56 protein-coding genes, 4 tRNA genes, 2 pseudogenes and 1 riboswitch (1 of these 63 only partly in view) are annotated in these 55,338 nt (G+C 70.6%); of the genes and pseudogenes, 27 read left to right on the top strand and 35 right to left on the bottom strand.

Annotation, left to right across the window (positions count from 1 at the left end; genetic code table 11):
• The 13 genes from ABZ194_RS19535 to ABZ194_RS19475 form a co-directional block, all read right to left on the bottom strand.
• A protein-coding gene (locus tag ABZ194_RS19535) for an FAD-dependent oxidoreductase (protein WP_355598101.1) crosses the window boundary here: on the bottom strand, nt 1-279 show its 5' portion. The gene continues 768 nt to the left of window position 1, outside the view; only the first 279 of its 1,047 coding nucleotides appear in the window; its start codon is at nt 277-279; its stop codon lies off the left edge, out of view.
• Nucleotides 280-293: 14 nt separating this feature from the next.
• A complete protein-coding gene (locus ABZ194_RS19530) occupies nt 294-1,571 on the bottom strand; it encodes an MFS transporter (RefSeq protein ID WP_355598100.1) in 1,278 nt (425 codons plus the stop codon).
• On the bottom strand, nt 1,568-2,806 hold the full coding sequence (locus tag ABZ194_RS19525) for an ATP-grasp domain-containing protein (RefSeq protein WP_355598098.1): 1,239 nt from the start codon (nt 2,804-2,806) through the stop codon (nt 1,568-1,570). The genes ABZ194_RS19530 and ABZ194_RS19525 overlap by 4 nt, the downstream gene beginning before the upstream one ends.
• A gap of 1 nt (nt 2,807) precedes the next feature.
• The gene (locus tag ABZ194_RS19520) at nt 2,808-4,193 is read right to left on the bottom strand and encodes a cation:proton antiporter (RefSeq protein WP_355598096.1); all 1,386 of its coding nucleotides are present in this window, start codon (nt 4,191-4,193) and stop codon (nt 2,808-2,810) included.
• 7 nt (nt 4,194-4,200) lie between these two features.
• Nucleotides 4,201-6,015 (bottom strand): ABC transporter substrate-binding protein, encoded by a 1,815-nt coding sequence (locus tag ABZ194_RS19515; protein WP_355598095.1) that lies wholly within the window; start codon nt 6,013-6,015, stop codon nt 4,201-4,203.
• A complete protein-coding gene (locus tag ABZ194_RS19510) occupies nt 6,012-6,365 on the bottom strand; it encodes a hypothetical protein (RefSeq protein ID WP_355598093.1) in 354 nt (117 codons plus the stop codon). Before ABZ194_RS19510 ends, ABZ194_RS19515 begins: the two co-directional genes overlap by 4 nt.
• Complete coding sequence (gene ddaH / locus ABZ194_RS19505) at nt 6,365-7,210, bottom strand: dimethylargininase (protein ID WP_355598091.1); 846 nt, start codon at nt 7,208-7,210, stop codon at nt 6,365-6,367. Before ddaH ends, ABZ194_RS19510 begins: the two co-directional genes overlap by 1 nt.
• Nucleotides 7,207-8,466 carry an ATP-grasp domain-containing protein gene (locus ABZ194_RS19500; RefSeq protein WP_355598089.1) on the bottom strand — a complete coding sequence of 420 codons (1,260 nt, stop codon included), beginning with the start codon at nt 8,464-8,466 and terminating at the stop codon, nt 7,207-7,209. Before ABZ194_RS19500 ends, ddaH begins: the two co-directional genes overlap by 4 nt.
• On the bottom strand, nt 8,463-9,998 hold the full coding sequence (locus ABZ194_RS19495; protein WP_355598087.1) for a class I tRNA ligase family protein: 1,536 nt from the start codon (nt 9,996-9,998) through the stop codon (nt 8,463-8,465). Before ABZ194_RS19495 ends, ABZ194_RS19500 begins: the two co-directional genes overlap by 4 nt.
• Nucleotides 9,995-10,360, bottom strand: a complete 366-nt coding sequence (locus ABZ194_RS19490) for a cupin domain-containing protein (protein ID WP_355598085.1) — start codon at nt 10,358-10,360, stop codon at nt 9,995-9,997. Before ABZ194_RS19490 ends, ABZ194_RS19495 begins: the two co-directional genes overlap by 4 nt.
• 39 nt (nt 10,361-10,399) lie before the next feature.
• Nucleotides 10,400-11,698, bottom strand: coding sequence for a SidA/IucD/PvdA family monooxygenase (locus tag ABZ194_RS19485; protein WP_355598083.1), 1,299 nt, complete (start codon nt 11,696-11,698; stop codon nt 10,400-10,402).
• Nucleotides 11,699-11,771: 73 nt separating this feature from the next.
• A complete protein-coding gene (locus tag ABZ194_RS19480) occupies nt 11,772-11,933 on the bottom strand; it encodes a hypothetical protein (RefSeq protein ID WP_355598081.1) in 162 nt (53 codons plus the stop codon).
• A gap of 162 nt (nt 11,934-12,095) precedes the next feature.
• The gene (locus tag ABZ194_RS19475) at nt 12,096-12,464 is read right to left on the bottom strand and encodes a hypothetical protein (RefSeq protein WP_355598079.1); all 369 of its coding nucleotides are present in this window, start codon (nt 12,462-12,464) and stop codon (nt 12,096-12,098) included.
• Nucleotides 12,465-12,758: 294 nt separating this feature from the next.
• Here ABZ194_RS19475 and ABZ194_RS19470 point away from each other — a divergent pair, with 294 nt between their 5' ends.
• The 3 genes from ABZ194_RS19470 to ABZ194_RS19460 all read left to right on the top strand — a co-directional run bounded on the left by ABZ194_RS19470 (nt 12,759) and on the right by ABZ194_RS19460 (nt 15,398).
• On the top strand, nt 12,759-13,754 hold the full coding sequence (locus tag ABZ194_RS19470) for a helix-turn-helix transcriptional regulator (protein ID WP_355598077.1): 996 nt from the start codon (nt 12,759-12,761) through the stop codon (nt 13,752-13,754).
• Between the two features lie 325 nt (nt 13,755-14,079).
• The gene (locus tag ABZ194_RS19465) at nt 14,080-14,481 is read left to right on the top strand and encodes a DUF2809 domain-containing protein (RefSeq protein ID WP_355598075.1); all 402 of its coding nucleotides are present in this window, start codon (nt 14,080-14,082) and stop codon (nt 14,479-14,481) included.
• Nucleotides 14,482-14,588: 107 nt separating this feature from the next.
• The gene (locus ABZ194_RS19460) at nt 14,589-15,398 is read left to right on the top strand and encodes a DNA-formamidopyrimidine glycosylase family protein (protein WP_355598073.1); all 810 of its coding nucleotides are present in this window, start codon (nt 14,589-14,591) and stop codon (nt 15,396-15,398) included.
• A gap of 25 nt (nt 15,399-15,423) precedes the next feature.
• Here the strand turns inward: ABZ194_RS19460 and ABZ194_RS19455 are convergent, their stop codons facing one another.
• Nucleotides 15,424-16,296, bottom strand: coding sequence for a dihydrodipicolinate synthase family protein (locus ABZ194_RS19455; RefSeq protein ID WP_355598071.1), 873 nt, complete (start codon nt 16,294-16,296; stop codon nt 15,424-15,426).
• A gap of 71 nt (nt 16,297-16,367) precedes the next feature.
• On the opposite strand from ABZ194_RS19455, the gene ABZ194_RS19450 reads away from it, so the two are divergent.
• Both ABZ194_RS19450 and ABZ194_RS19445 read left to right on the top strand, forming a co-directional pair.
• Complete coding sequence (locus ABZ194_RS19450) at nt 16,368-17,273, top strand: LysR family transcriptional regulator (protein ID WP_355598069.1); 906 nt, start codon at nt 16,368-16,370, stop codon at nt 17,271-17,273.
• A gap of 99 nt (nt 17,274-17,372) precedes the next feature.
• Nucleotides 17,373-17,807 (top strand): Lrp/AsnC family transcriptional regulator, encoded by a 435-nt coding sequence (locus tag ABZ194_RS19445; RefSeq protein WP_355598163.1) that lies wholly within the window; start codon nt 17,373-17,375, stop codon nt 17,805-17,807.
• Nucleotides 17,808-17,943: 136 nt separating this feature from the next.
• Here the strand turns inward: ABZ194_RS19445 and ABZ194_RS19440 are convergent, their stop codons facing one another.
• A complete protein-coding gene (locus ABZ194_RS19440) occupies nt 17,944-19,011 on the bottom strand; it encodes an alpha/beta hydrolase (protein ID WP_355598067.1) in 1,068 nt (355 codons plus the stop codon).
• A gap of 241 nt (nt 19,012-19,252) precedes the next feature.
• On the opposite strand from ABZ194_RS19440, the gene ABZ194_RS19435 reads away from it, so the two are divergent.
• Nucleotides 19,253-19,810, top strand: a complete 558-nt coding sequence (locus ABZ194_RS19435; protein ID WP_355598065.1) for a GNAT family protein — start codon at nt 19,253-19,255, stop codon at nt 19,808-19,810.
• A 20-nt stretch (nt 19,811-19,830) separates the two neighbouring features.
• On the opposite strand, the gene ABZ194_RS19430 is transcribed toward ABZ194_RS19435, so the two are convergent.
• Complete coding sequence (locus ABZ194_RS19430) at nt 19,831-20,241, bottom strand: hypothetical protein (protein WP_355598063.1); 411 nt, start codon at nt 20,239-20,241, stop codon at nt 19,831-19,833.
• Between the two features lie 272 nt (nt 20,242-20,513).
• Here ABZ194_RS19430 and ABZ194_RS19425 point away from each other — a divergent pair, with 272 nt between their 5' ends.
• The gene (locus ABZ194_RS19425) at nt 20,514-21,305 is read left to right on the top strand and encodes a hypothetical protein (protein WP_355598061.1); all 792 of its coding nucleotides are present in this window, start codon (nt 20,514-20,516) and stop codon (nt 21,303-21,305) included.
• Between the two features lie 62 nt (nt 21,306-21,367).
• Complete coding sequence (locus ABZ194_RS19420; protein WP_355598059.1) at nt 21,368-21,775, top strand: nitroreductase family deazaflavin-dependent oxidoreductase; 408 nt, start codon at nt 21,368-21,370, stop codon at nt 21,773-21,775.
• A 7-nt stretch (nt 21,776-21,782) separates the two neighbouring features.
• Here the strand turns inward: ABZ194_RS19420 and pgeF are convergent, their stop codons facing one another.
• Together pgeF and glgA are read right to left on the bottom strand one after the other, a co-directional pair.
• A complete protein-coding gene (gene pgeF / locus ABZ194_RS19415) occupies nt 21,783-22,469 on the bottom strand; it encodes a peptidoglycan editing factor PgeF (RefSeq protein WP_355598161.1) in 687 nt (228 codons plus the stop codon).
• Nucleotides 22,470-22,544: 75 nt separating this feature from the next.
• On the bottom strand, nt 22,545-23,723 hold the full coding sequence (glgA, locus tag ABZ194_RS19410) for a glycogen synthase (RefSeq protein WP_355598057.1): 1,179 nt from the start codon (nt 23,721-23,723) through the stop codon (nt 22,545-22,547).
• Between the two features lie 43 nt (nt 23,724-23,766).
• On the opposite strand from glgA, the gene glgC reads away from it, so the two are divergent.
• Together glgC and ABZ194_RS19400 are read left to right on the top strand one after the other, a co-directional pair.
• The gene (gene glgC, locus ABZ194_RS19405; protein ID WP_355598159.1) at nt 23,767-24,999 is read left to right on the top strand and encodes a glucose-1-phosphate adenylyltransferase; all 1,233 of its coding nucleotides are present in this window, start codon (nt 23,767-23,769) and stop codon (nt 24,997-24,999) included.
• A gap of 284 nt (nt 25,000-25,283) precedes the next feature.
• The gene (locus ABZ194_RS19400; RefSeq protein ID WP_355598055.1) at nt 25,284-26,861 is read left to right on the top strand and encodes a pentapeptide repeat-containing protein; all 1,578 of its coding nucleotides are present in this window, start codon (nt 25,284-25,286) and stop codon (nt 26,859-26,861) included.
• Nucleotides 26,862-26,886: 25 nt separating this feature from the next.
• On the opposite strand, the gene ABZ194_RS19395 is transcribed toward ABZ194_RS19400, so the two are convergent.
• The 5 genes from ABZ194_RS19395 to ABZ194_RS19375 all read right to left on the bottom strand — a co-directional run bounded on the left by ABZ194_RS19395 (nt 26,887) and on the right by ABZ194_RS19375 (nt 33,670).
• A complete protein-coding gene (locus ABZ194_RS19395; protein ID WP_355598053.1) occupies nt 26,887-27,882 on the bottom strand; it encodes a ribonucleotide-diphosphate reductase subunit beta in 996 nt (331 codons plus the stop codon).
• Between the two features lie 35 nt (nt 27,883-27,917).
• Entirely contained in the window at nt 27,918-30,113 is a 2,196-nt protein-coding gene (locus ABZ194_RS19390) for a ribonucleoside-diphosphate reductase subunit alpha (protein WP_355598051.1), read from the bottom strand.
• A gap of 119 nt (nt 30,114-30,232) precedes the next feature.
• Nucleotides 30,233-30,432, bottom strand: a riboswitch (cobalamin riboswitch).
• Between the two features lie 4 nt (nt 30,433-30,436).
• On the bottom strand, nt 30,437-31,459 hold the full coding sequence (locus tag ABZ194_RS19385; protein ID WP_355598049.1) for a tripartite tricarboxylate transporter substrate-binding protein: 1,023 nt from the start codon (nt 31,457-31,459) through the stop codon (nt 30,437-30,439).
• Between the two features lie 103 nt (nt 31,460-31,562).
• Nucleotides 31,563-33,383, bottom strand: a complete 1,821-nt coding sequence (glmS, locus tag ABZ194_RS19380; protein ID WP_355598047.1) for a glutamine--fructose-6-phosphate transaminase (isomerizing) — start codon at nt 33,381-33,383, stop codon at nt 31,563-31,565.
• An 11-nt stretch (nt 33,384-33,394) separates the two neighbouring features.
• The gene (locus tag ABZ194_RS19375; protein ID WP_355598045.1) at nt 33,395-33,670 is read right to left on the bottom strand and encodes a hypothetical protein; all 276 of its coding nucleotides are present in this window, start codon (nt 33,668-33,670) and stop codon (nt 33,395-33,397) included.
• 153 nt (nt 33,671-33,823) lie between these two features.
• Between ABZ194_RS19375 and ABZ194_RS19370 the strand changes: the two genes are divergently transcribed.
• The 5 genes from ABZ194_RS19370 (at nt 33,824) to ABZ194_RS19350 (ending at nt 36,252) form a co-directional block, all read left to right on the top strand.
• The gene (locus ABZ194_RS19370) at nt 33,824-35,809 is read left to right on the top strand and encodes an N-acetylmuramoyl-L-alanine amidase (RefSeq protein ID WP_355598043.1); all 1,986 of its coding nucleotides are present in this window, start codon (nt 33,824-33,826) and stop codon (nt 35,807-35,809) included.
• A 37-nt stretch (nt 35,810-35,846) separates the two neighbouring features.
• Nucleotides 35,847-35,918 (top strand) — tRNA-Gly (locus ABZ194_RS19365).
• Between the two features lie 25 nt (nt 35,919-35,943).
• Nucleotides 35,944-36,014, top strand: a tRNA-Cys gene (locus tag ABZ194_RS19360).
• A gap of 77 nt (nt 36,015-36,091) precedes the next feature.
• Nucleotides 36,092-36,163: transfer RNA gene (locus tag ABZ194_RS19355), tRNA-Gly, on the top strand.
• Between the two features lie 14 nt (nt 36,164-36,177).
• Nucleotides 36,178-36,252 (top strand) — tRNA-Val (locus tag ABZ194_RS19350).
• A gap of 179 nt (nt 36,253-36,431) precedes the next feature.
• Here the strand turns inward: ABZ194_RS19350 and ABZ194_RS19345 are convergent.
• Together ABZ194_RS19345 and ABZ194_RS19340 are read right to left on the bottom strand one after the other, a co-directional pair.
• Nucleotides 36,432-37,304 (bottom strand): inositol monophosphatase family protein, encoded by an 873-nt coding sequence (locus tag ABZ194_RS19345; protein ID WP_355598041.1) that lies wholly within the window; start codon nt 37,302-37,304, stop codon nt 36,432-36,434.
• A gap of 77 nt (nt 37,305-37,381) precedes the next feature.
• Nucleotides 37,382-37,624 (bottom strand): hypothetical protein, encoded by a 243-nt coding sequence (locus ABZ194_RS19340; protein WP_355598039.1) that lies wholly within the window; start codon nt 37,622-37,624, stop codon nt 37,382-37,384.
• 97 nt (nt 37,625-37,721) lie between these two features.
• On the opposite strand from ABZ194_RS19340, the gene ABZ194_RS19335 reads away from it, so the two are divergent.
• The 7 genes from ABZ194_RS19335 to pcp all read left to right on the top strand — a co-directional run bounded on the left by ABZ194_RS19335 (nt 37,722) and on the right by pcp (nt 41,613).
• Nucleotides 37,722-37,868 (top strand): hypothetical protein, encoded by a 147-nt coding sequence (locus ABZ194_RS19335; protein WP_355598037.1) that lies wholly within the window; start codon nt 37,722-37,724, stop codon nt 37,866-37,868.
• Nucleotides 37,869-37,891: 23 nt separating this feature from the next.
• Nucleotides 37,892-38,047: a hypothetical protein gene (locus ABZ194_RS19330; protein WP_355598035.1), complete on the top strand. Its 156-nt coding sequence runs from the start codon at nt 37,892-37,894 to the stop codon at nt 38,045-38,047.
• Complete coding sequence (locus tag ABZ194_RS19325; protein WP_355598033.1) at nt 38,014-38,679, top strand: hypothetical protein; 666 nt, start codon at nt 38,014-38,016, stop codon at nt 38,677-38,679. The genes ABZ194_RS19330 and ABZ194_RS19325 overlap by 34 nt, the downstream gene beginning before the upstream one ends.
• Nucleotides 38,680-38,685: 6 nt before the next feature.
• Complete coding sequence (locus tag ABZ194_RS19320) at nt 38,686-38,832, top strand: hypothetical protein (RefSeq protein ID WP_355598031.1); 147 nt, start codon at nt 38,686-38,688, stop codon at nt 38,830-38,832.
• Nucleotides 38,833-39,613: 781 nt separating this feature from the next.
• Nucleotides 39,614-40,591, top strand: a complete 978-nt coding sequence (locus ABZ194_RS19315) for a hypothetical protein (RefSeq protein ID WP_355598029.1) — start codon at nt 39,614-39,616, stop codon at nt 40,589-40,591.
• Nucleotides 40,592-40,618: 27 nt separating this feature from the next.
• Complete coding sequence (locus ABZ194_RS19310; protein WP_355598027.1) at nt 40,619-40,996, top strand: DUF393 domain-containing protein; 378 nt, start codon at nt 40,619-40,621, stop codon at nt 40,994-40,996.
• A complete protein-coding gene (gene pcp / locus ABZ194_RS19305; protein ID WP_355598025.1) occupies nt 40,993-41,613 on the top strand; it encodes a pyroglutamyl-peptidase I in 621 nt (206 codons plus the stop codon). Before ABZ194_RS19310 ends, pcp begins: the two co-directional genes overlap by 4 nt.
• Nucleotides 41,614-41,671: 58 nt before the next feature.
• Here the strand turns inward: pcp and ABZ194_RS19300 are convergent, their stop codons facing one another.
• Nucleotides 41,672-42,724, bottom strand: a complete 1,053-nt coding sequence (locus tag ABZ194_RS19300; RefSeq protein ID WP_355598023.1) for a hypothetical protein — start codon at nt 42,722-42,724, stop codon at nt 41,672-41,674.
• 143 nt (nt 42,725-42,867) lie between these two features.
• Nucleotides 42,868-44,301, bottom strand: a complete 1,434-nt coding sequence (locus ABZ194_RS19295; RefSeq protein ID WP_355598021.1) for a glutamate--cysteine ligase — start codon at nt 44,299-44,301, stop codon at nt 42,868-42,870.
• Nucleotides 44,302-44,582: 281 nt separating this feature from the next.
• On the opposite strand from ABZ194_RS19295, the gene ABZ194_RS19290 reads away from it, so the two are divergent.
• From ABZ194_RS19290 to ABZ194_RS19270, 5 genes are all read left to right on the top strand, one after another.
• Nucleotides 44,583-45,464: an SDR family NAD(P)-dependent oxidoreductase gene (locus ABZ194_RS19290; RefSeq protein ID WP_355598019.1), complete on the top strand. Its 882-nt coding sequence runs from the start codon at nt 44,583-44,585 to the stop codon at nt 45,462-45,464.
• A 102-nt stretch (nt 45,465-45,566) separates the two neighbouring features.
• Nucleotides 45,567-46,385: an SAM-dependent methyltransferase gene (locus tag ABZ194_RS19285; protein ID WP_355598017.1), complete on the top strand. Its 819-nt coding sequence runs from the start codon at nt 45,567-45,569 to the stop codon at nt 46,383-46,385.
• Nucleotides 46,386-46,856: 471 nt separating this feature from the next.
• Nucleotides 46,857-47,753, top strand: coding sequence for a prolipoprotein diacylglyceryl transferase (gene lgt / locus ABZ194_RS19280; protein ID WP_355598015.1), 897 nt, complete (start codon nt 46,857-46,859; stop codon nt 47,751-47,753).
• A gap of 573 nt (nt 47,754-48,326) precedes the next feature.
• Nucleotides 48,327-48,758 carry a hypothetical protein gene (locus tag ABZ194_RS19275; protein WP_355598013.1) on the top strand — a complete coding sequence of 144 codons (432 nt, stop codon included), beginning with the start codon at nt 48,327-48,329 and terminating at the stop codon, nt 48,756-48,758.
• Entirely contained in the window at nt 48,755-50,950 is a 2,196-nt protein-coding gene (locus tag ABZ194_RS19270; protein WP_355598011.1) for a tetratricopeptide repeat-containing protein, read from the top strand. The genes ABZ194_RS19275 and ABZ194_RS19270 overlap by 4 nt, the downstream gene beginning before the upstream one ends.
• A gap of 233 nt (nt 50,951-51,183) precedes the next feature.
• On the opposite strand, the gene ABZ194_RS19265 is transcribed toward ABZ194_RS19270, so the two are convergent.
• From ABZ194_RS19265 to ABZ194_RS19230, 8 genes and pseudogenes are all read right to left on the bottom strand, one after another.
• The gene (locus ABZ194_RS19265; protein ID WP_355598009.1) at nt 51,184-51,465 is read right to left on the bottom strand and encodes a hypothetical protein; all 282 of its coding nucleotides are present in this window, start codon (nt 51,463-51,465) and stop codon (nt 51,184-51,186) included.
• A gap of 37 nt (nt 51,466-51,502) precedes the next feature.
• Complete coding sequence (locus tag ABZ194_RS19260; RefSeq protein ID WP_355598007.1) at nt 51,503-51,793, bottom strand: hypothetical protein; 291 nt, start codon at nt 51,791-51,793, stop codon at nt 51,503-51,505.
• Between the two features lie 92 nt (nt 51,794-51,885).
• Nucleotides 51,886-52,254 carry a hypothetical protein gene (locus ABZ194_RS19255; RefSeq protein ID WP_355598006.1) on the bottom strand — a complete coding sequence of 123 codons (369 nt, stop codon included), beginning with the start codon at nt 52,252-52,254 and terminating at the stop codon, nt 51,886-51,888.
• A 360-nt stretch (nt 52,255-52,614) separates the two neighbouring features.
• The gene (locus tag ABZ194_RS19250) at nt 52,615-53,829 is read right to left on the bottom strand and encodes a helix-turn-helix transcriptional regulator (RefSeq protein ID WP_355598004.1); all 1,215 of its coding nucleotides are present in this window, start codon (nt 53,827-53,829) and stop codon (nt 52,615-52,617) included.
• A 4-nt stretch (nt 53,830-53,833) separates the two neighbouring features.
• Nucleotides 53,834-54,352: a flavoprotein gene (locus tag ABZ194_RS19245; RefSeq protein WP_229855636.1), complete on the bottom strand. Its 519-nt coding sequence runs from the start codon at nt 54,350-54,352 to the stop codon at nt 53,834-53,836.
• Between the two features lie 174 nt (nt 54,353-54,526).
• Nucleotides 54,527-54,763: pseudogene (locus ABZ194_RS19240) on the bottom strand (replication initiation protein); the annotation flags it as partial.
• 61 nt (nt 54,764-54,824) lie between these two features.
• Nucleotides 54,825-55,151 carry a TraR/DksA family transcriptional regulator gene (locus ABZ194_RS19235; RefSeq protein WP_355598001.1) on the bottom strand — a complete coding sequence of 109 codons (327 nt, stop codon included), beginning with the start codon at nt 55,149-55,151 and terminating at the stop codon, nt 54,825-54,827.
• A gap of 16 nt (nt 55,152-55,167) precedes the next feature.
• Nucleotides 55,168-55,338 (bottom strand): annotated as a pseudogene (locus ABZ194_RS19230) (IS30 family transposase); the annotation flags it as partial.

The following is a 55,338-nucleotide window of genomic DNA, read 5'->3' as shown; positions in this document are numbered from 1 at the left end:
TCCCGGGAGCAGGTACACCGATCCGGTCTCCCGGTAGGACGCCCACTCCCGCAGCGCGGGGCTCGACTGGAGCTCGGCCAGGCTGTCGGCGGCCTCCAGGCAGAGTGCCGGGTCGGGCTCGAAGGCCCTGGTCAGTCCGCCGGAGGCGGCGCTGGCGTCGGCCCACCGGTGCGGTTCCCCGGTGAACAGGTGGACGGCGCCCCCCTTGACGACCTCGCACAGGCGCCAGGCCAGCATGGCTCCGGCGATCCCGCCGCCCACAACGGCGATTCTCGGCATCTCACATCTTCCGTTCATGCCGCCGAGGCCGCCGGCTGCCGCGGCTCCTCGGAGCGGTCGGGGGCCCGCATGCCGATCAGCCCGGCCACCGTCGCCACCGCGGAGATCAGGGCCGCCCAGAGCCATACCGAGCGGCCGACCTGGAACCACACCAGGGTGCCGATCACGGGCCCGATCGCGGTGCCGAGGCCGAAGACGCTCTGCATGGCGCCGATGTACCGGCCGCGCAGCCGTTCGGGGCCCGCCATCGCCGGGTAGGCGAAGACCGTGGGGCCGCCGATGATCTCCGAGAGCGTCCAGACCAGGGTGCCGACCATGAACCAGATCGGGAGCGGGGAGATCGCGTAGATCGCGTAGCCGACCGAGACGAGGCCGAGGCCGAGGAACGCGGTCAGCCGGATCGGCCACCGCTGCACGACCTTCGTCATCGCCAGCTCACAGGTGATGACGATGAAGCCGTTCAGTGAGACGGCCGCGCCGTACCACCACAGGCTGATCCCCGCGGCGGAGATGTCCAGCGGGAGGGTGGCGGTGTACTGGCAGTAGACGGCGGAGGTGAGCAGCATCGCGAGCAGATAGGTGCTGTAGCGCCAGTCGGCGAGCACCGCGAGGTACCCGGAGCGGCCCCGCGGCGCCGGCTCCGCCGCCGCCTCGCTCTCCTCCTTGACGCCCGCCGCGCGCCGGGGCAGCGCGAACATCGCGATCACGCCGAAGGTCAGCGCCGCGACGGCCTCGCCCCAGAAGAGCGCGTTGTAGGAGAGGGTGAGCAGCGCGGCGCCGATCAGCGGGGCCGCGGTCATGCCCAGGTTCAGCCCCAGCCGGTACATCGCCGTGATCATCACCAGCCGGTGCCTCGGCGTCAGCTCGGTGAGCAGCGTCTGGGCCGCCGGCCGGTAGAACTGGCTGACCGTGCTGACGCCGAAGACGGCCACGAGCAGCAGCGCGTAGGAGGGGGCGTAGAGGATGGACACGATCAGCAGCGCCGATCCGGCCATGCTGATCAGCGTGACCGTCCGGGTGCCGAGGCGGTCGGAGAGCGACCCGCCGGCCAGCGAGCCCACCACCGCGCCGCCGCCGTACACGCCCAGCGCGAGCCCGGCCTGGGTGGCGGAGAAGCCCCGGTCGGTCAGGAAGAGCACCAGGTAGATCTGGATGAACGCGGCGAGCTTGTTGATGAAGACACCGACGAGCAACGCCTTGACGGCGAGCGGGCTCTCTCTCAGAGTGACGAGCACACCGTTATCCGGTTCGCCCACGGTGGCTGTCTCCTCGTCGTCGGCAACGATGGTCAAGGTCTTACCTTCACTTTCAGGTTGGCCTCGGCCGCGTCCAGCGCGGCCCGGCACTCGTCGGCGGTCGGGGAGAGCGCGACGGCATAGGCGATGCGCCCCCACAGGGTGCCCTTGGGCGGCGGCGAGACGACCGCCCCCGGGGCGGCCACCGGGACCGCCCGGTCGATCGCCGGGGGCAGGGCGGCCTCGTCGAACTCGATCGACTCGATCGTGGTGTCGTCCTCGGCGACGTAGAAGAAGCGCACCCCGCCCACGAGCTTGCGCGCGGGGACGAGCGCGGGCGGACGGCCGCAGGCCACCGCGGCCGCCGCCAGACCGGGGTCGACTCCGGTGGTGAGCAGCCCGAGGTAGGGGATCATGTCCCCGCCCAGGCGCCCGTTCACCTCGATGACCCGCAGCCCCCGGGAGGAGAGCTTGATCTCGGTGTGGGTGAATCCGTCGGTGAACCCGAGCGCGGTGTGCGTGTCCTGCAGGACCCGGCGGAACTCCGGGTCGTCCAGGAGCCCGTCCTGGGCGTCGACGAAGTGACCCACCTCCTCGCAGTACGGCTCGTAGCCGAGGATCTTCCTGCCGACGAAGAGCGGGGTCACCACACCGCCCTGGACGACGGCGTCGACGCTCACCTCCGGGCCGTCGGCGAACTCCTCGACCAGCACGGGGATTTCGAACGTCGCCCCGTCGGGGACGGTCAGCCCGCTGACGAAGGCGAACCTCTCCGCCAGCTCCAGCGGATCCTCCACCTTGATGACGCCCAGGCTGCCGCCGAGGCCGCGCGGCTTGAGGACGGCCGGGTAGCCGACCTCCTCGGCGGCGCGCAGGGCCTGGTCGACCGTGGCGACCGCCAGCGACCTGGGCTGCGGCACGCCCAGCGCGTCGAGCGCGACGCGGGTGAGGTGTTTGTCGCGGCAGCGCCGTACCATCTCGGGGTCGCCGCCCGGCAGGCCGAGGGCCTGGGAGACGTACGAGGCGGCCAGGATCCTGGCCTCGTCCCAGCAGAGCACCCCGTGCACCGGCTCGCGGGCGGCCAGCTCCAGCGCCACGGCCGCCATCGCGGGGCCGTCGGTCGTGTCGCCCACCACGGTCCAGCCGGTGACGTACTCCCGTTCCCAGCCGGGGTCGGCGGTCACGAGGAGGTGAATGCGGTACTCGGTGGCGATCGAGCGCAGCAGGTACTCGCGGTAGTGCCGCATTCCCGTCGCGACCACGACAAGCAGCGGTCTGGTGTCCACGGTCATCTCACGCCTCCTTGGCGGTGGTCACGAGTTCCCTGCCGGTTTCCCCGCCGGGTTTTTCGCCGCTCTCCCCGCCGGTGGACTGCAGGGCGTCGAAGAACTCCTCGCGGGCGGCCTCCTCCTCGGTCGGGGCGATCCGGGAGGCCGCGAAGCGGAGCAGGGGCGGCGCCATCATCGAGGTCACGACCGCGACCAGGACGATGACCGTGTAGGACGCCGTGGTGAGCACGCCCAGCCGGAGCCCCACCATCGCGATGATCACTTCGATCACGCCGCGGGAGTTGAGGCCGGCCCCCAGCGCGAGGGCCTCCCAGCGGCTGCGCCGCGCGATGCGCGCCCCGAGGTAGGCGCCGGCGAACTTGGCGATGACGGCGACGGCCAGCACCACGATCCCCGCCACGAGCACGGGTGGCCTGCTCAGCTCGGTCAGGTCCATCCGCAGGCCAGCCGTCGCGAAGAAGATCGGGGCGAGCACCGCGGCGACGAACGCCTGCAGGGGGGCCAGTTTGGCGACCTTCAGGTCGGGCGAGGAGCCGACGAGCGCGCCGCAGACGAAGGCGCCCAGGATGGCCTCGAACCCCATGGCCTGGGTGGCCGCGGCGGAGAGCAGGAGCATGACCGTCACCGCGGCGATCGTGGTGAGGTTCCCCGCGCCGCGGTCCGCGGCGCGCAGCACCGCGGCGACCGCCCGGCGTCCGGCGAGGATCGCCACCAGCACGAGCGCGGCGAGCAGCGCGACCGCGGTCACCGCGGCCTGCCCGGTGCGCGCCCCGGCGGTGGCGAGCGCGGAGACCACCGACAGGAGCAGCCAGCCCACCACGTCGTCGATGACCGCGGCGCTCAGGATGAGCTGGCCGATGTCCCGGTGGAGCAGGCGCATCTCCATCAGCACCTTGGCGATGACGGGGATGGCGCTGACGCAGAGCGCGACCCCGAAGAAGAGGGCGAAGACCGTATGGTCGACGCCGTCGGCGATCATCTCGGCGGGGGCCAGGAACCCGATCCCGGTGCCGAGGACCAGCGGGACGAGCAGTCCGGCGCCGCTGATCCAGCCGGCCGACCTGCCCTGGCGCCTGATGAAGCCGAGGTCCAGATGCATGCCGGTCAGGCCCACCAGCAGCAGGACGCCGAGCTGGCCGACCGCGTCGATCATGTGGAATCTGGCCGGGTCGCCGGGCAGCAGCCACGCGGACAGGCCGGGCGCGACGTTGGCGAGCAGCGAGGGGCCGATCAGGATGCCCGCGCAGAGTTCCCCCAGCAGCGCGGGCAGCCCGAAACGGACGGAGAACCGGCCGAGGACGGTTGCCAGGCCGAGGAGCAGCCCGAGCTGGAGGAGGAAGACCATGAGGTTGTGCGCGGGGATGACGGCGACCGGCGCCGCGGCGAACACCACGGGCTCACTCGCCCTTTTCCACGTAGTACCAGTTCTCCGGGCTGATCATTCCGAAGGGGTTGATCGGCTCGAAGCCCCGCAGGTCGTTGGCCACCTCGAACAGCCGCAGCGAGAAGTTGGGGATGAAGATGACCGGGACCTGCTCGGCGATGTAGTCCTGGTACTCGTACAGCGCGGTCAGGTCGTCGCTGGTCACCGTGCGGGCGACGAGCTCGTCGGTCCTCGGGTCGGTGTAGTGGCCGAAGTTGCCGCCGGCGTCGGTCTTGAACAGGATCTCGCCGCTCGGGTAGTGGTACACCCAGCCGCCGCCCCAGGTGCTCAGCTCCCACAGGCAGGGGCTGTCCGGTCCGGGGACGCAGGGGGCGTCCTCCGCGACCAGGACCGAGCCGTAGACCTCCTGCAACCGCAGTTCGACGCCTGCCTTGGCCGCGTCGTCGCGGAACTGCTCCATCAGCCGGGTGAGCGCGGGGCGGCCCTCGGCGTATCTGAGGGAGAAGCTGAGCCTGGTGCCGCCGGGGATGCCCGCGCCGGCCTGACCGGGGCCCTCGCCGGGGTTGACGCAGACCGCCGGCGTCGTGCCGGTGTCCCAGCCGTTCTCCTCCAGCAGCCCGCGGGCGCGGTCGGGGTCGAAGGGCAGGGTCGGCGCGCCCCGCAGGGAGGGCGAGACCAGGTCGCTCACCGGGTAGCGGGGCACCGGGCCGTCCTGCCGGTAGGCGTAGCCCTGGTAGATGTCGCGGGCCGCCCGGTCCTGGTCGAGCGTGTGCTGCATCGCCTGCCTGATGTAGGTCTGGGCGAGCATCTTCCCGGCGACGGTCGGGTTGTTGTAGTTGAGCGGGATGTACCGGATGCAGAAGGCCGCCTGCGGGACCAGCGTGTAGTGCTCGCCCAGCGGGTTGGGCCCGCCCTTGGTGGGGTCGTCGGTCGGCTCGGTGCTGAAGCTCAGCGGCAGGTAGCCGACCTGGATGGCGTCGGGGCCGTCCGGCCCGTCCAGCAGCCTCTGGTACTCCTCGCCGTCGGACATGAACGGGACCTGCCGGAACTCGTCCAGGTGGGGCTTGTTCGGGCCGGAGTAGTGCTCGTTGGGGACGAAGGTGACGACGCCCTCCATGGTGTAGCTCTTCAGCCTCCACGGGCCGCTGACCACGCTCCACACCGGGCTGTCGGCCCAGTGCACGCGGTCGGAGTTGTCCTCCTCGACGACACCGCCGTTCTCGGCCATCAGGAAGTCGTAGACCGCGGCCACGTTCTCCAGCCCGGCGGAGGCGTCGGACGGCCCGTCGGCGGTACGGTCCCACGCCTTGGGCATCGGGGTGATGGTGCTGAGCTGGTTCATCAGCACCCAGCGCTTGGAGTAGACCTTGTCGAAGGTGAAGTAGACCTTGTCCTCGGCGAGCTTCCCGTAGGAGACCAGGTTGTCCGGGAAGTAGCCGGGGACGTACTCGCCGTACCGCTCGCCCTTGACGGCCATCATGTTCACCCAGAACAGCACGTTGTCCGCGCAGATCGTCTCGCCGTTGGACCACTTCCAGGGCTTGACGGTGACGGTGACGGTCAGGCCGTCCTCGCTCCACTCCGGTGGCTCGCCGATGCTGAGGTCGTAGTCGACCTCCGGCGTGCCGTGCGTGCCGAAGAAGTAGAGGGGCCGGTACATCAGGATCTGGAACTCAAGCAGGTTGCGGGTGCCGAAACGCTCCGGCGGGGTGAAGGGAAAGATGATGGACGGGGGGAATCCGGGCGCGCAGGCCCAGGTCACGGTGCCGCCCTTGACCGGCTTGAGCGGCTTGTCCACGCTGGACGGGGCGATGGTGTTCAGAGTCATGATTGGCCCTTGGTCGTCTGGCTGAGCTCTTCGAGCAGGGAGACACCGACTTCGGCGTGCTCGCCGTACCGCTCCCACGTCTCGTGGAGGAGGATGCGGCCGTCGGGGAGCACCTCGGGGGTGCTGCGGCAGTGACCCGACACGATGGCGCCGGTGTCGAGGACCATGCAGTAGGCGAAGTCGAGGGTGCCGTCGGGGGCGCAGACCCCGGTGAGCGTCCCCCGGCGGGCGTGCCCGCCGGAGAACTCGCCCCACAGGAGGTTCCCGTCCTGCCGGTACAGCGCGACCGGGTACTCCTCGCCGGCGGGCACACCCGCCGAGGTGAAGCGGCGTCCGTCATAGTCGATCATCAGTGGCCCGGCCTCAGCTCAAGGGTGCAGCACTTGGCGCTGCCACCGGATTTCAGCAACTCGGAGAGCTCGACGCCGATGGGCTCGTAGCCGCGCTCGCGCAGCTCGTCCATCAGGTGGGTGGCCGCGGGCGGCAGCAGGACGTGGCGGCCGTCGGAGACGGCGTTCAGCCCGAACACCTCGGCGTCGGCCTCGGTGGCGATGATCGCGTCGGGGTACAGGGCGCGCAGGACGCCCTGGCTCTCCTCGGCGAAGGCGCCGGGGTAGTACATGATCTGGTCGTCGTCGAGCACGGCCAGCGCGGTGTCGAGGTGGTAGAAGCGCGGGTCCACCAGGCGGAGCCCTGCCACGGGCATCCCGAAGAACCTCTCCGCCTCGCCGTGCGAGCGGACGTCGGTACGGAAGCCGGTGCCCGCCAGCAGGTACCGGCCGGCGTGGAGGTAGTCGCCCTCGCCCTCGTTGACGTGGACCGCCTCATGGGTCTCGTAACCTCGGGCGCGGAACCACTCCAGGTAGGCGGGGCCCTCCGCGGCCCGCTCCGGATGCCGGAACCTGGCGGAGAGCACCTTCCCGTCGATGACCGTTGCGCCGTTGGCGGCGAACACCATGTCGGGGTAGCCGGGCAGGGGTTCGATGAACTCCACCTGGTGGCCGAGCGACCGGAAGACGCGCAGCAGGCCCTCCCACTGGAACCGGGCCAGTGTGCCGTCGACCGGTCTGTCCGGGTGCATCCAGGGGTTGATGGAGTAGACGACGTCGAAGTGGGTGGGCGGGCACATCAGGTAGCGGCGGGTGCGGGCGACGCGCTGAACGCGCGGCGCCGCCCCAGCTGCCGGCTGGGTCACGGCAGTTCTCCGTCCTGGACGAGATCGACGTTGATCTTGGAGGCGTAGTCGAGCATCGTCGCCCTGGCGTCCTCCAGCGAGGTGCCGGTGGTGCCGAGGAAGCCGAGGATGCTGTTGCCCTCCGGCGGGCGCCGGACGACGTCCCCGGCCTTGGCGGTGATCTTGAGGAAGAAGACCCGCTCCGACTCGCCGACCTCGGCCGGCACGTCGATCGAGGTGATGCGGCCGGCGTCGCAGAGCAGGCACATCGCGGTGACGTGAACACCGGTCGGCCGGTAGTGGCGCACCCGCGGCCTGGCGCCGCGCGCCACGTCCACGACCGCGCGGATCGGGGAGTGCTCGGCGGTGATCTGCGCGATGAGGTCCAGGCCGCCGCCGCCGGGCCGGATCGCGATCTCCAGCAGGTACGGCTCGCCCCGGTGGAAGCGGACCTCGGCGTGCATCACGCTGCGCCGCAGCCCCTGGGCGTGCGCGCCGGCCGTGACCACCCGGTGGACCAGCGCCACCTGCTCCGGGGTGAGCGAGGTCGGCGCGTGGTGCACATCGTCGTCGAAGGTGCCGCCCTCGACGGTGATCCGGTCCACGATCGAGCCGAGGTAGACCTCACCGTCCCAGGCCACGGCCTCGATCAGGAACTCCTCACCGTCGAGGAACGACTCCACCAGCAGGCCGTGCGGGCCGAGGTCGAGGCCGTGCGCCTCCATCTCGAACCACGACATCCCCTCGATGCCCGCGAGGGCCCGTGGGAACAGCTCGGCCATCTCCTCCCTGTCGTCGATCTTGAATACGAAGTTGCTGGCGGCGCCCAGGGTGGGCTTGAGGATGACCGGGTACCCGAAGTCCTCCGCGGCCCCGAACGCCTCCCGCAGGTCGGTGACGAGGCGGAAATCCGGATGCGGCGCGCCGTGCGCGCGGTGCGCCTCACGCATCAGCAGCTTGTTGCGGCTGGTCCTGGCCGCCTCGACGCCCACACCCGGCAGGCCGAGCGCCTCCGCGACGGCCGCGACCGTGGTCACGGCGGACTCGGAGAAGGTGATGATCCCGTCGAAGCGCTCCTGCTCGTGCCATGCCTTGGCCTCGGTGATGAGGTCGTCGATCCGCTGGGAGCCCGCGACACGGTAGCGGTCGGCCGGCCAGAAGTCCGGGGTGCCGACCCCGTTGAGCACGTAGAGCTCGGCACCGAGATCCTGGACCTGCTGGTAGCGGGACTGGTAGTAGGTGGCGTTCTGCCTGGCCTCCAGGGCGAGTAACCTCATCGGACATCCTCGGGCAGGCGCGGGAGCAGGAAGGCGTCGATCGTCTCGGCGCCGGTGCCGAGGGTGAGCTCGACGCCCGCCGCCTCGGCCTCCGCCGCGACGTCGATCAGAATGGGCGCGGCACAGGCCAGGAGGGTTCGCACCTCCAGCAGGAGGTCGCCGATCTCGGCGCGCTCGGCGGTCAGCAACCTGCCGAGCTGGGTGACGATGCCCTCCGCCGCCCTGGTCAGGCTGAAGGAGGTGAGGTCGTAGCAGAGCCGGAACCTCTCGACGATCACCGCCGCCCGCCGGCGGCCGTCGTCGGTGACCTTGAGCTCCTCACCCGGCTGGGCGACGGCGGCCTCGACGCGGTCGGCGAGCTCGTTCCACGGCCCTCGCAGCCGCCGGGTGGTGACCCTGTCGAGCCCCTCCCTGGTGAAGTTGGCCCGCTGGTCCTCGGGAGAGGTGAGCGCGAGATAGAAACGGACGAGGTCGCGCGGCACCTCGGCGACCAGGTCGGCGCCGCGTATCAGGTGGTTGCGGCTGGTGGAGAACTTCTCGTTCTCCAGCTCGTAGAACTCGTTGCAGACGTTGGCGTCGGGGGTGATGTAGCGCCCGCCGTGGGCGAGCAGCATGACCAGGTCGAGCATTCCCCAGGAGTAGACGTTGTCGAATCCGTGGAAGTAGACCAGGCGGTTGCCGCTCTCGGCCCGCCAGGCCAGGTCGACCGGGCCCTCGGGCTCGCCGGCCGCCTTCCAGGTGCTGTGGATCGAGGCGGGCATCGCCTCGATCCAGGGGTAGAGGATCTGGCCGGGGGTCTCGGCGAACGGGGCCTCGATACCCCACCCCGGTGACGGCACCGTGATCGGGATCTCGGGGAGCGGACGGGCCAGGATCTCCCGGATGAGCTGCCTGCTGTGCTGCCTCCAGGTGCTCTCCCTGGCGGCGTAGTAGGCGGTGAGCTCCTCCCGGTAGCTCTCGGCGGGCAGGACCAGGACGGTGACCTCACGCGAGGTCACCGGGTCCGCGGGGTCGAGGACCGAGCGCGGGTCGCCGAGGTCGTCGAAGTGGTTGGGGTGGCCGCAGCCCTCGCAGGACCCGCCGCAGCTCTCGGCCAGGCAGGCCGGGCACTCGCCCTTGACCAGCCCGTCGAACAGGTGGACCCCGGCGTTTCGCGCGTACGGCATGCGCACCGTGCGGAGCTCGAAGCGGCCCTCCCGGTAGAGGGTGGTGACGAAGTCGAGCACGGTCCGCCGGTAGGCGTCGTCGACGGGTGGCAGCGGGGCCAGGGAGATGCCCATGGCCTCGATCGACCGCCGGATGCGGGCGGTGGACGTCGCGCACAGCTCGGCGGGCGTCGTACCGCGCGTACGCGCGGTCGAGATCATGTAGGACTGGCTGTCGTCGGTACAGGTGGCGTAGGTCACCGGACGTCCGTCGGCGCGCAGGTAGCGGGCGTAGACGTCACCGGCCAGGTAGGGGCCCGCCATGTGGCCGACGTGCAGGTCGCCGTTGGGTGTCGGGGTCGCGGCGATCACGATCGTCCCCGTCATCCCTCCTCCAGGTGACGGGTCTCGAACGTGCGGGTCATCTCGTGGTCCCACCAGATGCCGTACATCTCGAAGTCGGCGGTGCCCTCGTTGACGACCCGGTGGTCGGTGCCGGGCGGGAAGTAGGCGATGTCCCCGGCGGCGAAGCGGGAGCGCGCGCCCTCGCTCTCCAGGACCGCCTCACCGGAGATCGCGATGAAGATCTCGTACTCGTGGTGGGCGTGCCGGGTCGAGGCGGTACCTGGCCGGATGACGCACCAGGCTCCCTCGAACGGGGCCTTCATCGTGTCCCAGGGCAGCAGCCGCTTGGCGAGCAGGCCGTTGTCCGGACGGAGCTGGGCAGGGTCATAGGGACGGAGGTCCACGTGGAGTCTCCTCGAAGAGGTTGTGTGTGCTCTGGAGGGTCAGGAGGCGACCGGCAGGGCGAACGGCGACAGCAGTTCGGCGGCGGCGCGGCTCTCCTGGATATGGCCGACGATCTCTTCAGCCCGGCTGGCCAGCGCGCTGAGCAGGGAGTCGGCGATGCCGTGGGTGTCCTCGTTGACGCCCTGCAGGTAGCAGGCGGCGCCCGAGCCCGCGGGCAGGGTCAGCTTGTAGAAACGGTCGACGTCGATCTCGTCGAGGCCGGCCTTCACGGCCATCTCCCGGACGAGCGAGGGCATCCGGCGGTCGAAGCCGGTGCCGAGCAGCACGACGTCGCAGGGCAGCTCGTCGCGGCGGCCGCTCTTCCTGTCGGTGAGGGTGAGGACGACCTCGCCGCCCTCCATCCTGGCCTCGGAGACCTCGGCCATCGTGATCATCCGGATCCTCTCCTCCCCGGTGAGGCGCTCAAGGTAGATCTGCCGGTAGAGGGTCTCCAGCAGGCCAGGGGAGAGTCCCGCGTAGTTGGTGCGGTGCATCTCGCCCAGGAGCTGGCGGCGGGCCTCGGGGCGGGATCCGTGGAACTCGTCGATGAAGGACGCGTAGAAGAGCTCGTTGGTGAACTTGCTGCTCTCGTAGCCGTTGAGGCCGATGGAGCGCATGACCATGGTGCACTGGGCGTTGGGCATGCCCTGGTGGACGGCCCAGAGCATCTCGGCCGCGCTCTGCGCGCCGCCGATCACCGCGACCCTCTGCGGGGCGTCGTGGTCGAGCCGGGCGACTCCCTGGCTGTACTCGGTGCTGTGGATGATCCGCTCCCTGGGGAGCGCCGTGAACACCTCGGGGATGTGCGCGTCACGGCCCGCGCCGACCACCAGGGTGCGGCAGGCGATGGTCGAGCCGTCGCCGAGCCGGACGGTCCACCGCTCGACCTGGCCGTCGTGGGACAGGACCGGCTCGATCGCCACGCAGCGCCGGTCGTACTCGATGCGCACCTGCGCCAGCGATTCAGCCACCCAGAGCAGGTAGTCGGATATCTCCATTCTATAAGGGGTGAAGCTTCCCAGGTTGACGAATTCGTTGAGCCTTCCCACGGAGTGCAGATAATTAACGAAGGAGAATTTGCTCTGCGGGTTTCTCAAGGTGACCAGATCCTTGAGAAAGGAGACCTGGCTCTGTGTCCACGGCAGCAGCATTCCGCGCTGCCAGGCCACGTTCTCGTGCTGTTCGATGATCAGTGTTCTGGTTGCCAGTTCCGGTGCGAGCTCTTCGAGAGCCACGGCGAGGGCTAGATTGGACGGCCCCGCACCGAGTGCGAGCAGCTCGACTTCCTGGTGATTCACTGTGGTCGCCTCCCGGACGACTTCCCGGGCACGGCGCCCGGGGCGATTGGGTTTCCCCTCGGATCACTTCGGATCACTGCCAGCCGGCTCCGGTGGTCGGAGTGGGGGCCCGGACTGCGGTGAGAGCCGTGTTGCCGCCGGCCGTCCCGCCGGTTATGGCCGTGGTCACCACGGTGGCCACGGGGGCGGCGGCGGACGAGAGGGCGCCGAACACGGCGGCGTCCGAGCGGGTCATGGCGTTCATTGTTTTCTTCCCTTCGGCCGATGACGCTCGGCACCCTTCTCGCTTTTCCGCGGGTTCGGTGTTTCCGGCGTACCTTCTCCGGACATTTCCCGCTTTTTTCTGACACTTTGATTCTTGGCCGACATCTAGGGGTCTTGGAAGACTTCCGGGCTGTCAGGGCGCTGCACTGGCAGGACACTGCCAGGCTTCTCCGCCGAGCATGTCGAGACGGGCGAGCACCAGATCGAGGTTGCCGCCGCTGCCCGTCAGCGACCAGCCGGCGAGCGCGGGCACCGTGTCGAGGCAACGCAGGCACAACCGGACCGCCGCGCCCTCGGCGGCGTTGAGCGTGGGCTGGCGGAGGAAGAACCCGAGATCGACGCCGGCGGAACGCGCCTCGCTGTAGACGTGCTCAAGCCGATCCTCGGGCTCCGCCAGCACCATGATCAGCCGCCGGAGCTCGGAGGCGGAGATCCGCTCCTCGGGCGGGGCCGGACGGCCCCCGCTCTCGGGGGCGCGCAGCCGTGCGTTGATGAGATACATGAATCGACCGTGGTCGGCGCGCCGCGAACAGACCAGGGTTTTCCGCTGGCAGGCCCCTGCATGGCAGAGACCTGCCAGCGGTGCCGGGAACCCGCCGGAACCGCCGCCGGCGACGGCGGTTCCGGCGCTCGAAGGCGACCGGGGGCGACTGGAAGTAACCGGGGATTATTGGGGGTTATTGGGGATTACCGACATAACCCGGTCATCACTCCGCCGGGCTAACGTCAGGCCGCGACCATGACTGGTCTGGCCCACACGGTCGTGTCGCGGCCACGCTCGCATCGTGGAGGTGTCGTGCTCACGCTGCTCGGCCTCGGATCCACCGAGGAAACCATCTATCGAACCATCCTGGAGAACCCCTCCTACGGGGTGACCGAGCTCAGCCTGGAGCTGGGCTGGCCGGTCCACCTGATCCGCAGTACGCTGGACGAGCTGGCCAGGCTGTCGCTTCTGCGTCCCTCCTGGGAGGAGCCGGACGTGCTGCGCCTGGTCCGTCCCGAGGTGGGGCTGGCCGCGCTGCTGGCCCGCGAGGAGGCCGCGCTGCTGAACAGGCAACAGGAGATCGAGCGGGGCCGGACAACCGTCGCCCAGATGATCGCGACCTACGCGGACCACAACCCGGCGCAGCTCAGCGGGGATTCCGAGACGCTTGTCGGCATCGACACGATCCGCGCCAGGATCGAGGAGCTGTCCGCCGAATGCCGGCAGGAGCTGCTCGGCTTCGAACCACAGGGCGCTCAGACCCCGGACAACATCGAGGCGAGCCGTCCCCTGGACAGGGCACTGCTCGAACGCGGCGTCGCGATGCGCACCATCTACCTGGACAGCGTCCGCAACGACCAGCCGACCATGGGGTACGCGGGCTGGCTCACCGAGCACGGCGGCCGGGTTCGCACGGTGCCCAGCCTCCCGCTCCGCATGATCGTCTTCGATCGGCGGGCGGCCCTGGTGCCGACGAATCCCGAGGACAGCGGCACCGGGGCTGTCCTGCTGCGCGGCGCGGGCGTCGTCACCGCCCTGATCGCGCTGTTCGAGCAGACGTGGGAGACCGCCATCCCTCTCGGCGAGGAGCACCGGACCGACGAGAAGGGGCTCAGCAGCCAGGAGCGTGAGATCCTCCGCCTGCTCTCCATCGGGCTGACCGACGAGGCGGTGGCCCGCAGGCTCGACGTCTCGGTGCGCACCCTGCGGCGTGTCACCGCCGGGCTGATGGAACGGCTCGACGCCCGGAGCCGGTTCCAGGCCGGATACCTCGCGGCCGTCAGGGGATGGCTGCCCACCTGCCCATGACAGCGGTCCCGCCCCCGGTGGCTCCGGGACCTCCGTTCCGGCGCCCGGTTGCAACGCTCCACATCCGTTTTCAATGGAGTACCGGCGGATCGCGGGGCTGTCGGAGGCCCGAGGCCGGTGGCGGCGTGTATCGGAGGAGGCACGTGGACGCGAGCACCCCCCGCCTGTCCTGCTTTACTTTGCCGTCATGGACTCGGAGACCAGGGCGCGGGACCGTTCCTCGTTTCTCCCCCCGCCCCGGGGAGCGGGACATCCACGCCTCGGGTGCCCGGTGAACGCGGCGCTGTCCGGAGGCCCGGGCCGACCGGCCGCCCTCCGAAGACCCGTGATCTCCGCTCTCCGCAGCCGGGTGCCCGCCGCGCTCGCCGCCGTCGCGATCGTCGCCGCCGGGCTGACGGTCCGCGCGGTCACCGGCGGCTGGTTCGGCAAGTACGCGGGTGACGCCCTCTACACCGTGCTCGTCCACACGCTGATCGTGCTGGCCCGTCCCCGTGTCTCGCCGGTCCGGGCCGCGCTGGGCGCCCTGGCGTTCAGCTGGGCGATCGAGTTCGCGCAGCTCACCTCCGTCCCCGCCACGCTCTCCGAGGCGAGCGTGGCGGCCAGGCTGGTGCTCGGCAGCACGTTCGGCGCCGCCGACCTGGTCGCCTACGCCGTAGGGGCCGCCCTCGCCGGAACGGCGCACGCGCCGGCCCGCGGCCTCCGCTCATCCGGGCACGTCACCCGATAGCCCGGCCTCCCCCTCGTCAGAACGGGTACCGTCGGGGAGGGCGGCGGCCACCCGGCGGGGCTTCAGGCGCCCTGCCGGTCGCCGATCAGGCCATATCATGGGGGACCATGCCTGAAGGACACACCATTCATCGGCTGGCCGCGCTGCACCGGCGGATGTTCGGTGGCGGGACGGTGCGCGCCGAGAGCCCACAGGGCAGATTCGCCGCCGGGGCGCTCCAGATCGACGGGCGGGTGCTCCAGGAGACCGACGCGCACGGCAAGCACCTGCTGCTCGGCTTCGACGACGACCGCTGGCTCCACATCCACCTGGGCATCTACGGCAAGTACACCTTCGGCCCGACGCCGCCGCCCGCGCCGACGGGGATGGTACGGCTCCGCCTGAGCGGCGCCGAGGAGTACGCCGACCTGCGCGGGCCCAACACCTGCGAGCTGATGGACCCCGGGGAGAAGAAGGCGCTGCACGGCAGGCTCGGGCCGGATCCGCTGCGCGCGGACGCCGATCCCGAGCTCGCCTGGCGGCGGATCGGCCGCAGCCGCACCTCCATCGGGGTCCTGCTGATGGACCAGTCGGTCGTGGCGGGCGTCGGCAACATCTACCGGGCCGAGGCGCTGTTCCGGCAGGGCGTGGACCCGTCCCGTCCCGGCCGTGACCTCACCCGCGAGCGGTGGACGGCGATCTGGGCCGACCTGGTGCTCCTCATGGCCGACGGGGTGCGGGTGGGCCGGATCGACACGGTCAGGCCCGAGCACACCCCCGAGGCGATGGGCCGGCCGCCCCGGGTCGACGAGCACGGCGGCGAGGTCTACGTCTACCGGCGCTCCGGCATGCCCTGCCTCCTGTGCGGTTCCGAGGTCAGAGCCGGGGTGCTCGCCGGCCGTAACCTCTTCTGGTGTCCGGGCTGCCAGGCCGCCTGAGCCGCGTGGCCGGGCGGGCCGTGTGTCAGAGCAGGCGTGCCGCCGCCTCGACGGCCGCCCGACTCGCCGGGACCAGCGGGAGGCGTACCGAGGCGGTGGGGATGCGGCCCCCGGCGTGCAGCACCCCCTTGATCACGGTGGGGTTGGGCTCGGCGAACAGGCTCGCCGACATGACGGAGAGCCGGTGGCCCAGAGCCCGCGCGCGCGCGACGTCACCGGTGCGCCAGGACTCCACCAGCTCCACATATCCGGCGGTGCGCAGGTGGGCCGAGGCGAGGATACCTCCGGAGGCGCCGAGGGCGAGCAGCGCGGAGAGGAACGGGTCGTCCCCGGCCAGCACCGCGAAGTCGTCCGGCAGGTCGGCCAGCAGGGTGACGGTGTCCTGGTCGACGCCCCCGACCGCGTGCTTGACCCCGGCCACCATGGGCAGTTCCCCCAGCCTGCGCAGGGTGGCCGCGCCCACGGACTGCCCGGTCCGGTAGGGAATGTTGTAGATCACCATCGGCACCGGGCTCTGCTCGGCCAGTACCGTGAAGTGGGCGAGCACCCCGGCCTCGGACGGGCGGACGAACGACGGCACGGTGACCAGCGCCGCCGACACCTCAGGCCGGTCCTTCAGGGCGCGCAACGCGTCGGCGGAGCTCCGGGTGTCGCTTGATCCGGCCCCGACGATCAGCTCCGTCCCGTGTTCCCGGCTCACCCTCGCGCACACCTCGACGACCGCTTGCCGCTCCTCCTCGGCGAGCGTGGCCACCTCGGCGGTGGTGCCGAGCGCCACCAGCCCCGCGGCCCCGTCGGCGAGCGCGGCGCGCGCGAGGTCTTCGAGCGCCTCCAGGGCGATCTCACCGTTCTCGGCGAACGGGGTGATCAAGGGCACGTAGATACCGCTGAGAGTCATGACCCCAGCCTGACGGCAGGTGACCATGCAGGTCCAGTTCCGTTTTCTTCCGAAACCATTAAGCTGAACTGATGCTCGATGTGCGCCGTCTCCGCCTGCTCCGCGAACTGTCCTACCGGGGCACGATCGCCGCGGTCGCCGAGGCCCTGATGTTCACGCCCTCGGCGGTCTCCCAGCAGCTCGCCGCGCTGGAACGGGAGGCCGGGGTGGCGCTGCTGGAGAGGACCGGCCGCGGGGTGACCCTCACCCCGGCGGGGATCGCGCTGGTGGGACACGCGGAGGCCGTGCTGGAACGGCTGGAGCAGGCTTCGGCGGAGCTGGCCGTGGCACGCACCGGCCTGGTCGGGACCATCAGGATCGGCGCCTTCCCCACCGCCACACGCACGATCCTGCCCGCGGCCCTGGCCGCCCTCGGCCGGGACCACCCACGGCTGGAGCCGATGGTGGACGAGACGGACCCCGCCGAGGTGGCCCCCCGGCTCCGGGCGGGCGACCTGGACCTGGCCCTGGTCCACGAGTACGACTTCGTCCCCGCCGCGGCCGACCTCGCCCTGGACACCGAACCTCTGCTGGAGGAGCCGATGTATCTCGCGTCCGGCACCGGCGGCGACTCCCTGGTAAGGCGGCGCGACGCCGCGTGGATCGCCTCCAAGCCGGGCACGCTCTGCTACGAGATGACGGTACGGGCCTGCCAGGCCGCCGGGTTCGCGCCCAGGATCCGCCACCACATCGACGACTTCGCCGCCGTGCTGGCGATGGTCGCCGCCGGCCAGGGCGTCGCGCTCGTGCCCGAGCTGGGGGCGGCCGACCCGCCGGAGGGCGTACGGCTCACCGAGCTGCCCATGCGCCGCCGTACCCAGATCGCCTTCCGCCGGGGCGCCGCCGCCCACCCGGCCCTCGCCGCCTTCACCGCCGCGCTGCGCTCGTCGATCCCCGTTGAACGGCCCCGCGGCCACCCCCGCCCCGACCTGCGATAACGCATCCGGAAATAATGAAAGAAAAGGCAACTTCAAGGTTAGGCCTTCCAGACCGAAGGCGCTGAGGCCGGCCGGGTTATGAGATGACGGAGCGTGACGGTGGACGCGGTGGACTGGACCCTCCTGGCCGAGCTGCAGGCCGACGCGCGGCTGTCCTACAGCGAGCTCGCCAGGCGGGTGCACATGTCGGCCCCGGCGGTGGCCGAGCGGGTACGGCGGCTGGAGGAGACCGGGGTGATCACCGGCTATCACGCGCGGATCGATCCGGCGCTGGCCGGGCGCGGGGTGGCCGCGCTGATCAGGATGTCGTGTTACGGACCGCGCTGCGTGCTCCGCGACGAGCAGGCTCTGGCGTGGCCGGAGATCCTGGAGGTGCACCGGGTGACCGGGGACACCTGCTGCCTGCTGCGGGTGGCCGCCTCCTCGATGACCGCCTTCGAGGAGCTGATCGACAGGCTCGCGCCCTACGGTCACCCGTCGAGCATGATGGTCCTGTCCAGCCCGGTCCCCTGGCGCCCGCTCTCCCCCGCCTAGGGCTCCGCCCGCCCGTGGCCGCCCGCGGAGGCCCTCTCGTCACATCGGCCGCCACCTCGCCGGCCGCGCCCGCCCGGAGGGGCGGGGGCCGCCGGGGCGTCGGATCCGGCGCCCTCACCGGTGTCCCGGCCAGGGGTCAGGAGGTGCGGCCGGCGATCACGCCGGCGGTTGCCCGCCAGATCGGGGAGGCCGGGTCGATGATGTCGAAGTGGTCGCCGGACATTTCTAGATATGTCACCTCATCGCCAGACTCCTGGGCGGCGCGCGCGTAGCGGCGGCTCAGGTCGACCAGGTCGAGGTCGTCGCCGTCGCCCTGCGCGATGAGCTGGGGCACCCCCAGCGGGAGGCGCTCCAGCGGGCTGGACCGCCCGTAAACGGCGGGCAGGTCGGCGGCCGATCCGCCCAGGGCCGAGGCCACCGCGCCGGAGCCGAGGTGCCTGCGGTCGCCCTCCACCAGGTCGAGGACTCCGGCCAGGGAGACGGCGAGGGTGATCCGGCGGTCGTCGGCCGCGGCGCGGAGGGCCAGCTGCCCACCCGCCGAATGGCCGATCACCACGACGGGACCGGGCGCGTCCCCGGCCGCCAGCGCGACGCCCCGGGCGACGTCCTCGGTCGTCGCCGCCCAGCCGTGCAGGTCGGGACGCCGGTATTCGAGGTTCCAGGCGGCGAACCCCCGCCCGGCCAGGTCGACGCAGAGCGCGTCCATCAGATCCGCGCCCCAGACCGAGCGCCAGTAGCCGCCGTGCACCAGCACCGCCACGGGCGCCGGTCCCGCGTCCTCGCGCGGCGGCCGCGCCTCCGCCCACTGGTCGGGGTGCTCACCGTAGGCGACCCTGCGCGCGGGGCTGCGCAGCCGGTGTACGGCGTGCCTGATCGCCCAGGTCAGCCCCCCGACTCCCCTGCCGTACAGGTGGGTGACCTCCGGGTCCCCTGGGCCGGAGACGGACCTCGTCAGGTCGAGCCGGACCGCGTGGGGGCGCCGCGAGAGCAGATCGCGCGCCTCGGGATCCGGGCCCGGGAGGACGACCAGGGCGCCGGGGAACTCCAGGGCGGCCCGGAGATCGGGCAGGCCGCGGGCGGGCACCGTCCTTCCCTTGACGCCGAGGGCCGCGAACTCGCGATCGGCCACCTCCGCGAGCAGCCGGAGATCGGCGACCAGACCGGGACCGGTCACCACGAGCACCTCAGGGACAGAAGGGATCATCCGCCCATTGTCCCCCATCGTGCCCCCCATCACCCCGGCGGCCACGGTGCCACGCCGGGATCATCCCGAAAAGGCGGGCCGGGGGACCGCGTCAAGAAAGATCACCTTCGTCGTGACTTCCGGGTCTCCGTTCCTCCGGCCGACATCAACTCGACAGATTAAGAATATTTATCGCCTTTGGTGGGTTTGTCGGGTGGAACGATCTCTAGCCGTAGGACCTCTGAGGCGTTAGCGTCTGCGCATGGAGCACGTTGAGATCTCCGGTAAGAGGCTCCGGCTGAGGGAGGTCACCTACGATGACGTGGACGCGCTGCACGCCGTCTACGGCGATCCGGCCGCCACCGAGCACCTGCCGTTCGACCCGCGCAGCCGCGAGGAGGTCGAGGGGATCGTCACCGAGGCGCTGCGCGGCGCCAAGGCCGAGCCCCGGCGGCTGTACCTGCTCGCGGTGGTCGACCTGGAGGACCGCGAGACCATCGGGGTGGCCAGGCTGCACATCGAGGCCGACCACCCGCACAGCGCGGAGATCGGCCTGGGGCTCCGCCCCGACCACTGGGGCCGGGGCATCGGCACCGACCTGATCCGGCTGATGCTGCTGTTCGGTTTCCGGCACCTGCGCCTGCACCGCGTCTGGGGCGCCCGCTCCCCCGCCAACACCGCCGCCCAGCTCGCGATGCTGGTCGCCGGAATGGTGGAGGAGGGCAGGATCAGGCACCACGTGCGGGCCCACGGCACCTGGCGCGACTCGGTCGTCCACTCGGCCCTTGAGGACGAGTGGGAGGGACACAGGGACGTCTGAGGGCCACGGGGAGCCCGCCCTCACCCCTCGCCGGGGACCGGCCTCGGGGACCCCGATCCGGCGCGGGGCCAGGTCCACACCACCATGGCGACGACCCCGCCGAACAGCGTCACGCCGAACGGGACGTGCAGCGCCGTATTACCCGCCCCGCCGACCGCGGACTGGGCGAAGCCGAGGAGGAGCAGGGCCAGGCTCGCCAGCGCCGGCCGGCCCGGCCCACGGCCCGGACGCCAGAGCACGACGGCCGCCACCAGCTGGACCAGGCCCAGCAGGTGAACCGCGCCGGCTCCCATGGCGTGCGCCCCCGCGGCGCCTCCGTTCAGCAACCGCCCGGCGGTCACCGCCTGGACGAGGATCGCCACCGCGTTCAGCGCGACGACGATCCGCAGCACGGTCAGCGTGCGGCCTGCCTGCGCGACCTCGGACCCCACCGGAGCCACCTCTCTCCCGGAAAACCCCGGAAACCTCTGGGAAACCGTCGGCCTGAAGTGTCCCGGAGCCTGATGACCATGACATCCGCCGCTCGGCGCAGCCCGGACTACACCTCTCGGTGTACTCCGCCCACCCCCTGGATGAGGGCCCATCGCCCGCGGCGGAAGGCCCCCTCGGAAAATGTCGTGACAAAATTGCTGCCGTTTCTCATTACAAAGATCATAAAATAGCTCTAGAGTCCGCGCATGTGAGTGAGAGTTCCATCCTCCCTGTGCGCGGACGCGCCGTGCGGCCCTCCGGCCGGCACCGCAGACCCGTGCCCGCCCAGCTTCCGCCCGAGGCACCCGCGCTGGTGCTGGCCGCGCTCGGCGACGCCTCCGGCGCCGCCACCGAGTTGGCGGCCCTGATACGGGTGGACAACCCCCAGATCGAGGTCCGCCTGGCCGGCCTCGGCAGAGACGGCAAGGAGCTGACCTCCGAGCTGGAGACGGCCGCCGGCAAACGCCCCAAGGACGGCGTCGCCGCCATCGTGGTGCCGCTGCTGACCTGCCCGCACCCGGTAGCGGACCCGCTGATCGCCACGGCCGTCGCGGCGAGCGGGGTGTCCGTGACGGTCACCGAGCCGCTCGGCCCCCATCCGCTGCTCGCCGAGGCGCTGCACATCCGGCTGGCCGAGAAGGACCTCGCCCGGGCCGACCGGATGCGCCTGCTCAACGTCTCCAGCCCGATCGACGCGGTCATCCTGGCCACGGTCGGCGGCGAGGCCGCGGCCGCGGAGGGGCAGGCGACGGCCGTACTGCTCGCCTCCCGGCTGACGCTTCCCGTCCTGGTCGCCTCCCTGGACGGGTCGCCCGCCGTCGCGGCCGCGGCCGAGCGGCTGCGGGGCATCGGCGTCGAGCGCATCGCGCTGTCCCCGTGCCTCATCGGCCCCGAGGCCGATCCCGGGCTGGCGCGCGCCGCGGCGGCGGAGAACGGGCTCGCGTGCGCCGACCCGCTCGGCGCGCACGGGCTCATCGCCGACCTCGCGGCACGCGCCTATGGGAGCATCCTGGCCCTAGGCTGACGTGAGAGATCCCCCGAGGGGGGTACTGAGCAGGCGTGAGTACCGTCAGAGGGGGATCGATCATGTTGTTCGGGAGAGAACACGTCGAGCGCTACCGCGCGACCGACGGCGCCGAGGGGCACGACTGGCAGGGCACCACGGCCCTGATCCTGACCACCACCGGCCGCCGGACCGGCGAGCGGCGCGACGCGCCGCTCATCTACCAGCGCCACGGAGACGACTATCTCGTGGTGGCCTCCAACGGCGGCGCCGACGCCCCGCCGACCTGGTATCTCAACCTGCGGGCCGACCCGGAGGTGGAGGTCCAGGTGCGGGGTGACCGGTTCAGGGCGAGGGCGCACACGGCCACCCCCGAGGAGAAGGCCGAACTCTGGCCGATCATGACCGCGGCCTGGCCGCCCTACGACGAGTATCAGACCAAGACCGACCGGGATATCCCGGTGATCGTGCTGGAGCGCGACCCGTCCTGACCCCGGTTCAGGTCTCCAGCCAGACGTAGCCGGCGAAGCGGCCGGTCCGCTGATCCCTGCGGTGGGAGAAGAGGTCGGCGGTCTCGATGGTGCAGCGGGTGTCGTGGGTGACGTCACGGACCCCAGCCTTGGCGAGCTGCGAGATGATCGCGGCGCGCAGGTCGAGGGCCGGGGTGTCCTGGCGGGTGATCGACCAGGCTTCGGGCAGCACGGCCGCGACCTCGGCGCGGAGCGCGGCGGGCACCTCGTAACAGGTGCCGCAGGCCATCGGGCCGATCAGGGCGGTCATTCCCGCCGGGTCCGCCCCGCGGCCCGCCATCTCCTCCACCAGGGCGGGCACCACGCCGAGAACGGTGCCGGCCCGGCCGGAGTGCGCGGCCCCGACCAGGCCCGCCCTCGGGTCGGCCAGCAGAACGGGGGCGCAGTCGGCGCAGAGCGCCGCCAGGCCGAGTCCGGGCACGTCGGTGCAGACGCCGTCCAGCGGCGGCGGGTCGTCGCCGAACGGCTCGCTCACGTACCGGACGTCGGCACTGTGCACCTGCCGCATGAACACGACGCGGTCCAGGCCGAACTCGGCGGCGGTCCTGGTCCGGTTGACGGCGACCGCCTCCGGGTCGTCGCCGCACATGCCCCCGAGGTTGCGGCTGCCGTACGGTCCCGCGCTGACTCCGCCGTGGCGGTCGGTGATCCTCATTCGAAAGTTCACGGCCCCGACCTTATCCACCGATGGAACCCCCCTCTTGGCGCATTCGTCGCACAAGGCGGCGGATCACGGCCGGATGACCGATCGGTAGAGGTCCATGGTCTGCTCGGCGATCCGGGTCCAGGAGAAGTGCTCCACGGCCCGGCTCCGTCCGGCCGCGCCCATCTCGGCGGCGCGCTCCGGGTCGGCGAGCAGCAGGTTGACCCGCTCGGCCAGGCCGGCGGCGAACCGTTCGGGGTCGTCGGGGGTGCCGTCGGCCGCGGACCGCCCGATCGGGACCAGCAGTCCGGTCGAGCCGTCGGCGACCACCTCGGGGATACCGCCGGTGGCGGTGGCCACGACGGCGGTCCCGCAGGCCATGGCCTCCAGGTTCACGATGCCCATCGGCTCGTAGACCGAGGGACAGACGAACACGGTGGCGTGGGTGAGGATCTGGATCACCTCCGGGCGCGGCAGCATCTCCGAGATCCAGACGACGCCGTCCCGGTCCAGCCCCCGCACGAGCCCGGCGACCTCGGCGGCGATCTCCGGTGTGTCGGGCGCGCCCGCGCAGAGCACGAGCTGAGCGTCGGGGTGGATGTCCCTCGCCGCGTGGAGCAGGTGGACCAGCCCCTTCTGCCGGGTGATCCTGCCCACGAACACGACGTACGGCCGGCCGGCGTCGATGCCGTGCCCGTCCAGGACGGCGGTGCCCGGGTCGGGGGCGTACTCGGCGGTGTCGATCCCGTTGTGGATCACCGAGACCCTCTCCTCCGGTATCCCGGGGTAGCAGGCGAGCACGTCACGCCGCATCCCCTCCGAGACGGCGATGATCGCGTCGGCGCTCGCCAGCGCGCCCCGCTCGGCCCACGAGGAGAGGGTGTAGCCGCCGCCGAGCTGCTCGGCCTTCCACGGCCGCAGCGGCTCCAGGCTGTGCGTGGTCACCACGTGCGGCGTGCCGTACAGCATCTTCGCGACGTGTCCCGCGAAGTTGGCGTACCAGGTGTGGCTGTGCACCAGGTCCGCGCCCCGGCAGCCCGCGGCCATCTCCAGGTCGACGCCGAGCACCTGGAGCGCGGCGTTGGCCGTCTCCAGTCCGCCGGGCACCCGGTACGCGTCGACGCCGCCCTCGGGACGGGGCGCCCCGAAGCAGCGGATCCGGACGTCCGCCAGCCGGCGCAGCTCCCTGGCGAGGTACTCGACATGGACCCCGGCGCCGCCGTACACCTCGGGGGGATACTCACGACTCAGCAGATCAACGCGCATACGATCACCCTAGTGTTTCAGGCCTGTTCGTCAGGTTAAGGTCCTGGTTATGAGAGTCCTCGCGATCGTGCTGGCCGGCGGCGAAGGCAAACGGCTGATGCCGTTGACGGCTGACCGGGCCAAACCCGCGGTGCCGTTCGGGGGGATATATCGGCTTGTCGACTTTGTGCTGTCCAACCTGGCCAACGGTCACTATCTGCAGATCGTGGTGCTGACGCAGTACAAGAACCACAGCCTTGACCGGCACATCTCCCGCACCTGGCGCCTCTCGGCCATGCTGGGCAACTACGTCACGCCGGTGCCCGCGCAGCAGCGGCTCGGGCCCCGCTGGTTCTCCGGCTCGGCCGACGCCCTGTTTCAGAACCTGAACCTCGTCTACGACGAGATGCCCGACCACGTCATCGTGTTCGGCGCCGACCACATCTACCGGATGGATCCCCGGCAGATGGTGGCGCAGCACATGGACACCGGCGCGGATGTGACCGTGGCGGCGATCAGGCAGCCGGTGTCCCTGGCCGACCAGTTCGGGGTGATCGAGACGGATCCGGCGGGGCGGCGGATCGTGGCGTTCCGGGAGAAGCCCAAGGACGCCGCGGGCCTGCCGGACGCACCGGATCAGGTGTACGCGTCGATGGGCAACTACGTCTTCAAGACACAGGCGATGCTGCAGGCGCTCCGGGAGGACGCCCTCGATCCCACCAGCAAGCATGACTTAGGCGGAAATATCATCCCGATGATGGTTAAGTCGGGTAGTGCGGAGGTCTACGACTTCGCCGACAACATGGTGCCCGGCTCCACCGATCGGGACCGGGGCTACTGGCGGGACGTCGGGACCCTCGACGCCTACTACGAGGCCCACATGGACCTCATCTCGGCGCACCCGGTCTTCAACCTCTACAACAGCCGGTGGCCGATCTACACCGGCCACGACCCGCTGCCCCCGGCCAAGTTCGTGCACAACGAGGGTGACCGGGTGGGCCGGGCGATCGACTCGCTGGTCTCCGCCGGAGTGATCGTCTCCGGCGGCCTGGCCGAGCGCTCCATCCTCTCCCCAGGGGTGATACTGCACTCCCACTCCCTGGTCGAGGACTCCGTGCTGATGGACAACGTGAAGGTCGGCCGGGGCGCCGTGGTCCGCAAGGCCATCATCGACAAGAACGTGGTCATCCCGGACGGCGCCCGGATCGGCTTCGACCTCGAAGAGGATCGCAGCCGCTTCGCGGTGACCCGGAACGGCGTCGTGGTCGTCGGCAAGAACGAGATCGTCGACCGGTAGGCGTCTGGACGATTGATGAACAACGTGGCGACGTGGTGGCCAACGGATGATTCACCACCATTAGAGATCTTTACCGGGTAGATTCTTCCGGGACGTCTCCCCCGTCACATGGCGGACCCCCTGAGCCCGAGAGGCCGGATGTTCGGAATCCTTCCCCGGCGCCGCACCCGTTCTCGCACGTCACCTTCCCGCACGTCACCGCGTCGGGCCCGCGAGGCGTACGGCGGGCACCCCGGACGCCGCGACGGCCGCCGCGACCGCGGACTCCCGGAAAGGGGCTCCGGATGCCACGGCTGACCCGGGAGTTCCGGCGGCTGAGCCCGGCCGAGCGGCGGGTCTGGAACGCCTATCCGTCCGGGGTCTGGGTGGATCTGCGCACCGGGGAAACCGGCGCCGACGACCCGGCGAACGGCGAGGAGTGGGGGCCGGAGCGGACGGTCCGGGCGGAGGTCGTCGCGGCGCTGCTGCTCGGCGCGCGGGAGCCCGAACCGGGCAGGACCGCCGGACTGCGGCTGGCGGGCGCCCGGGTGGCGGGGACGCTGGACGTGTCGGACGCCGTCCTGACCGGAAAACTGCACATGCTCAACTGCTACCTCCCCGAGGACGTCTCCCTGACCGACACCACCACCGTGGGCGTGCGGTTCCGCGGGTGCGAGATGGGGCGGATCCGGGCGGCCCGGTGCACGGTCAACGGCCTGCTTGAGTTCGACGGCTCCACGGTCCACAGCGGGATCCGCCTGGACAACGCCCAGGTGAACGGCCAGTTCCGGCTCTCCAGGATGCGGTTGTCGGCTCCCGAGGGAAAACCCAGGGCCTCGGAGAGCATGCTGGAGGACGCCCGGAGCCCGTTCACCGAGGCGGAGATGCTGGAGCGGGGCATCGGCCAGAGCCAGTGGGCGCTGTGGGCGGGCGGCATGGTCGTGGAGGGCGGGGCGTTCATCCGGGACACCCGGGTCACCGGCGGCCTGCGGATCATCGGGGCGAAGTTCCGCGGCGGGCTCTACCTGCAGAGGTCGGTCATCACCGCGACCGGCCCCTACGCCGTGCAGGCGGACTTCGTGGAGTCGGGGGCCGCGGAGTTCAGCGCGGGGTTCGCCTCGTCGGGCACGATCCGGATGCGGAACGCGCGCGTCAACGGGGTCCTCTCCTTCGACAGCGCGACGATGGAGGCCCCGGGCCGGGTGCTTCACCTCAGCCACGCCCAGCTGGACGAGCTGATCCTGCGGCCGGCCTCCCTCAAGGGGGAGGTCAACCTCGCCTACTCCCGGATCGGCCTCCTGCTCGACAGCCCGGCCAGCTATCCGGCGGGGGTCCTTCTCAACGGGCTGGTCTACGAGGCGCTGCGCGGCGGTGAGTGGACCGTGGCCCAGCGGCTGGCGTGGCTGGCCAGGGACCCGGACGGCTACCGGCCGCAGCCGTACGAGCAGCTGGCCGGCTGGTTCCGCCGGATCGGCCACGAACCGGACGCCCGCCGGGTGCTGCTGGCCAAGCAGCGCCGCCGCCGCCGCACGCTCAAGCCCACCGGCAAGATCTGGGGCCGGCTGCTCGACCTCGTCGTGGGGTACGGCTACCGCCCCTGGCTGGCCGGGCTCTGGGTGGCGGTGCTGCTGACCGCGGGCACCGCGATCTTCGCCGCCGTGCCCCCCGCGCAGATCGACCCGGACGAGATCAGGAACTTCCAGCCCTTCGTCTACACGCTGGACCTGCTCGCCCCGGTGAGCGTCTTCGAGCAGCGGGGGGCGTGGGAGCCGGTCGGCTGGACCCGGTGGCTGGCCTGGACCCTGGTCGCCTCCGGCTGGATCCTGGCCACCGCCCTGATCGCCGGCGCCGCCCGGGTGCTCCGCCCCGGCGGGACGCCCTAGGCGTCCCGCCGGCGGATCCGGCCCCTCAGAAGGACTCGTCGAAGGCGACGTTCCCCTCGACGGCCACCTGGTAGGCCGAGACCCGCCGCTCGAAGAAGTTGGCCAGTTCCTGGACGTCCTGCAGTTCCATGAACGCGAACGGGTTGGCGGTGCCGTACCGGACGGGAAGCCGGAGCCGGACCAGCCGCTGGTCGGCCACGTACTCAAGGTACCGCCTCATCTGGCCGACGTTCATCCCGAACAGGCCGTCGCCGCACAGGTCGGCCGCGAAGGCCAGCTCCACCTCCACCGCCTCCTCGATCATCTGGGTGACCTGGGCACCGAGCTCGTCGTCGAAGAGCCCGGGCTCCTCAGCCCGTACGGTGTCCACCACGCTGAAGGCGAACTCCATGTGCATGGACTCGTCGCGGAACACCCAGTTGGTCCCGGTGGCCAGACCGCTGAGCAGGCCCCTGGAACGGAACCAGTAGACGTAGGCGAACGCGCCGTAGAAGAACAGCCCCTCGATGCACGCGGCGAAGCAGATGAGGTTGAGCAGGAACGCCCGCCGGTCGTCCCTCGACTCCAGGCGGGTCAGCCCGCCGAGTGAGTCGATCCAGCGGAAGCAGAACTCGGCCTTGTCCCGGATCGAGGGGATGTGCTCGACCGCGGCGAAGGCCTTGACCCGCTCCTCGTGGTCGGGCAGGTAGGTGTCCAGCAGGGTGAGGTAGAACTGGACGTGCACCGCCTCCTCGAACAGCTGCCTGCTGAGATACAGGCGCGCCTCGGGGGCGTTGACGTGCTGGTAGAGGTTGAGCACCAGGTTGTTGGCCACGATCGAGTCGCCGGTCGCGAAGAACGCGACGAGGCGGTTGATCAGGTGGCGCTCCTCCGGCGTCATCCTGGCCAGGTCGGCCAGGTCGGAGTTGAGGTCGACCTCCTCCACGGTCCAGGTGTTGCGGATCGCGGCCCGGTAGCGTTCGTAGAACTCCGGGTAGCGCATGGGCCGGAGGGTGAGGTCCATTCCAGGGTCGAGCAGCATCGGGCGGGCCTTTCGCGCGGATAAAAAGGGGGCGCCTACTGGCAGGCTTCGCAGTACTCGGGGTTCTCCAGGGAGCAGGCCACGGCCTCCGGTTCGGCGACGGTCTGCGCCACGGTGGTCTGCGCGATCCTGGTGGCCGGGCGGGAACGCAGGTAGTAGGTGGTCTTGAGACCCGACTTCCAGGCGTAGGCGTACATCGAGGAGAGCTTGCCGATGGTCGGCGTGGCCATGAAGAGGTTGAGCGACTGCGACTGGTCGATGTACGGCGTGCGCGCGGCGGCCAGGTCGATGAGCGCCTTCTGCGGCAACTCCCATGCGGTCCGGTAGAGCGACTTGAGGTCCTCGGGCATGCCGGGAACGTCCTGGATGGAGCCGTCGGCCCGCTTGATGGCGTCCCGGATCGCCGGGGTCCACAGGCCGCGGGCCGAAAGGTCTCGGACGAGATATCGGTTGACCTGGAGGAACTCCCCCGACAGGGTCTCGCGCTTGAAGATGTTGGAGACCTGGGGTTCGATGCACTCGTAGCAGCCCGCTATGGAGGCGATCGTGGCCGTGGGGGCGATCGCGATCATCAGCGAGTTACGGAGGCCCGTCTCGGCGATCCGCTCCCTGAGCGCCGCCCACTCCGGCGACCGCGCGGCGTCGTAGTGGTCGGGGTGGAGCACCCCGCGAGCGGCCCGGGTCTCGGAGTAGGAGGGGTGACGTCCCCGCTCCACCGCCAGATCCGCCGAGGTGGCGTAGGCGGCGAGCGCGATCTCCTCGGAGATCCGGGTGGACAGCTCCAGCGCCTCCGGCGAGTCGAACGGCAGCCGCAGGGTGAAGAACACGTCCGCCAGGCCCATCAGGCCCAGCCCGATCGGCCGCCACCTCTCGTTGGCGGCGCGGGCCTCGGGGGTCGGGTAGAAGCCCAGGTCGATGGTCCGGTCCAGGAACCGCACGGCGGTGCGGACGGTCCGGCGCAGCCGTGCCCAGTCGACGTCCCGGCCGTCCAGGTGGGCGGCGAGGTTGATCGATCCGAGGTTGCACACGGCGGTCTCGGCGTCGCCGGTGACCTCCAGGATCTCGGTGCAGAGGTTCGACAGGTGGATGACGTTCTCGGGCCGGGACGTCTGGTTGGAGGTCCGGTTGGCGGCGTCCTTGAAGGTCATCCAGCCGTTGCCGGTCTGGGCGAGGGTGCGCATCATGCGGCCGTACAGGGCGCGGGCCGGGATCTGCTTGACGAACCGGCCCTCGGCCTCGGCGGCCCGGTAGGCCTCCTCGAACGCGGCGCCGTACAGGTCGGTGAGGTGCGGGACCTCCTTGGGGTCGAACAGCGACCACGTCTCGTCGGCCTCGACCCGGCGCATGAACTCGTCCGGGATCCAGTTGGCGAGGTTCAGGTTGTGGGTGCGGCGGGCCTCCTCGCCGGTGTTGTCGCGCAGTTCGAGGAACTCCTCGACGTCGGCGTGCCAGGACTCCAGGTAGACGCAGGCCGCGCCCTTGCGGCGTCCCCCCTGGTTGACCGCGGCGACGCTGGAGTCGAGGGTGCGCAGCCACGGCACGATGCCGTTGGAGTGGCCGTTGGTGCCGCGGATCAGCGAGCCGCGCGAGCGGACGCGGGTCCAGGCGATGCCGATCCCCCCGGCGTACTTCGACAGCCGCGCGACCTGCCCGTACCGGTCGTAGATGGACTCCAGCTCGTCCCTCGGGGAGTCGAGCAGGAAGCAGGACGACAGCTGGGGCCTGCGCGACCCGGAGTTGAACAGGGTGGGCGAACTGGGCAGGTAGGACAGGGTCGCCATGAGCGCGTACAGCTCGGCGGCCTCCTCGACCGTCTCCGACAGGCCGCAGGCCACCCGGAGGAGGAAGTGCTGGGGGCGCTCCAGGACCTTCCGGGTCTCTGGGTGGCGCAGCAGGTAGCGGTCGTAGACCGTGCGCAGCCCGAAGTACTCGAAGCGGGCGTCGGCGTCCGGTGCCACCAGCGCGTCGAGCACGGCGGCGTTGGCGGTCACGAACGCGGCCAGCCCGTCCTGGACGAGCCCGGCCGCGTGGGTCGCGGCGATGGACTCGGAGAAGGTGCGGACCCCGTTCCCGGCCGCCTCGTCGGCGATCAGCCCGGCCAGCAGTCCGGCGGCCACTCTGGAGTTCTCCGGGTCGGTGATCACCCGGGCCGCGGCCTCCTCAATGGCCAACCGGCGGTCCGCCGGGTTCCGCCCGATCTCCTCGGCGACGTCGACCAAGGTCTGTGTCACGTGTTACCCCTCGCGCGTTCGTATTCCCCGCACGGCTCTCAACCGGAAGGGGCGCACGCGTCACAGACGGTTCCGGGCACACCGGACCGCCTCGCTCCGCGGGCCCTCCCGCGAGGCCCTGGACCAATCACGTCACCGGCAGGTTTTCGGACTCGCGGGCGCCTGGCGCATGCCTACTGGCCGTCGCTTCCCAGGCAGACCTCACCCAGTGCTTCATGACGGCGGTCGTTCCCGCTCACCGCTGCGGGGCAGTCCCGGACTTTCACCGGGTTCCCTCTTACCTCGCCCCGATGGGCGAACCAGCAACGACCAGGATCCTACATCTAGTGCCGCCCGGCGCAACTACCCCAACAACTTGTGGCGATAGACCTCATTAATCCAAGCTCGTTGAGCACTCCCCGGGTACGGCGGGTCTCGGTGACGAGCCACTGACGAAAATCGTCGCCGCTCAGGTAGACCCGGTTCCAGCCGTTGGCCGCGCAGACGGCCTGCCAGCGGGGTGAGGCGTCGATCCGGTCGCACAGGGCGAGGGCCTCCTCCCGGTCCCCGGCGCTCATGCCGCGCGGGCCGAGCAGCCCGCACCAGTCTGTGTACTCCAGCCGGACCTCGCGTTCCATCAGCGTCGGCGCGTCGATCCCCTCGATCCGCTCGGCGGAGGAGACCACCAGCGGCCGCACGCGGCCCGCGGCGATGTCCGGCATGAAGGAGCGCGCCGACCCCAGGATCGCGGCCACCCGGCCCTCGTAGAGCGCCTCGGCGGCCTCGGCTCCGCCGGAGTATCCCGCGTAGTCGAGCAGCCGGACGTCCACCCCCAGGCACCTGCCGATCATGCCGTAGAGCACGTGGTCGGAGCCCCCCTCCAGCCGTCCGCCCACCATCATCTCGGCCGGGTTGCGGCGGAGCACCGCGGCGAAGTCCTCGAAGCTGCGCAGCAGGGAGTGCGCCGGGACGACCAGGGCGGCCCAGTCGCCGACCAGCCGGGCCAGCGGGGTGGTGGCCTCCGTCACGGAGTCGGCGTTGGCGATCTCCGCCCCGGCCACCATCGGCATGCCGGTGAGGAGCAGCCTGCCCTCGCGCGCGAACGCGCCCCGGGCGGCGGTGAACGCGCTCAGCGCGGCCACCCCCACGTTGCCCGGGTAGTTGCTCACCTCGACCGCCCGCGCCAGTCCCTCCCCGCGCAGGACCGCGGCCAGCGCGCGGGCGGTCCGGTCCCAGCCCTGCCCTCGCCCCGCGGGCGCGACGATGGTGAGCCGGCCCGCCGACGCCGCGCCGGAGTCGCCCGCCCTGCCGCAACCGCCGGCGGCCATGACCCCCAGCGCGAGCGCAAGGAACCGCCTACGGTACATAAGCGTCCTTCCGCCGAGATCCCCCAGACACCTCAACACTTCACGTTACAGGCATGTCACCATCTGTCACATGTCGGGGGTCACCGTCGGCGGACGGCGGGCATCACTCCACGGTGACGCTCTTGGCCAGGTTGCGAGGCTTGTCCACATCGCGGCCCAGCGCCACGGCGGCGTGGTAGGCGAAGAGCTGGAGCGGGATCGACAGCAGGATCGGGTCCAGCTCGGTCTCGTTCCTGGGCACCACGACGCAGTCGTCGGCAAGCCTCGGGTCGGCCGTACGGTGCCCGACCATGAGCACCCGCCCACCGCGCGCGCGGATCTCGCCCAGCGTGGTGAGGTTCTTGTCCAGCAGCTCGTCGTCCGGGACGATCGCCACGGTCGGCATCTCCGGGCCGATCAGCGCCAGCGGCCCGTGCTTGAGCTCACTGGCCGGATAGGCCTCGGCGTGCACGTAGGAGATCTCCTTGAGCTTCTGCGCGCCCTCCCTGGCCACCGGATACCCCCGGACCCGGCCCACGAACATCATGCTCGGCGAGTCGGCGTACTTACGCGCCAGCTCCGCGATCCGCGGCTCCAGCGCGAGGATCTCCTCGATCTGCCCGGGGAGGGCGCGCAGCCCCTCGCAGATGCGGCGGCCGTTCGCCGGCGACAGGTCGCGCACCCGGCCCAAATGGAGGGCCAGCAGCGCGAAGGCCACCGCGGTCGAGGTGAACGCCTTGGTGCTCGCCACCGAGACCTCGGGCCCCGCGTGCAGGTAGAGGCCGCCGTCGCACTCCCTGGCGATCGCGCTGCCGACGGTGTTGACGATGCCCAGCACCCGGCCGCCCTTGCGCTTGAGCTCCTGGACGGCGGCGAGGGTGTCGTAGGTCTCCCCCGACTGGCTGATCGCCACGTACAGGGTGTCGGCCTCCACGACCGGGCTGCGGTAGCGGAACTCGCTGGCGGGCTCGGCGTCGGCCGGGATCCGCGCCAGCTCCTCGATGAGCTGGGCGCCGATCTGTCCCGAGTAGTAGGCGGAGCCACAACCGATGATCTTCACCCGGCGGAACGACCTGGTCTCCCGCGCGTCCATGTTGAGGCCGCCCAGGTGGGCGATGTGGAAACGGTCGTCCAGGCGTCCGCGCAGCGTCCTGGCCACGGTGTCGGGCTGCTCGGAGATCTCCTTGAGCAGGTAGTGCTCGTAGCCGCCGGTGTCGTAGTGCCCGGCGTCCCAGTCGACGGTCAGCGGTTCCTTGGCAGTCTCCCGCGCGTCGCTGGCGAAGGTGTGGAACCCGTCGGCCCTCAGCACCGCGAGCTCGCCGTCCTCCAGGTGGACCACCTGGCGGGTGTAGCGGACCAGCGCGGACACGTCGGAGGCGGCGAACATCTCCCTCTCCCCGATGCCCAGCACGATCGGGCTGCCGTTGCGCGCCACGACCACCTCGCCGGGGCGCCGGGCGTCGATCACCGCGATGCCGTAGGTGCCGACGACGCGCTTGAGCGCGCTCCGGACCGCCTCCTGGAGCGAGTCGGTCTCCTCGACGGTGCGGGCGATCAGGTGGGACAGCACCTCGGTGTCGGTCTCGGACAGGAAGACCGCGCCGTCGGCCTCCAGCTTGGCGCGCAGTTCGTCGGCGTTCTCGATGATGCCGTTGTGCACGACCGCGATCCGCTCGTCGGCGGACAGGTGCGGGTGGGCGTTGACGTCGCTGGGCGCGCCGTGGGTGGCCCAGCGGGTGTGCCCGATGCCCAGGGTTCCCTTGAACCGCGCGGGCACGACCGCCGCCAGGTCCGCCACCCTGCCCTTGACCTTGCGCATCTTCAGGCCCTTGTTGGAGACCACCACGCCGGCCGAGTCGTAGCCCCGGTACTCAAGACGCTGCAACCCCTCCAACAGAATCGGCGCCGCGTCCTTCGACCCTACATAGGCCACGATTCCGCACATCTGGCCGCTCCTTACCCATAGACGATCCGGCGCAGTTGGCGCAGGGAGAGTTCCGGTGCCGCGACACGGCGGGCCTGCAACTCGACGGCGATCCTGGGGAAGATCTCGTCGTTGACCAGCCCCCTGGCCTTCAGCTCGGCGTGCCGACGCCGGACGAACGCCCCGGTGGGCTCGGAGAAGTAGGCCAGCACGTCCGCCACGACCCGCGCCGCCTCGCCGGAGCCGAGCACACTGGTCCGGGTCAGATGGGCGATCAGGTCGTCGTGGGGATGCCATGCCGTGGACACAGAGGAGGACCATACGCACCCGAACGGGATTCACCAAGTTTTCTGCCCGATTTCAGGCAAAAATTATTACCCTTCCCTCCTCTCCCCCCGATGACGAAACAATCGGTAATCTCTCATGACTCTGGGTAGCCATCTGGTGGAGAGGAACCACGTATGCGTCGTCTGCCGGGGATCTCGATAGTTGCCGCCCTCGCCGTGTTGATCCCCGCCGCCCGGGAGGCCGCGCCCTCGGGGACGACGGCCGGCGAGACCGTCCGAGAAACGGCCGCCGGCACCTCTCCGGCGACGGGATCCGGCCGTCAGGCGGCCTTCGAGCTGGCGGCCCGGGCGTACGGCGTGCCGGAGAGCGTGCTGCTCGCCGTCTCGTACCTGGAGTCCCGGTGGGACGCCAACGGCGGCCGGCCCAGCGTCTCCGGCGGCTACGGCCCGATGCACCTGGTCGACGTCCGGATCCGGCCCGGTTCACACCGGCACACGAGCGGAGACCCGCGCGGCGACGAGACCCGGCCGCACCCGATCGACGTCCCGGCCATCGCCCCGGTCCCGCCCGAGAACACCCTGCGCCGGGCCGCGGAGCTGACCGCGACCGACCCGGCCGCGCTGCGCGGGGATCCGGTGGCCAACATCCAGGGGGGCGCCGCGCTGCTCGCCGACTATCAGCGGCGCGCCGGCCGGGAGCCGAGCGCCGACCCGGCACTCTGGTACGACGCGGTGGCCCGCTACTCCGGCTCGCCGGACACCGGGGCGGCCGAGTTCTTCGCGGGCGAGGTCTACGCGACGATCCGCGCCGGTGCCGCACGGGTGACCGACGACGGCGAGCGGGTGGTCCTGCCCGCGACCCCGAATCTGGCCCCGCCGCGCCCCTCCGGCCCGGCCGGGCCGCGCCGCGCCCCCGGAACCGCCGCGCCCGACTGCCCGGCCACCGTCTCCTGCGAGTGGATCCCGGCCGCCTACCAGCGCCTCAAGAACGGCGGATACGGCAACCACAGCAAATATCGCGGACACCGTCAGATCGACTACATCGTCATCCACGACGGGGAGACCGGCTACGACGTCATGACCCGGCTGGTCAAGAACCCCGCCTACCTGAGCTGGCACTTCACGCTGCGTTCCAGCGACGGGCACATCGCCCAGCACCTGCGGGGCGACGACGTCGGCTGGCACGCGGGCAACTGGTACTTCAACGCCCGCTCCATCGGCCTGGAGCACGAGGGCTACCTGGCCAAGGGTGCGTGGTTCACCGAGGCGATGTACCGCTCCTCCGCCAGACTGGTCCGCCACCTCGCCGGCAAGTACGACATTCCGCTGAACCGGGCGCACATCCTGGGCCATGACAACGTGCCGGGCACCATCCCGGCCAGTGTGCGCGGCATGCACCAGGACCCCGGCCCCTACTGGGACTGGAGCCACTACTTCGAACTGCTCGGCCGCCCGCTGACCGGCTCGTCCGACCCGGACGCGCGCCTGGTGCTGATCAGGCCCGACTACGCCGTCAACCAGCCCCGCTTCACCGGCTGCGCCAAGTCCGGCGAGTGCCGCCCCAGGGGCGCCGCCTCGGTCTGGCTGCACAGCCGCCCCTCCCCCTCCGCCCCGCTGGTCAAGGACATCGGCAAGCACCCTCACGAGGGCTCCACCTACAGCGTCTACGACCACGCGGCCCGCGCCTCCACCGGCCAGCGCTACGCGCTCGCCGACCGCAGAGGCGACTGGACCGCGATCTGGTACCTCGGGCAGAAGGCGTGGTTCCACGACCCGGCGGACGCCCGCACGTCCGTACCCGCCGACGGCCACCTGGTGACCCCCCGCCCCGGGCTGGCCTCCGTCAAGGTGTACGGCCGGGCCTACCCCGAGCCGTCGGCCTACCCCAGGGGCGTCCCCCGGCAGCCCCTCACCCCGCTCCAGTACACCTTCCCCGCCGGGCAGTCCTACAGCCTCGGCATGACGAGGCAGGGCAGCTACCTGCGGAGCTCGGCCTCCGGCCCGGTCAGACGCCGGGTCATCAGGGGCGACGCGCGCTACCGCCAGATCCAGTTCGGCCACCGGGTGATGTTCGTGCGGGCCGCCGACGTCCGGGTGACCCCCGCCGAGGTTCAGCGGCGAGCAGCCCGGTTGCACACATACACCCGCCGAAAGCGCTAGAGTTTTCACGTGCCCCGGGCGATCCGCCCGGGGGCGCGCGGAAGTGGCTCAGTGGTAGAGCATCACCTTGCCAAGGTGAGGGTCGCGGGTTCGAATCCCGTCTTCCGCTCCGGCAGGTCCTCCGGGGCCTGGCTGGTGGAGTGGCCGAGAGGCGAGGCAACGGCCTGCAAAGCCGTGTACACGGGTTCAAATCCCGTCTCCACCTCAATGCGCGGACAGCGGAGTCCCGACGATCCGGTAAAGTAGCGCCAGTGCCGCCGAGGGGAAACCCGGGGCGGACACGCGGAAGTGGCTCAGTGGTAGAGCATCACCTTGCCAAGGTGAGGGTCGCGGGTTCGAATCCCGTCTTCCGCTCTGATGTCACCCGAGGACGATTAGCTCAGCGGGAGAGCGCTTCCCTGACACGGAAGAGGTCACAGGTTCAATCCCTGTATCGTCCACCACGCTCCATGGCGGGTCAGGTCCGACCTGGTCAAACATGAGACAAAGCCCCAGCTCGCGGCCCACGCCGGGAGTCCGGGGCTTCTTGTTGTTCCCGGTTGATCCCCGTACTTGCCGGCACCGGTGCTGACGTTGTGCTGACCTACGAGCGATACCAGCCCGCCGAAGTCGCTTACCCGCCTCATACCTTCCGCATCGCGTCAAGGATGCCCTGAGCGAGGGGCACGCTGGAAGCGGCGACGAATTTCCGGCGCCGCCCCATGGCCCTCCTGATGTCGGTCACGGTACCGAACCGGTAATCCAGGGGGAGAGGACGGCCCTGGAGATCGAGAACCACCCCTCCGGCGGCGCTGAGGATGTAGTGCCCTGGCGCGAGGTCCCAGACGGCGAAGCCCTTCGCGAACTCGATCATCGCGTCACTGAAGCCTGCGGCGACATGGCACAGACCGATGGACCCGAAGTCCACGCCGAGCCGACCCCGGCGGGCACCGTCCTGAGACGGTTGGCTCAACTCCTCCATCAGGCGAGCCTGCCGGGCGAGCGGCTGGAAACGTTCGGCCGGCTTCATGAAGTAATTCGTGATCAACGACTCTGGCAGCGACGCGAACCGGTTCAGCCGCAACACATGAGGAGTCTTATCTTCCGTGAAGACGAAGGCTTGGTCTTGCCCGGCATTGTCACGGACGGCGAGGTAGATCTGAAGATGGTGGAAAATGTCGCCGACAACCGCCGCGATCGGGCGCGCGAGGCTACGCGAGTAGACCAGGACATGGGTGTAGCCGTACAGAGCGCGGACCGCTAGCTCGCTCGTGTCGAGCGGATCGACCAGAACACACAGGTCCGGGTCCGGATCATCTCCGATGATCTGAGGATCCGCCTCCTCTGAGGCGTAGACGTACGACGGAATGACCTCGGTCAACAGCTCCCGATAGCGGTTGTGCATCCACAGATCGTGTTCCGATAGAAAGTTGTCGGCGTGCCGGTAATTGCGGCTTTCTGAGCGATTACCCGAAAGTGCGGCCTCGACGAGGCGCGGACGAATCTCGCTGATCACCGTAGCGACCAGTTCAGTGAGGCTCTGTGCGATACCTGGTAGAGGGAGCTGGGACATCACGACGTACCTTCGTTCTGTCAGCGTAGTTCTAGAGGTGGCTCAATTCCGGGAGGGCTCATCGTCGCGGCGATGAACACCGCTTTGAAGTCTGCGGCCCGCATGATGCCTGCGCCGGTCAGATCGTCGAAGCCGGCCACTTCAAGATCCCGCCACTTCGTCATGGCACCGAAGACGGCGAAGTAGATTTCCGCACCTGGATAGCGTCTGCGAATCTCTCTTGAGCAACTCCTCAAGGCCCAGGGCATCAAAACATCAATCATTCACCGGGTAAGGCTTCGCCTGTACGGCAAGGAGACGAATCTCTTCCCCCGAACCGATCGGGTCGAGCTGGTCGCCTTCAGCCGTGGAGGCTGGGAGGTGGCCACCGTGATGGTAGGTGAACGCGCCGGCGGCTTCCTGGTCTCTCTTCCCACGGTCGAGGTCGGCTGCCAGCAGGTGAATGGAGACCAGCCGCACGCGGTGGTGGACCTGATCCTCGCCACGCTCCCGAAGGACGCCGGGTGAGGCGGGAGATACCGGAGTCCGACGTGACCGAACTCCCGGACGGCACCTTCGAGGCACACCGCAGGGGCGCTTCCGCGAGCGTCCCCAGTGTGACCGCCCCGACGTTTCGCGCGCTTGAGCTGGAGTGCCTGGCCGCGCGGGTGACGTGGACGCTCACACCGGCCTGGAGGGCAAGATGACCGGCCCCGCGGCGGCCGGCGTCGCCCTTCGCAAGCCCTACGTGACGCCGTACGCCGAGGAGAGCGTGGACCTGCCGGTCACCTTCGAGATGGCGGCCGGGGTGCCCCGGCTGACCTACCCGGACGCGCTTTCGCAGGAGTGGATGTTCGGGGTGCTGTGGGCTCGCTGCGGCACCGCGCGAGCTGGAACGATCCTGTGGTCCAAGATCCATACGCTGCGTCAGCGCCGCTGCATGCTCAAGCGACTGTGCCGGGTGTGCGGCGGGTCAGCCGTGGACCCCGAGACCGGGCGCGTCTGGTGGGTCATGGCCTCCCCGCTGCCCGGTGACCATGCCGAGACGTGGCCTACGGTCGGACCGGCCACGTGCAAGGGGTGCGTCAGCGAGGCCCTGAGCGCCTGCCCGTATCTGCCCATGGAAAGCCCTGCCGTCTACACGGTCGGCGACTGCTCCCCCATCGGAGTCCTGGCTGACATCTACGGCCAGGACGACGACGGCCGGGTGATGGAGACCCGTCATCAGGCCGCCCTCGGCCTGGACGAGTTCCATCTGTTGCATCGGGCGCTGGCCACACAGCTGATCGTCCAGGTCCACGACCTCCAGCCCGTGCCGTATCCGGTGAATCAGGACTGAGGGCACATGATCATCGAAGCGTGCGGGAAAGCCGCCGACGCCATCACCGTGACCATCCTGCCTGCCATCGTGGCCGCCATTGCCGACTCCTTCGTGAGGGACCGGCGCAACGGGGGGCGGCCGTGGCACCGAGACTCCTGGCGCGACTCCTGAGACTCCCCCGATAGGGCAAGCCCTTCCCTGGACGGTCCACACCCGTTGACCGAGCCCTATCGGGGGCTCCACACCGGACAGGCCTCCGCTTCTGTCCGAATACCTCATACTCCCAGGCTGTCACCTGGGCAAACAGCGCGGACAAGCGCCACGGACAACTCGTGACACCCAGATTTCCTCGTCAGTAAGTTTTAAGAAGGTCCACCAGAGCGGTTCCATCCGCGCCACGACCCGCCGGGATCACGGCGGTGGACCTGCTCCGGTCAAAGATCACCTCACTGGCCCCCTTCCCACAGAGAAGGCCGGTGTCGTTGTGTGCCTGGACGAGGCGGCGTCCGATGTGGGTCTTTCCGGCGGTGTCGGCACGCGGGAGTCAGACGGCCGGCCCGCCGACCCGGCTCCTCCCCCTTCCCCGCGACCCCTGCGGGTCGTGTGTGCCATATCCCCGGAGAGAAGTCCCCTGTCTCCGCCATGCCGGCGAGGAGCCGGTGTCATGCGAGTACATCAAGGCGATCACGCCGGTCTGTCCCGCTCCCCGCGACGTCGTGCGTCCCGGCCCGCGGCGGCGGCGGGCTCGGGGAGCCGCGGGTCGCCGGGGCGCCGTACGGGCCGCCCGGGGAGGGCCCGAGTGCCGCCGGGCGGACCGTGCCCCGGGCATGAAATGTGACGGACGCCGACTTTACCCGCGACACTCGCCGCCAAGGAGGCACCATGGAGGGACGCATACCGTAAAACCAATTAATTGCCATGCTTTTCCGAGCACGGCGGAGGAGGCGAGCCTGTGCACCGCGTGGTGGTCGATCCGGAGATACCGGCGGATGTGGCCGGTCTGCTGCGCCGGAACGGGCCCCTGCTCCTCCGCCTCCGCGCGGGCTGGAATCCGGAGCCGGACGGCACCTCGCGGATTCCGGCCGCGCTCCTGGCCGCCTTCGGCGGCACGGCGCTGCTGGGCGTGGGGGCCTCGGCCCTGACCGGCGCCTTCCTGACGCCCCTCCTCGTCCTGCTCAGCGTCTATCTCGTCGTCCTCTCCTGCGTGTACCTCGCCAGGAGACCCCGCCCCGCCGACTCGGCGGAGCGCGTCCTGTACCGGATCTCCCGGCAGTACGCGGGGCGGTACCTGATCATGGAGGACTTCGACTACGGCGCCAGGGACCTGCTCGGCCGGGCCCAGCGGGCGATCGACCACGTCCTGCGTTCCCGGGTCAACGCGGTGGGGATGCTCGACAGCGTGCGCAACGCGGTGATGCTGCCGGCCGAGGAGTGGGAGATCGCCCGCCTGCTGACCAAACTGTCGGCGCTGCGGGCCAGGCACGGCCATCTGGCCCGCGGCGGCAGAACTCCGGAGGTGGCCGCCGCGATGGCGCCGCTGGAGCGGGCGCTCGTCGCCAGCGAGGCCGCCGTCGTGGCCCGGGTGGAGGCCCTGGAACGTTACGCGAGCCACGTGACCCAGGCCGACCGCGCCCTCACCTCCCAGAGCCAGATCGAGGCCCTCAAGGCGCACCTGCCGGAGTACGAGCAGCTCGTCGCCGAGACGGGCGCCGCCCGTTTCCTCACCCCCGAGATCGGTCACCTCAGCGAGGACGCCGTCCACCTGCGGCGTGCGCTGCGCGACAGCGTCCGCTCGGCGCACGAGGCGTTCCAGCACCTGGACGGGCCCTTCCGCCCCGGGCCCTCCCCCCTCCTCTCCGGCCACCCGGACGGGCCTTTCCAGAACTCGGCCGGACACCACTCCCCGCCACCCCCGTCGCCACATTCTTGATCAAAACGCCTGGGTAGTGTCTGGTACATGACGGGACAACCAGTGCTGGTGTACGACGGCGACTGCGGCTTCTGCACCGCGAGCGCCCGGTTCGCCGAGCGGCGGATCGGCGTGCGGGCCCGCTTCACCCCCTGGCAGCTCGCGGACCTGGCCGCGCTCGGCGCCACGCGGGAGCGGGCGGACCGCGAGGTCCTCTGGATCGACCACGGCCGGGTGTACGGCGGGGCGCAGGCGGTCGCCAGGCTGCTCATCGCCGCCGGTCCGCCGTGGAGCCTGCCGGGCCTGCTGCTGCGGACGCCGCCGCTCAGGTGGGTGGCCCACTGGGTCTACCGGCTCGTCTCGGCGAACCGTCACCGCCTCCCCGGCGGCACCCCCGCCTGCTCGCTGCCCGCGGACCGGCGATGAGCGTCCTGCTCACCGGGTTCGAGCCGTTCGACGGCGCCGCGGTCAACCCGTCGTGGGAGGCGGTCAGGCTGGTGCCCGGGGTGCGGGCCGTACAGCTGCCGTGCGTGTTCGGCCAGTCGCTGGAGCGGCTGCGCGCGGCGGTGCTGGAGCACGACCCCGCGGTGATCGTCTGCGTCGGGCAGGCCGGGGGGCGGCCGGACGTCACCGTCGAGCGGGTGGCCGTCAACCTCGACGACGCCCGCATCCCCGACAACGCGGGGCGGCAGCCGATCGACGAGCCGGTGGTGCGCGGCGGCCCCGCCGCCTACTTCGCCACCCTGCCGGTGAAGGCCTGCGTGGCCGCGGCCCGTACGGCCGGGGTTCCGGCGAACGTGTCGCACAGCGCGGGGACGTTCGTCTGCAACCACCTCTTCTACGGCCTCATGCATCTGATCGCCACCGAGTCGCCCGGAGTGCGCGGCGGTTTCGTGCACGTGCCGTTCGCCCCCGAGCAGGTCCTGGGCCGGGGCGAGCCCTCCATGCCGGTCACGATGGTGGCCGGGGCGCTGACCGCGATCGTGACCGCCGCCGTCTCGGTACGGGGCGACCTGCGCCTGGTCGGCGGCTCCCTGCACTGACGGTGAGAACGCCGACGCCGACGCCGACGCCGGCCACGGCCGCTTCCGGGGCCGGGTACTACAGCGGCACGCCGTACACGGTGCGGCGGCCGACGAACTCGGTGACGCTCCAGACCATGCCCCTGTCGCGGACGCAGGTGAGGTCCTCGGGGCCGACCGGGTAGGGCCGCCTGCTCACCGCGTCGCCGACCACGACCAGGGTGCCGTTCCTGGCCGCCCCCGCCCCCTGGCTGAGGTACCAGACGCCGCCGTGGGAGAGCGCGCCCTGGATCCTGGCCTCGGGCAGGTGGTGGACGTCCAGGGCGCCGGCGACACCGTCGGCGCCGGCGCTCAGGGAGCCGTCGGGGTTCAGCGCCCAGCGGGCCACCCTGCCGGACGGCCCGGAGGCCTCCACATACTCGCCGGAGACGAGCGTGCCGGGGTCGGTGCTCCGGTCGACGGCGGCGAAGGAGAAACGCGCGGTCCCGCCGGTCGAGGTCCAGGCCCCGGTCTGCGGCATGACGTAGCGGTAGCCGAAGGCGTTGTACACCCGGCCCCTCCTGCCGATCGCGGTCCTGTCCTCCCCGTTCACCTCCAGGATGTGCCGGGTGTCGAACACCCGCAGCCCCAGCCGGGTGTCCGCGACGTACAGCAGGTCGCCGTACCAGGCGACGCCACCCGCGTGGATGTCGACCGGGGAGACGTCTCCGCCCGGGTCGGCCACCACCAGCAGGACATGGCGGTAGCGGAGCGTCGCCGTGTTGAGGAAGGACAGGCGCACCCCGCGCTCGATCCCCGTCCGCGGCCGGTGATACCAGCTCACCACGAACGCGCCCCCGCCGATCCCCGCGTCGGAGGCGCAGGTCAGCCCCTGGGGATACCAGTCGGTGACGGCGTTGTCGTCGGCGTCGAAGCAGTACCAGTCCACCGGGCGGGGTCTCATCGTCCCGAAGGCCCCGGCCCCGGCCCCGGTGCCCCCCTTTCTGACCGCCACCCGATTCGCCGTGGCCAGCACGGTGTCGAGGGGCGTCTGCCTGAGCCGTTTCCCCAGGGCCTGGGCACCAGCCACGAGGTCGCCGTCGTTCCGCCTCAGCTCGAACGGTTCCACCTCGGCGGGTGCCATCGCGCTCATGGGGGAGTCTCCTTCTCCGGTCACCGCCCGGACTGACGGAGCAAGATGTGGAGTTTTTGAGTATGCCGGGACTCAGATCCCTTCTGTGACCTTTGGTCAACATGGTTCCCGGTGACCGTCGTTCCCGGAGCCCGGCCGCGCCATCAGCGCGGCCAGGTGTGCACCGGATCGCCGGTCAGCGCCAGTTCCCGGTAGCGGGCCACCATGCGGGCCCGCTCCGCCGGGTCGCCGGCGAGCTCGCCCAGGGCCTCCCGCTGCCAGATCGCCCCCGTACGGCGGAGCCGGACACGCTCCCGGATGATGTCCAGCGCCCACGCGGCCTCGCCCGGATCCACCCCCACCCGTTCGAGCCCGGCCGCGGCCACGGGCAGCAGGTCGAGGGCGAGCCGCGCGGCGGGAACCTCCTCCGGCATGCCCGGCCAGGCCATCGGCGCGTCCAGTCCGTGAATCGCGGCACGGTAGAAGTTGCGGTAGGCGGCGGCGAAGGGGAACTCCTCCACCGGTTCGACCGCCAGGGCCGCGGTGAGCCCGAGCAGGAACGCGCTGTTGGCCGCCATGTCGGCGGCGGTCGGCCCGGCGGGCAGCGAGCGCATCTCCACCCGCAGGTGACCGCCGTCGGCCGGGTCGTAGACCGGCCGGTTCCACTGCCACACCGTGCCCTGGTGCAGCCGGAGCTCGGCCAGCCGAGGGGCTCCCCCCGCCTCCGGATCCTCCTCGGAGGTCATCGGCATGACCGGCTCGTAGTCGCGGACACACGCCTCGAACATCTCCTCGGCCCCGCGCACCCAGCCGGAGCCGAAGGCCACCCGCCGGACCCTGCGGTCACGCCGCTCCACATCCCGGTCGTCGGCCGCCTCCTCGAACAGCGCGATCCTGGTCTCCTCCCACAGCCGCCGTCCCAGGAAGCCCGGCGAATTGCCGCTCACCGCCAGCACCGGGCCGGTGGCCAGCTGGGCGGCGTTGTAGACACCGGCGAAGGTGGCGGGAGCCGTACGGAGATGCACCTGCCACGAGGTGTTGGCACTCTCCAGGATGACCCCCTCGACCTCCAGCTCCAACTGCTCGACCCCCTCGATGCTCACCCGGAACGGCTCGGAGCGCAGCCGCCGCATGCCCCGGCTCAGGGCCCGGTAGCGGCTCTCGTCGCTGAGCGCCTCATGGGTGAAGTCGAACTCGCTCAGGGAGGGCAGGATGCCGATCGCCACCGACTGCCCGCCCTGGGTGGCCGCCGCCGCGTCCACCATGGCCATCGCCTCGCGCAGCTCCCGCAGCAGTGCGGTGAAAGGCCGCCCGGCGAGCGGCAGCGGGGTCAGGTTGATCTCCAGGTTGTAGCGGCCGAGCTCCGGCACCAGCCGGTCGTCGTCGGCCGCGGCGCGCACCTCGTGGTTACGCGGGAGTGGGCGCCCCTCGGGGGTTATCAGAAACAGCTCCAGCTCGGCCCCGATGGTCGCGGGCCCCGCGCCGAAGCCCGGCCGTGCGAGCAGTTCCCGGAGCGTGACGAGCTGGCCCGCCAGCCGCTCCCCGAAGCGGGCGAACTCCGCCTCGGAGAACCGGTCCTTGTCGACTTGCTGGCCCATTGCACCATCCGATCAGTCGGTCCCTCGTGCCCCTCCCCTGTCCCGAGCAGGCGGTTCTAATCGGTCCGCCCCGTAAAAGACGGCGCCAACGCGTACCCGGCCGCGGTCCCGGCGCCCCCGGAGCCCCCCCTGCCTCCCGTGCGACCAGGCCCGGCGAGGGCTGGAGACCACCGTGCCCCACCCATGCCCCGTGCCCGGTCACCGGCGTCACAACCGGCTCACAGGCCACTTCCAAGCGGCGGCTCCCAGACTGTGCGATCCCAGCGAAAAGAGAACGGCCGATGAGGATCGCACCGGTCACCGGAGCGGGGCGGGGCATCGGCCGGGAGATCGCCCGGCAGCTCGCCGAACACGGAATGACCGTGCTGGCCGGGGTCCGCGACGAGAGCCACGCCCCCGAGGGCACCCGCCCGCTGCTGCTCGACGTCACCGGCGAGGCGGCGGTCGCGAACGCGGCCAAGGTCGTCGGGGAGGGGTTCGGGCGGCTCGACGTCCTGGTCAACAACGCCGCGATCTGCGGTGACCTGGGGACGCCCCCGGCGGAGGTGACGGCCGAGCACATGCGGGCCACCTACGAGGTCGGCGTGTTCGGGGTCGTCGCGGTCACCCACGCGATGCTCCCGCTGCTGCGGGCCTCCGGCCAGGCCAGGGTCGTCAACATGACGACCCGGCTGGCCTCGCTCGCCCTCACCTCGGCCGGGGACGGCGTCAACGCCGAGTGGGCGATGCCGGCCTACAACTCCGCCAAGAGCGCGCTCAACGCGATCACCGTGCTCTACGCCAACGAGCTGGACGGGTCCGGGATCCTGGTCGACGCCGTCGACCCCGGCCACTGCGCCACCGACCTGACCGGCCACACCGGGACCCGCACGGCGGCCCGGGGCGCGGCGGTGGCCGTACGGATGGCGACCCTCGACGCCGGAGGGCCGACCGGCACCTTCAGCTCGGAGGAGGACCGCTCCCCTGGTAGCCGGACCCCGGGTCTCGGTCATGATGATCGAAAAGTTGCCCGCGGAATGCGCGCCCGCGGCGTCCCCCGTGCGCGGCCGACACTCACGGCCCGGCGGACGGCCCACCGGACGGTGAAGGATGTCGGCCCGGTACGGCCCAGCGGATGGCGAGGGATGTCATCCTGTGGGCAGAAAGTGGCGAATGGAGCATAAATCACGGATTATGATCAAGGTTCAGGATCTACACCTATTGACCGGGTATGGCCGCCTAGGTTGTAGTGATCCAACACGTACTTCCCGCCAAGGAGAGCAGCCGTGACGGACAACTCGTTGCCCCCGGTCGAGTCACACAAGATCGACATCACGGTGTCCCACTCTCCCCGGATCTGGAACTACTGGCTGGGCGGGAAGGACCACTATCAGGTGGACCGCGAGGTCGGCGATCAGTTCCAGGGGGTCTTCCCGGACATCGTGGAGATCGCCCGCAGCTCACGAGGATTCCTCTCACGCGCGGTGGAACACCTGGCCGGCGAGGCCGGGATCCGCCAGTTCCTGGACATCGGCACCGGGCTCCCCACCGTGGACAACACCCACGAGGTCGCCCAGCGGGTGGCCCCGGAATCGCGGATCGCCTACGTCGACAACGACCCCGTGGTGCTGGCGCACGCCCGCGCCCTGCTCATCAGCAGTCCCGAGGGCGTCACCGAGTACATCGACGCCGACCTGCGCGACCCCGCGAGGATCCTGGAGGCGGCCGGCCGGACCACCCTGGACCTCAGCCGTCCCGTGGGGCTGATGCTGCTGAACATCCTGGGCCACATCCCCGACTTCGACGAGGCGCGGTCGATCGTGGGGCAGCTGGTGGACGCGCTCCCCTCGGGCAGCTACCTGGCGATCGCCGACGGCACCAACGTCGTCCACGGCAAGGAGTTCGACGAGGCCATCGCCATCTGGAACGCCAGTGGATCGGTCCCGTACACCCTGCGCAAGCCCGAGCAGATCACTCGCTTCTTCGACGGCCTGGAGCTCCTGGAACCGGGCGTGGTCTCCTGCCCGTACTGGCGGCCCGACCCCGCCGACCTCGGTTTCTGCCGCGAGGTGGACGAGTTCTGCGGCGTCGGCCGGAAGCCCTGACGGCGAGCCTGGCCCCCGGGGCCAACCGGTCGCTCCCTCTTGAGGGAGCACCGGGCCGCCGGTCGGCCACGGTGGCCCACCGGGTGGCCGTCCGGCCGGGGACGCGCAACCGGCCGGTCGGCCACGGACGTCCGGGCCGGACACCGGCCTCAACACCGGAACCGCCGACCATACTGCCGCCTGCTCTCCCGGATCTTCCCCAACCGGGACGACTACGTGCCGGCCACCAAGGTCTGCCTGCCCATGGGCGAGGGGGCAACGACCGCGGCCTGTGCCGCAAGCACATCCGCTCCTCGATGGACAACTTGGCGAGGACCTTCACCGCAGGGTCAAGCCCAGCAGAGCCGAGGACCGTGTCAAGGCCGCCGTCGAACGCCGCGCCGGTTCGTCCACGCCTCGTCACGCCGTAGAAGATTTGCGATCAGGTCACGAAGGCGGCCAAGTGGCCTCGCCTTGACTAGCCTCACCGGCATGCCCCTTGCCTCGATTCCCAGCCCTTCCCAAGGGGTCTGGTATCTCGGATTCATCCCGATCCGGGCCTACGCACTGTGCTTCATCCTCGCGATCGGCTTCGGCATCTGGCTGAGTGAGCGCCGCTGGCGGGCCCGCGGCGGTGAGAAGGGCACGATCAGCGACATCGCGGCCCCCGCTGTGATCTTCGGCCTGATCGGCGCCCGCCTCTACCACGTCATCACCGACTGGCAGACCTACTTCGGCCCACGCGCGATCAAGGAGCCGTACCAGGCGCTGTTCGTCTGGGAAGGCGGGCTCAGCATCTGGGGCGCGGTCGCCCTGGGGGGCGTGGGTGTCTGGCTGGCCTGCCGCCGCCGGGGGCAGCCCCTGGGCGCCGTGGCCGACACGGTCGCGCCCAGCATCGCGTTCGGGCAGGCGATCGCCCGCTGGGGCAACTGGTTCAACCAGGAGCTGTACGGCGGTCCGACCACGTTGCCGTGGGGCCTAGAGATCGACCGAGCGCACGGCGGCGTGCCAGGCGTGCTTTACCATCCGACGTTCCTGTACGAGTCGCTGTGGGACGCGGCGCTCGGTTTCGGGCTGATCCTGGCCGGCAGGCGGTTCACGCTGCGCCACGGCCGCCTGTTCGCCCTCTACGTCGCCGGCTACACGTTCGGGCGGTTCTGGATCGAGGGGCTGCGGATCGACCCGGTGGGCGGAGTGGACCACGCGGTGACGTTCCTGGGACTGCGGATCAACCAGTGGACCTCGATCGTGCTGTTCATCGGCGCGCTGGTCCATCTCTGGGTGACTCGCGGCAAGGACACCGAACAGGTCGTGGTTCCGGTCTCACACAACAACGCCTCGCACGAGGAGAACGGCGGGCAGGCCCCAGATCCGATCGAGAGCACCTGACGCGACCAGCATGCCGTAAGACTCCCGAATGCCGTTGCGGCAAGTGCGTACTTCAGGTACTTTTCACACAGAAAAGAAGATTACAGATAGCCGGTATAACGACAAAAAGCGATTCACTTCACGTGGCCTGTTCTCCCAGGCCGCCTGATCCCCCGCCAGCCATCACGGCGACCAAGCCCCGTTAAACTGCCGATTCACTCCGGGGCACACCATTTCACCCGCCCGCCGAAGACTTGAGGCCGCAGCCCAAGGGCCGATTCGGCGAGGTCCTTCATACGGGGTTGTAAGGCGATCCACCTGCGGCTCTCAGGCCGGTCGCGGCCACGCCACCCACGCGCCGACTGCCAACGATGCGGAGCACAACCACGAGGCGTCACAAGCCTTATGGGGATGTTTGTATGCCGTGACGGCCCCTGCGGTCCAGACGTTTTCTCTCACCGGACGAGCCGCGCGGCAGACTTAAGTTCCGATGCTGTTTTGCTGGAAACCAACCCGCTTCGACGGCCAGTGAGGTAATCGAGAGGTAACAGTCGGCGATGCCGGGGGCAGGGGTAGCGGAAGGGCAAGGGACGGATGCTGAGCGAGGCGTTGACGGCACTGGCGGGGGCCGCCGGTACGGGGCTGGTGGCGGCGATGACCACCGATGCGTGGATCGAGGTGAAGACACGCTTCGGCAGGCTGCTGGGACGGGGGGACTCCGAGCGGCAGGCCCGGCAGGAGGCCCGGCTGGAGCGCGGCCGCCAGGAGCTGACCTCGGCCGCCGCCGATCAGGTAGAGCAGGTCAAAGCCGGGCAGGAGGCGGCGTGGCGGACCCGGTTCGCCGACCTGCTGGAGGAGGAACCGGAGCGGGAGACACAGTTGCGGGCGGTGCTGGACTTCATCGCCCGGCGGGTGCCCGCGGTGGCCTCCGGCGCGGTTCAGGTCAACGCCCAGGCGTCCGGCCACGCTCAGCAGGCGGTGCAGGGTCAAGGGGTGCAGACCAACACCTTCGGCTTCCCGCGGTGACCGCCGTCCCATCGCCCAAGCCGGACCCGCCCGCGAAGCCGGAGGCGAACCCGGCGATGTACGCCCGTGCCCACGACCGTTCGCAGATGGCTGTCCAGGGCAGTGGTGTGCAGCACAACCACTTCTACGACCGGTGGGCCTCGGCCGCGATCCCGGTTTCCCTGGAGCTTCCTGTCGGACGACGGAACGTCCGGTTTCCGCTGCGCGGCCGCGACGAGGTGCTGGCCGTTCTGGAAGAGGCCTTGGCCGATCCGGGCGCGCACGGGTCGGTGCACGTTCTGCACGGTCTGGGCGGGTGCGGCAAAAGCAGCGTGGCGCTTGAGGCCGCCTGCGGGGCGAAGGCAAGGGGCGTCGAGGTGTGGTGGATGAGCGCCAACGACACCTCCCGGCTGACCGTGGGCATGCACGCCCTGGCCCACCGCGTCGGGGTGTCCGTCGAAGCCATCACCGTCGGGAACGGACCCGACCTGCTCTGGTCCCACCTGGCCGGGCGGGACCGGCCGTGGCTGCTGGTGGTCGACAACGCAGACGAGCCCGGCGTGCTCGACATCGGTGAGCACACCGTCGCCGAGGGGACGGGCTGGGTCAGGCCGGTCACCGGGACGCCCGGCCTGACAGTGATCACCGGCCGCGACGGCCGCCCCCGCCGCTGGGGGCCATCTGCCCGTCTGCACTCCATCCCCCAGCTGACGGTCCAGGACGCGGCGCAGGTCTTGCGCGACCACGCCGGAGCCGAGGCGGGCACCTTGCGGGACGCGGCGGAGCTGGCCCGCCTGCTGGGGTGCCTGCCGCTGGGGCTGCGGCTGGTGGGCGCCTACCTGGCCGCCGTCCGCACAGTGCCGGAGGCCTTCCTGGCCGGAGGCGAGGGCGATGTTCCGCCGCCGCGCTCGTTCGCCGGCTACCGCCAGGCGCTCCTCACCCACCGCCCCCACCTGTGGGGGATCACAGCGGATCATCTGACCCAGGACGACGCCCGCACGATCATCGAATGGCCGTGGGAGCACAGCCTTGACCAGCTGACCCGGGCCGGACGCCGCCACGCCCGCCCGCTGCTGCGGCTACTGGCGAACCTGGCCGACTCCCCCATTCCCTACGAACTCCTCCTTTCCCCCAGCGAACTGAGCACCTCACCTCTGCTGGCGGGCATCACCGGAGGCGAACTGTGGGAGACCTTGACCGATCTGGCCCGTTTCGGGCTGGTCGACCTCGATCGCCACGCGCGCCCTGCTGTGGCGACCCTGCATCCGCTGGTGCGTGACACCGGCCTGCGGGATCTGTCCAACCATGACCCCGGCCCCGCCGGTTCCGGCTTTCCCACCCTGGCCACCCGGCTGCTTGAGACGGCGGCCGACAGCGAGCAGACCGGCCCGCCCGAAGATCCCCCGGCCTGGCCGCTCTGGCAGGCCCTCACCCCCCATGCCGTACACCTTTTTCAAGTGACCGGCACCGATGCTCGCACTCCCGTGGATGTCCTCACCTCCAGCGCGCACGTCGCCTACCTGGCAATGCGATCCGCGGCCGCCCAGGGGCGGTACGCCCAGGCCGAGCAGGGCTACCGCCAGGTATTGGCGCTCTACGAGCAGGTGCTGGGCGCCGACCACCCACACACGTTGTCCACCCGGTACTCGATCGCACGGACGGTCGGAGGTCAGGGGCGGTTCACCGAGGCCGAGCAGGACTACCGCGAGATACTGACCCTCTACGAACAGGTGCTGGGCCCCGACCACCCGGACACGTTGTCCACCCGGTACTCGATCGCACGGATAGCCGGACTCCAAGGGCGGTGCGCCGAGGCCGAGCAGGACTACCGCGAGATACTGACAATCCGGGAGCGGGTACTGGGCACCCACCACCCGGACACGTTGTCCACCCGGTACTCGATCGCGCAGGCAATCGGAGGTCAAGGGCGGTACGCCGAAGCCGAACAACGCTACCGCGAGATACTGACCCTCTACGAACAGGTGCTGGGCACCCACCACCCACACACATTGGCCACCCGGTACGAGGTGACGCGGATGGCCGGGGAGTTGGGGCGATATGCCGAGGCCGAGCAGGGCTACCGCGAGGTACTGGCGCTCTACGAGCAGGTGCTGGGCGCCGACCACCCACACACATTGGCCACCCGGAGGCAACTAGAGAATGTGCTCCGAAAGTGCGGGAAAAATGCGAAGAATGGATTCAGTCAGGGCTGACGAAAACCTGGGGCCGCGACGATCGCCCACCTCAGCACCGCCACGACGGCCGCGCCCCTTGTGAGCAGTGAGCACGGTGTTTCTCAATTCCTCCCTGCACGATCGATCACTGAAGCCGCGGACCCGGCCACGATCAAAGAGACCCCGGCCCCTTCTGTAAAAGCGCAAGGGACCGGGGCCGGACGGTGCGGCGACGCGGGAAACCAGGGAAGACCGCGCCGCCGCACCCGCCTTCAGGGAGTGCGCCGTGGCCGCGGGGACTCCGGCCGGAGCACCACCGGCACCTCAACGCCCACAGAGGTGATCAGCGAGGCCCCGCCAGGCAGCTCGCAGAAGACCGTCACCTGGCCGCCGGGCCGCTCGGTTCCGCCGGTGAGCGGCAGGTGGTCACCCACCCGCCCCCACACCCACCCCGGCCCCTCCGGAGCCGCCTCCCAGTCCTGCGCCCGCGCCGGAGCCAGCCGGAACGGAACGTTCCGCTCGTAGGCCAGCAGCAGCCCCCACCCGGCGCGCAACCCCCTCGCGAGCCGAACCCGGTCCCCTCCGCCCCGCTCACACCGGCCCTGCGCTCAACTTCGGCGCCGGAGGATGCACCGCACGCAGCCGGGCGTACCGGCGGGCCACCCGCACCGCCGCCTGATCCGGATCTCCACAACGAGCCGAGGCATACGCCGGGCGCCGCTCCTGGGCGAGCCAGCCCGCACACCACCAGTACCGATCGCCGTTGCACCACACGATCAGGCCCGTCCAGACCGACACCAGCGCCAGCCCGTACCCGCCATGAACATCGCAGTCGATCCCGCGCCGGATCAGAGCCACCCGCAGCCGCTCAGCCGCCCGCACCGCCGGACAGTCATACGACGACCCCGGCACCGCCGGACCAGAGGCCCGGGACGGCGGATACGGAGCCGTGCCCGCCCGCTCCCGCTCTCCCCTCACCGCGCCACCCCAAGCGCCCCGGCGATCAGGCCCGCCACCTTCTCCGGCTCCGCCCGCCCGACCTTCTGAAGACCCGGCCCGTTACGCAGGGACAGCAGGTAGGCACCGGAACGCCCCCCGATGGTCACGATGGCCTCAGGCCACCCCTGCGGACCGGTCACCGCCAGCTCCGGCGGGAACCGCTCCAGCCAGAACGACGGCCCGGACGCCGACGCGATTACCGAGGGGGCCCCATCGGTGCATGCTGCCCCACCTTCACGAACGGCCGACAGGCCCAGGCTGATGGTGTGATGACACCGGGAACGGATCCCCCGCTCCCGCAAGAGCCGCTGCACCACCGCCAACGCCTGATCCTGACGCTCCACCTCCCCCTCTCCAAGACGGGGACGGATGGCTTTAAAGTGATCCACGGATCGCACCTCCAGAGTGCGGTCAAGGACCTGCCGGACGATGGCGTCGTTCCGGCAGGTCCGCCGTTACTGCCCTCGCCAACCTCGCGGACAATGCGCCTGGCCCGGCTTCCGCACGATCGGGGATGACGGGGTGCGACGTTTCGCGCCGTACGCGCGTGGTACTGGCATGACCCGGACTTCCCTCCTCGCGGTGGCCTGCTATGGGCGGCGGCTGCACGCCAGGAAGAACCGTAGGTTCGTGCCAAGGGCCGGACCCGTACCGCAGTGAGGGTAAAGAACCCGCACTTTTGTGCGGGTCGGTGCGTCACCGCATCAGGCGATGCCCGCTCGTGTGGCCAGGCCCCGGAGTTGCGGTGTGCTGGCCCGATGCTCGCGCTTGAGGAGCTGAGTCAGCAGGTCACGGGTGCGCCCCCCGTAACGGACGAGTTCGGGGGAGAGTTGTTCGGCCAGGAGGAGCATGTTCACCGACGCGGCGTCCTTGCGCTGAATGGCGTACGCCCGCGCGAGATCCAGGTGGACCTGTGCGCGACGCCCGACCAGGCCCGGGGCCATGACCTCGACATCGAGCGTCTCCGCCTTCGCGATGGCCTGATGTGCGTCTCCCGACTCCACCGCCGCGGACACCTCGTGAATGGTGACGTTGGTCAGCCCGAAAGCGCTCCAGAAGTCGTTGCGATCCCCGCCGAGGCGTTCGGCGACCCGGCGAGCCTGGGTGAGAAAAGCGCCTACGGCCGTCTGGTCATGCTGGGCAGCGGCGGCCGTGACCGCGACCAGGTACAGCCCGCCGAGCATCGACAGCGATCGAGGGTCACCATGGCGGACGGAGCGGTGTAGGGCGTCCGCCACGCGGAGCACGAGCCCAAGCGCCGCGTCCGGCTCACGGAGACGGACGAGCACGTAGCCGAGACGATAGGCGCTCACGGCGGCCAGCAACGGCCGTTCGGCCTCTTCGGCTGCGGCCAGCGATCGGTCAGCGGCCAGCCAGGCGAGGTCGGGTTCTCCGACGCGCCGCAGCGTGGTCGTGGCGCAGTGGTAGGTCAGCGAACGAAGTGTCTGGTAGGTCCGGCGCCGGTGCGCCGGGGCATGGCGGCTGCCAAGTTCGGTCGCCACGATGAGCCCCGGCAGGCGTCTGCCCACCTCGTCATACTGGGTCGCCTGGTAGAGCCGGTTCACCCGGCGGATCTCGTGACGCAGCCAGACGAAGCTCTCCGGTGAGCCCTCCACCTGCCGTGGGTCGATCAGCGAGGACAGGCCGTCGTAACTCATCATGGCGTGACGGATGGCGGACGCTGCCTGGTAGCGCATCGTGGTGTCCGTTTTCGCGGTGGTGAGGTCGTGGGCGGCCAAGCCGAGGATCTCGCCCAGGGCGTTGATCACACTGTGGCTGTCCACCTTGCGTTGCCCGCGCTCGACCTGGCTCAGCCAGCTCTCCGAACGACCGATCAGTCCCGCGAGGACGGCCTGTGACAGGCCACGGCGACGGCGTGCCCGCGCGATCCGCTGACCGATGTCCTTACGGGCATCCACACCATCACCCCTGTGAGTGTCGTCCCCCGACAGCGCTGCGCAGTTCCTGAATGATCTGTTCCCAGGATGGCATGCGGGCATGTGACGGCGCATCGGGATCGAACAGCACCCGGACGCCCATCTCTCGCAGCGTCTCCAGGCTCCGGCCGAAGGCGAGATGCCGAGCCAGCGCGTCTTTCAGCAGAGGGACGGCGACGATGGGAACGCCGAACCCCGTCACCTCACACAGCAGGCCGACCGCGAACGTGTCCGCCAGCCCACCGGCCCACTTGTTGATGGTGTTGAACGTCGCCGGAGCCACCACCACCGCATCGGCCGGTGGCAGCCCCTTCGGCTCACCCGGCATGCGGTACGTGCTGCGCACCCGATCCCCGGTCAGCCGCTCCAACTCGTCGGCATCGACGAAGCGGGTGCCCGTGGGCGTGGTGACCACGTGCACCTGCCAGCCCTCCGCCTGAGCGAGCACCACCAGGCGGGCGAGGTCAGCCGCCGCCGGGGCGGCACACGCGACCACGTACAGCACTCCGCACGTCTCCATACCGCGTGATCCTAATCAGAGCCGGGCGGTCGTCGCGGTCGGGCAAGGGGGCGATGGAACCGGCCGTGATGCCGCCGGCCGAACTCGCCTCGCTCGCCCTTCGGGTGCCTTCGGCATTCCGCCGGCCGCACCACTCCGCCCGGGGACACGTCTCTTCGGTCAGCCAGGTTCCGGCTGCTCTCGTTCACGGGCGATCCGGCGGGCGGTGGTGATGCGTTGCCTGGCGAGTTCGGCCCACAGGGCTTCCCCGTGCCGCAGGCCGTTTCCGGCGTAGCGCCACTGGGACAGTGTGATCGTCTCCTCTCCGTCCAGGGCGGGAAGACCGAGGATCGAGTGGGCTTGCTCAGCCCGGTAGTCGGCGCGTGCCTGTCGTAGGTCGCCCAGGGTGATGGAGTAGTAGCGGCTCTTCCCTGCGGGAGACGGCGGCGTGTCACCGGGTGGGTCCGGCGAGGTGCGGCTAGCGTCGGCCCGCGCAGGTGACGCAGAGAACCGCCCACGGCAGGGCCTCCAGGCGGCCGGGGGCGATGGCGGCGCCGCAGCGGTCGCACAAGCCGTAGGTGTCCTTCTCCAGCTTGACCTGGGCCCGGCGCACGTCGGCGAGCATGGTGCGCAGGCGATCGTGTGAGCCGACCTGGGACATCCTCTCGACGGCGAGGCTCGTCCAGTCGCCCACCCGCTTGCCGAAGGAGATGCCTCCCTGCTCGTCCGGCGAGGCGGAGAGTTCCGCCAGCGTGCCTTCGAGTTCGGCGCGCTTACGTTCCAGTACCACTGCGACTTCGTTCACGGTTACCTCCTTGAGTTCAAGGAGTCGTCGCAACACTGCTGCTCAGGACCGAGTTTAGATGATCGTTGAAAGCTTCGGCCGGAGTTCTCCATCCGAGGCTCTTGCGGGGGCGAGCGTTGAGGGTCGCGGCGATGGCGTCGAGGTCGCTTCGAGCGTGCCTGCTCAAGTCGGTCCCCTTGGGAAAGTA

Origin of the sequence: Streptosporangium sp. NPDC006007, from assembly GCF_040614315.1 — a bacterium.
GTDB lineage: Bacteria > Actinomycetota > Actinomycetes > Streptosporangiales > Streptosporangiaceae > Streptosporangium.
The sequence above is the reverse complement of the archived record's forward strand: the minus strand, read 5'-3'. Positions and strand labels throughout refer to the sequence as shown.

Bases quoted from the DNA above. Each gene is read 5' to 3' on its own strand.
- ABZ194_RS19525 (WP_355598098.1), bottom strand. From the start codon at position 2,806: ATGACCGTGGACACCAGACCGCTGCTTGTCGTGGTCGCGACGGGAATG.
- ABZ194_RS19515 (WP_355598095.1), bottom strand. From the start codon at position 6,015: ATGACTCTGAACACCATCGCCCCGTCCAGCGTGGACAAGCCGCTCAAG.
- ABZ194_RS19510 (WP_355598093.1), bottom strand. From the start codon at position 6,365: ATGATCGACTATGACGGACGCCGCTTCACCTCGGCGGGTGTGCCCGCC.
- ABZ194_RS19500 (WP_355598089.1), bottom strand. From the start codon at position 8,466: ATGAGGTTACTCGCCCTGGAGGCCAGGCAGAACGCCACCTACTACCAG.
- ABZ194_RS19495 (WP_355598087.1), bottom strand. From the start codon at position 9,998: ATGACGGGGACGATCGTGATCGCCGCGACCCCGACACCCAACGGCGAC.
- ABZ194_RS19480 (WP_355598081.1), bottom strand. From the start codon at position 11,933: ATGACCCGCTCGGACGCCGCCGTGTTCGGCGCCCTCTCGTCCGCCGCC.
- ABZ194_RS19475 (WP_355598079.1), bottom strand. From the start codon at position 12,464: ATGTATCTCATCAACGCACGGCTGCGCGCCCCCGAGAGCGGGGGCCGT.
- ABZ194_RS19460 (WP_355598073.1), top strand. From the start codon at position 14,589: ATGCCTGAAGGACACACCATTCATCGGCTGGCCGCGCTGCACCGGCGG.
- ABZ194_RS19455 (WP_355598071.1), bottom strand. From the start codon at position 16,296: ATGACTCTCAGCGGTATCTACGTGCCCTTGATCACCCCGTTCGCCGAG.
- ABZ194_RS19450 (WP_355598069.1), top strand. From the start codon at position 16,368: ATGCTCGATGTGCGCCGTCTCCGCCTGCTCCGCGAACTGTCCTACCGG.
- ABZ194_RS19440 (WP_355598067.1), bottom strand. From the start codon at position 19,011: ATGATCCCTTCTGTCCCTGAGGTGCTCGTGGTGACCGGTCCCGGTCTG.
- ABZ194_RS19435 (WP_355598065.1), top strand. From the start codon at position 19,253: ATGGAGCACGTTGAGATCTCCGGTAAGAGGCTCCGGCTGAGGGAGGTC.
- ABZ194_RS19420 (WP_355598059.1), top strand. From the start codon at position 21,368: ATGTTGTTCGGGAGAGAACACGTCGAGCGCTACCGCGCGACCGACGGC.
- pgeF (WP_355598161.1), bottom strand. From the start codon at position 22,469: ATGAGGATCACCGACCGCCACGGCGGAGTCAGCGCGGGACCGTACGGC.
- glgA (WP_355598057.1), bottom strand. From the start codon at position 23,723: ATGCGCGTTGATCTGCTGAGTCGTGAGTATCCCCCCGAGGTGTACGGC.
- ABZ194_RS19400 (WP_355598055.1), top strand. From the start codon at position 25,284: ATGCCACGGCTGACCCGGGAGTTCCGGCGGCTGAGCCCGGCCGAGCGG.
- ABZ194_RS19395 (WP_355598053.1), bottom strand. From the start codon at position 27,882: ATGCTGCTCGACCCTGGAATGGACCTCACCCTCCGGCCCATGCGCTAC.
- ABZ194_RS19385 (WP_355598049.1), bottom strand. From the start codon at position 31,459: ATGTACCGTAGGCGGTTCCTTGCGCTCGCGCTGGGGGTCATGGCCGCC.
- glmS (WP_355598047.1), bottom strand. From the start codon at position 33,383: ATGTGCGGAATCGTGGCCTATGTAGGGTCGAAGGACGCGGCGCCGATT.
- ABZ194_RS19370 (WP_355598043.1), top strand. From the start codon at position 33,824: ATGCGTCGTCTGCCGGGGATCTCGATAGTTGCCGCCCTCGCCGTGTTG.
- ABZ194_RS19340 (WP_355598039.1), bottom strand. From the start codon at position 37,624: ATGATTGATGTTTTGATGCCCTGGGCCTTGAGGAGTTGCTCAAGAGAG.
- ABZ194_RS19320 (WP_355598031.1), top strand. From the start codon at position 38,686: ATGATCATCGAAGCGTGCGGGAAAGCCGCCGACGCCATCACCGTGACC.
- ABZ194_RS19310 (WP_355598027.1), top strand. From the start codon at position 40,619: ATGACGGGACAACCAGTGCTGGTGTACGACGGCGACTGCGGCTTCTGC.
- pcp (WP_355598025.1), top strand. From the start codon at position 40,993: ATGAGCGTCCTGCTCACCGGGTTCGAGCCGTTCGACGGCGCCGCGGTC.
- ABZ194_RS19300 (WP_355598023.1), bottom strand. From the start codon at position 42,724: ATGAGCGCGATGGCACCCGCCGAGGTGGAACCGTTCGAGCTGAGGCGG.
- ABZ194_RS19295 (WP_355598021.1), bottom strand. From the start codon at position 44,301: ATGGGCCAGCAAGTCGACAAGGACCGGTTCTCCGAGGCGGAGTTCGCC.
- ABZ194_RS19290 (WP_355598019.1), top strand. From the start codon at position 44,583: ATGAGGATCGCACCGGTCACCGGAGCGGGGCGGGGCATCGGCCGGGAG.
- lgt (WP_355598015.1), top strand. From the start codon at position 46,857: ATGCCCCTTGCCTCGATTCCCAGCCCTTCCCAAGGGGTCTGGTATCTC.
- ABZ194_RS19275 (WP_355598013.1), top strand. From the start codon at position 48,327: ATGCTGAGCGAGGCGTTGACGGCACTGGCGGGGGCCGCCGGTACGGGG.